The organism is Haloarcula sp. Atlit-120R (assembly GCF_003665885.1).
GTDB classification, from domain to species: Archaea; Halobacteriota; Halobacteria; order Halobacteriales; family Haloarculaceae; genus Haloarcula; species Haloarcula taiwanensis.
This window is the reverse complement of sequence record NZ_QPLN01000005.1, coordinates 115344-170391: the sequence shown is the minus strand read 5'-3', so window position 1 is coordinate 170391 and position 55048 is coordinate 115344. Positions and strand designations below refer to the sequence as shown.

The 55048-nt window shown below is 63.8% G+C and carries 57 protein-coding genes (2 of these 57 only partly in view); 32 read left to right on the top strand and 25 right to left on the bottom strand.

Annotation, left to right across the window (positions count from 1 at the left end; all coding sequences use genetic code 11):
- Positions 1–427, top strand: the final stretch of a protein-coding gene (locus tag DVK01_RS17440) for a pyridoxal phosphate-dependent aminotransferase (protein ID WP_121537756.1). The gene continues 692 nt to the left of window position 1, outside the view; only the last 427 of its 1119 coding nucleotides appear in the window; its start codon lies beyond the left edge, outside the window; its stop codon occupies positions 425–427.
- A 15-nt stretch (positions 428–442) separates the two neighbouring features.
- Here DVK01_RS17440 and citE read toward each other — a convergent pair whose 3' ends face one another.
- From citE to glmS, 5 genes are read right to left on the bottom strand one after another with little or no spacing between them, the layout of a single operon-like run.
- Positions 443–1483, bottom strand: coding sequence for an L-malyl-CoA/beta-methylmalyl-CoA lyase (citE, locus tag DVK01_RS17435; RefSeq protein ID WP_101349931.1), 1041 nt, complete (start codon positions 1481–1483; stop codon positions 443–445).
- Positions 1480–2556, bottom strand: coding sequence for a 2-methylfumaryl-CoA hydratase (gene mch / locus DVK01_RS17430; RefSeq protein WP_121512394.1), 1077 nt, complete (start codon positions 2554–2556; stop codon positions 1480–1482). Before mch ends, citE begins: the two co-directional genes overlap by 4 nt.
- Positions 2549–3817, bottom strand: coding sequence for a methylaspartate ammonia-lyase (locus tag DVK01_RS17425; RefSeq protein ID WP_121537754.1), 1269 nt, complete (start codon positions 3815–3817; stop codon positions 2549–2551). The genes mch and DVK01_RS17425 overlap by 8 nt, the downstream gene beginning before the upstream one ends.
- Entirely contained in the window at positions 3807–5270 is a 1464-nt protein-coding gene (locus DVK01_RS17420) for a methylaspartate mutase subunit E (RefSeq protein ID WP_101349928.1), read from the bottom strand. The genes DVK01_RS17425 and DVK01_RS17420 overlap by 11 nt, the downstream gene beginning before the upstream one ends.
- A gap of 2 nt (positions 5271–5272) precedes the next feature.
- Positions 5273–5713, bottom strand: a complete 441-nt coding sequence (gene glmS / locus DVK01_RS17415; protein ID WP_121537752.1) for a methylaspartate mutase subunit S — start codon at positions 5711–5713, stop codon at positions 5273–5275.
- Between the two features lie 121 nt (positions 5714–5834).
- On the opposite strand from glmS, the gene mct reads away from it, so the two are divergent.
- The 6 genes from mct to DVK01_RS17390 all read left to right on the top strand — a co-directional run bounded on the left by mct (position 5835) and on the right by DVK01_RS17390 (position 12270).
- The gene (gene mct, locus DVK01_RS17410) at positions 5835–7025 is read left to right on the top strand and encodes a succinyl-CoA:mesaconate CoA-transferase (protein WP_101349926.1); all 1191 of its coding nucleotides are present in this window, start codon (positions 5835–5837) and stop codon (positions 7023–7025) included.
- 70 nt (positions 7026–7095) lie between these two features.
- Complete coding sequence (locus tag DVK01_RS17405; RefSeq protein ID WP_101349925.1) at positions 7096–7536, top strand: TRAM domain-containing protein; 441 nt, start codon at positions 7096–7098, stop codon at positions 7534–7536.
- Positions 7537–7738: 202 nt separating this feature from the next.
- Positions 7739–8299 carry a TATA-box-binding protein gene (locus DVK01_RS17400; RefSeq protein ID WP_004516850.1) on the top strand — a complete coding sequence of 187 codons (561 nt, stop codon included), beginning with the start codon at positions 7739–7741 and terminating at the stop codon, positions 8297–8299.
- Positions 8300–8442: 143 nt separating this feature from the next.
- Entirely contained in the window at positions 8443–10890 is a 2448-nt protein-coding gene (locus DVK01_RS17395; RefSeq protein ID WP_121537750.1) for an ATP-dependent DNA helicase, read from the top strand.
- A 75-nt stretch (positions 10891–10965) separates the two neighbouring features.
- Entirely contained in the window at positions 10966–11127 is a 162-nt protein-coding gene (locus DVK01_RS22325) for a hypothetical protein (protein ID WP_004516852.1), read from the top strand.
- A gap of 51 nt (positions 11128–11178) precedes the next feature.
- On the top strand, positions 11179–12270 hold the full coding sequence (locus DVK01_RS17390) for a TRC40/GET3/ArsA family transport-energizing ATPase (RefSeq protein ID WP_101349923.1): 1092 nt from the start codon (positions 11179–11181) through the stop codon (positions 12268–12270).
- Positions 12271–12289: 19 nt separating this feature from the next.
- Here DVK01_RS17390 and DVK01_RS17385 read toward each other — a convergent pair whose 3' ends face one another.
- From DVK01_RS17385 to DVK01_RS17370, 4 genes are all read right to left on the bottom strand, one after another.
- Positions 12290–13114, bottom strand: coding sequence for an SDR family NAD(P)-dependent oxidoreductase (locus DVK01_RS17385; RefSeq protein WP_101349922.1), 825 nt, complete (start codon positions 13112–13114; stop codon positions 12290–12292).
- Between the two features lie 66 nt (positions 13115–13180).
- Positions 13181–13987: an endonuclease V gene (locus DVK01_RS17380; RefSeq protein ID WP_198560229.1), complete on the bottom strand. Its 807-nt coding sequence runs from the start codon at positions 13985–13987 to the stop codon at positions 13181–13183.
- Positions 13988–13989: 2 nt separating this feature from the next.
- A complete protein-coding gene (locus tag DVK01_RS17375; protein ID WP_101349920.1) occupies positions 13990–14919 on the bottom strand; it encodes a rhomboid family intramembrane serine protease in 930 nt (309 codons plus the stop codon).
- 130 nt (positions 14920–15049) lie between these two features.
- A complete protein-coding gene (locus tag DVK01_RS17370) occupies positions 15050–15994 on the bottom strand; it encodes a response regulator (protein ID WP_121537748.1) in 945 nt (314 codons plus the stop codon).
- A gap of 406 nt (positions 15995–16400) precedes the next feature.
- On the opposite strand from DVK01_RS17370, the gene DVK01_RS22875 reads away from it, so the two are divergent.
- Positions 16401–16532: a hypothetical protein gene (locus tag DVK01_RS22875; RefSeq protein WP_255410229.1), complete on the top strand. Its 132-nt coding sequence runs from the start codon at positions 16401–16403 to the stop codon at positions 16530–16532.
- A gap of 70 nt (positions 16533–16602) precedes the next feature.
- Here the strand turns inward: DVK01_RS22875 and DVK01_RS17365 are convergent, their stop codons facing one another.
- Positions 16603–18687 carry a caspase family protein gene (locus DVK01_RS17365; protein WP_121537746.1) on the bottom strand — a complete coding sequence of 695 codons (2085 nt, stop codon included), beginning with the start codon at positions 18685–18687 and terminating at the stop codon, positions 16603–16605.
- A 209-nt stretch (positions 18688–18896) separates the two neighbouring features.
- On the opposite strand from DVK01_RS17365, the gene DVK01_RS17360 reads away from it, so the two are divergent.
- From DVK01_RS17360 to DVK01_RS17350, 3 genes are read left to right on the top strand one after another with little or no spacing between them, the layout of a single operon-like run.
- Positions 18897–19349, top strand: a complete 453-nt coding sequence (locus DVK01_RS17360; protein WP_101349917.1) for a DUF5788 family protein — start codon at positions 18897–18899, stop codon at positions 19347–19349.
- Position 19350: 1 nt separating this feature from the next.
- A complete protein-coding gene (gene polX, locus DVK01_RS17355) occupies positions 19351–21087 on the top strand; it encodes a DNA polymerase/3'-5' exonuclease PolX (protein ID WP_121537744.1) in 1737 nt (578 codons plus the stop codon).
- A complete protein-coding gene (locus DVK01_RS17350; RefSeq protein WP_101349915.1) occupies positions 21080–21544 on the top strand; it encodes a Mut7-C RNAse domain-containing protein in 465 nt (154 codons plus the stop codon). The genes polX and DVK01_RS17350 overlap by 8 nt, the downstream gene beginning before the upstream one ends.
- Positions 21545–21568: 24 nt before the next feature.
- Here DVK01_RS17350 and DVK01_RS17345 read toward each other — a convergent pair whose 3' ends face one another.
- Complete coding sequence (locus DVK01_RS17345; protein ID WP_121537742.1) at positions 21569–22588, bottom strand: outer membrane lipoprotein carrier protein LolA; 1020 nt, start codon at positions 22586–22588, stop codon at positions 21569–21571.
- A gap of 115 nt (positions 22589–22703) precedes the next feature.
- On the opposite strand from DVK01_RS17345, the gene DVK01_RS17340 reads away from it, so the two are divergent.
- From DVK01_RS17340 to DVK01_RS17330, 3 genes are read left to right on the top strand one after another with little or no spacing between them, the layout of a single operon-like run.
- Positions 22704–23411, top strand: coding sequence for an ABC transporter ATP-binding protein (locus DVK01_RS17340; protein ID WP_101349913.1), 708 nt, complete (start codon positions 22704–22706; stop codon positions 23409–23411).
- Positions 23411–24646 (top strand): ABC transporter permease, encoded by a 1236-nt coding sequence (locus DVK01_RS17335; RefSeq protein WP_121537740.1) that lies wholly within the window; start codon positions 23411–23413, stop codon positions 24644–24646. The genes DVK01_RS17340 and DVK01_RS17335 overlap by 1 nt, the downstream gene beginning before the upstream one ends.
- A 52-nt stretch (positions 24647–24698) precedes the next feature.
- Positions 24699–25178 (top strand): DUF5797 family protein, encoded by a 480-nt coding sequence (locus tag DVK01_RS17330; RefSeq protein WP_101349911.1) that lies wholly within the window; start codon positions 24699–24701, stop codon positions 25176–25178.
- A 23-nt stretch (positions 25179–25201) separates the two neighbouring features.
- On the opposite strand, the gene DVK01_RS17325 is transcribed toward DVK01_RS17330, so the two are convergent.
- Complete coding sequence (locus tag DVK01_RS17325) at positions 25202–26230, bottom strand: DUF5787 family protein (protein ID WP_121537738.1); 1029 nt, start codon at positions 26228–26230, stop codon at positions 25202–25204.
- A gap of 248 nt (positions 26231–26478) precedes the next feature.
- Between DVK01_RS17325 and DVK01_RS17320 the strand changes: the two genes are divergently transcribed.
- Positions 26479–26847, top strand: a complete 369-nt coding sequence (locus DVK01_RS17320) for a hypothetical protein (RefSeq protein ID WP_101349909.1) — start codon at positions 26479–26481, stop codon at positions 26845–26847.
- Between the two features lie 21 nt (positions 26848–26868).
- Here the strand turns inward: DVK01_RS17320 and DVK01_RS17315 are convergent, their stop codons facing one another.
- A complete protein-coding gene (locus DVK01_RS17315; RefSeq protein ID WP_101349908.1) occupies positions 26869–27300 on the bottom strand; it encodes a bis(5'-nucleosyl)-tetraphosphatase in 432 nt (143 codons plus the stop codon).
- A 95-nt stretch (positions 27301–27395) separates the two neighbouring features.
- On the opposite strand from DVK01_RS17315, the gene DVK01_RS17310 reads away from it, so the two are divergent.
- Positions 27396–27728: an uS10/mL48 family ribosomal protein gene (locus tag DVK01_RS17310; RefSeq protein WP_101349907.1), complete on the top strand. Its 333-nt coding sequence runs from the start codon at positions 27396–27398 to the stop codon at positions 27726–27728.
- A gap of 54 nt (positions 27729–27782) precedes the next feature.
- Positions 27783–29054, top strand: a complete 1272-nt coding sequence (locus DVK01_RS17305; RefSeq protein WP_121537737.1) for an amidohydrolase — start codon at positions 27783–27785, stop codon at positions 29052–29054.
- Positions 29055–29059: 5 nt separating this feature from the next.
- On the opposite strand, the gene DVK01_RS17300 is transcribed toward DVK01_RS17305, so the two are convergent.
- Together DVK01_RS17300 and DVK01_RS17295 are read right to left on the bottom strand one after the other, a co-directional pair.
- Positions 29060–29512, bottom strand: coding sequence for a type IV pilin (locus tag DVK01_RS17300; RefSeq protein ID WP_121537820.1), 453 nt, complete (start codon positions 29510–29512; stop codon positions 29060–29062).
- Positions 29513–29753: 241 nt separating this feature from the next.
- On the bottom strand, positions 29754–31172 hold the full coding sequence (locus tag DVK01_RS17295) for a geranylgeranyl reductase family protein (protein WP_101349905.1): 1419 nt from the start codon (positions 31170–31172) through the stop codon (positions 29754–29756).
- A 183-nt stretch (positions 31173–31355) separates the two neighbouring features.
- Between DVK01_RS17295 and DVK01_RS17290 the strand changes: the two genes are divergently transcribed.
- Together DVK01_RS17290 and DVK01_RS17285 are read left to right on the top strand one after the other, a co-directional pair.
- Positions 31356–31688 (top strand): 2Fe-2S iron-sulfur cluster-binding protein, encoded by a 333-nt coding sequence (locus tag DVK01_RS17290; RefSeq protein WP_101349904.1) that lies wholly within the window; start codon positions 31356–31358, stop codon positions 31686–31688.
- A 195-nt stretch (positions 31689–31883) separates the two neighbouring features.
- Complete coding sequence (locus DVK01_RS17285; RefSeq protein WP_053968013.1) at positions 31884–32486, top strand: hypothetical protein; 603 nt, start codon at positions 31884–31886, stop codon at positions 32484–32486.
- Positions 32487–32560: 74 nt separating this feature from the next.
- Here DVK01_RS17285 and DVK01_RS17280 read toward each other — a convergent pair whose 3' ends face one another.
- A complete protein-coding gene (locus DVK01_RS17280; protein WP_121537736.1) occupies positions 32561–33178 on the bottom strand; it encodes a stage II sporulation protein M in 618 nt (205 codons plus the stop codon).
- A gap of 133 nt (positions 33179–33311) precedes the next feature.
- Between DVK01_RS17280 and DVK01_RS17275 the strand changes: the two genes are divergently transcribed.
- Together DVK01_RS17275 and DVK01_RS17270 are read left to right on the top strand one after the other, a co-directional pair.
- Complete coding sequence (locus tag DVK01_RS17275) at positions 33312–34289, top strand: phosphoadenosine phosphosulfate reductase family protein (protein WP_101349902.1); 978 nt, start codon at positions 33312–33314, stop codon at positions 34287–34289.
- A 708-nt stretch (positions 34290–34997) separates the two neighbouring features.
- Positions 34998–36188 carry an MFS transporter gene (locus DVK01_RS17270; RefSeq protein ID WP_101349901.1) on the top strand — a complete coding sequence of 397 codons (1191 nt, stop codon included), beginning with the start codon at positions 34998–35000 and terminating at the stop codon, positions 36186–36188.
- Here DVK01_RS17270 and DVK01_RS17265 read toward each other — a convergent pair whose 3' ends face one another.
- Positions 36189–38210 (bottom strand): AMP-binding protein, encoded by a 2022-nt coding sequence (locus DVK01_RS17265; RefSeq protein ID WP_101349900.1) that lies wholly within the window; start codon positions 38208–38210, stop codon positions 36189–36191.
- Between the two features lie 139 nt (positions 38211–38349).
- Positions 38350–39219, bottom strand: a complete 870-nt coding sequence (locus tag DVK01_RS17260; protein WP_121537735.1) for an SDR family oxidoreductase — start codon at positions 39217–39219, stop codon at positions 38350–38352.
- A 247-nt stretch (positions 39220–39466) separates the two neighbouring features.
- Between DVK01_RS17260 and DVK01_RS17255 the strand changes: the two genes are divergently transcribed.
- From DVK01_RS17255 to DVK01_RS17235, 5 genes are read left to right on the top strand one after another with little or no spacing between them, the layout of a single operon-like run.
- Positions 39467–40816, top strand: coding sequence for an ABC transporter substrate-binding protein (locus DVK01_RS17255; protein ID WP_121537734.1), 1350 nt, complete (start codon positions 39467–39469; stop codon positions 40814–40816).
- Between the two features lie 9 nt (positions 40817–40825).
- On the top strand, positions 40826–41770 hold the full coding sequence (locus tag DVK01_RS17250; RefSeq protein WP_121537733.1) for a branched-chain amino acid ABC transporter permease: 945 nt from the start codon (positions 40826–40828) through the stop codon (positions 41768–41770).
- Positions 41770–42918: a branched-chain amino acid ABC transporter permease gene (locus DVK01_RS17245; protein WP_121537732.1), complete on the top strand. Its 1149-nt coding sequence runs from the start codon at positions 41770–41772 to the stop codon at positions 42916–42918. The genes DVK01_RS17250 and DVK01_RS17245 overlap by 1 nt, the downstream gene beginning before the upstream one ends.
- A 1-nt stretch (position 42919) precedes the next feature.
- Positions 42920–43675, top strand: a complete 756-nt coding sequence (locus DVK01_RS17240; protein ID WP_101349895.1) for an ABC transporter ATP-binding protein — start codon at positions 42920–42922, stop codon at positions 43673–43675.
- Positions 43668–44405 (top strand): ABC transporter ATP-binding protein, encoded by a 738-nt coding sequence (locus DVK01_RS17235; protein WP_101349894.1) that lies wholly within the window; start codon positions 43668–43670, stop codon positions 44403–44405. Before DVK01_RS17240 ends, DVK01_RS17235 begins: the two co-directional genes overlap by 8 nt.
- A 19-nt stretch (positions 44406–44424) precedes the next feature.
- On the opposite strand, the gene DVK01_RS17230 is transcribed toward DVK01_RS17235, so the two are convergent.
- Positions 44425–45129: a helix-turn-helix domain-containing protein gene (locus DVK01_RS17230; protein WP_101349893.1), complete on the bottom strand. Its 705-nt coding sequence runs from the start codon at positions 45127–45129 to the stop codon at positions 44425–44427.
- 108 nt (positions 45130–45237) lie between these two features.
- On the opposite strand from DVK01_RS17230, the gene DVK01_RS17225 reads away from it, so the two are divergent.
- Positions 45238–45822 carry a GNAT family N-acetyltransferase gene (locus DVK01_RS17225; RefSeq protein ID WP_121512425.1) on the top strand — a complete coding sequence of 195 codons (585 nt, stop codon included), beginning with the start codon at positions 45238–45240 and terminating at the stop codon, positions 45820–45822.
- A 22-nt stretch (positions 45823–45844) separates the two neighbouring features.
- On the opposite strand, the gene DVK01_RS17220 is transcribed toward DVK01_RS17225, so the two are convergent.
- Positions 45845–46318, bottom strand: a complete 474-nt coding sequence (locus tag DVK01_RS17220) for a peptidylprolyl isomerase (protein WP_121537730.1) — start codon at positions 46316–46318, stop codon at positions 45845–45847.
- Between the two features lie 129 nt (positions 46319–46447).
- Between DVK01_RS17220 and DVK01_RS17215 the strand changes: the two genes are divergently transcribed.
- Positions 46448–48130, top strand: coding sequence for a methylmalonyl-CoA mutase (locus DVK01_RS17215; RefSeq protein ID WP_121537728.1), 1683 nt, complete (start codon positions 46448–46450; stop codon positions 48128–48130).
- An 83-nt stretch (positions 48131–48213) separates the two neighbouring features.
- Complete coding sequence (mce, locus tag DVK01_RS17210) at positions 48214–48603, top strand: methylmalonyl-CoA epimerase (RefSeq protein ID WP_101349889.1); 390 nt, start codon at positions 48214–48216, stop codon at positions 48601–48603.
- A gap of 13 nt (positions 48604–48616) precedes the next feature.
- Here mce and DVK01_RS17205 read toward each other — a convergent pair whose 3' ends face one another.
- The gene (locus tag DVK01_RS17205; protein ID WP_101349888.1) at positions 48617–49258 is read right to left on the bottom strand and encodes an NUDIX hydrolase; all 642 of its coding nucleotides are present in this window, start codon (positions 49256–49258) and stop codon (positions 48617–48619) included.
- 84 nt (positions 49259–49342) lie between these two features.
- Between DVK01_RS17205 and DVK01_RS17200 the strand changes: the two genes are divergently transcribed.
- Positions 49343–50311 carry a sugar phosphate nucleotidyltransferase gene (locus DVK01_RS17200; RefSeq protein WP_121512428.1) on the top strand — a complete coding sequence of 323 codons (969 nt, stop codon included), beginning with the start codon at positions 49343–49345 and terminating at the stop codon, positions 50309–50311.
- A 28-nt stretch (positions 50312–50339) separates the two neighbouring features.
- Here DVK01_RS17200 and DVK01_RS17195 read toward each other — a convergent pair whose 3' ends face one another.
- Genes DVK01_RS17195 through DVK01_RS17180 form a run of 4 tightly spaced genes read right to left on the bottom strand, consistent with a single transcriptional unit; the run spans position 50340 to position 54025 of the window.
- Complete coding sequence (locus tag DVK01_RS17195; RefSeq protein WP_101349886.1) at positions 50340–51059, bottom strand: diphthine--ammonia ligase; 720 nt, start codon at positions 51057–51059, stop codon at positions 50340–50342.
- 35 nt (positions 51060–51094) lie between these two features.
- Positions 51095–52216, bottom strand: coding sequence for a DUF373 family protein (locus tag DVK01_RS17190; RefSeq protein ID WP_121537726.1), 1122 nt, complete (start codon positions 52214–52216; stop codon positions 51095–51097).
- A 40-nt stretch (positions 52217–52256) separates the two neighbouring features.
- Complete coding sequence (sppA, locus tag DVK01_RS17185) at positions 52257–53252, bottom strand: signal peptide peptidase SppA (protein WP_121537724.1); 996 nt, start codon at positions 53250–53252, stop codon at positions 52257–52259.
- On the bottom strand, positions 53252–54025 hold the full coding sequence (locus DVK01_RS17180) for a proteasome assembly chaperone family protein (RefSeq protein WP_121537722.1): 774 nt from the start codon (positions 54023–54025) through the stop codon (positions 53252–53254). The genes sppA and DVK01_RS17180 overlap by 1 nt, the downstream gene beginning before the upstream one ends.
- Positions 54026–54076: 51 nt before the next feature.
- Here DVK01_RS17180 and DVK01_RS17175 point away from each other — a divergent pair, with 51 nt between their 5' ends.
- Both DVK01_RS17175 and DVK01_RS17170 read left to right on the top strand, forming a co-directional pair.
- The gene (locus tag DVK01_RS17175) at positions 54077–54988 is read left to right on the top strand and encodes an RsmB/NOP family class I SAM-dependent RNA methyltransferase (RefSeq protein ID WP_121537720.1); all 912 of its coding nucleotides are present in this window, start codon (positions 54077–54079) and stop codon (positions 54986–54988) included.
- Positions 54985–55048, top strand: the 5' end (the start) of a protein-coding gene (locus tag DVK01_RS17170; RefSeq protein WP_121537718.1) for a hypothetical protein. Its footprint extends 437 nt past the window's final position; 64 of the gene's 501 nt are visible here — the first part of the coding sequence; it begins with the start codon at positions 54985–54987; its stop codon lies off the right edge, out of view. Before DVK01_RS17175 ends, DVK01_RS17170 begins: the two co-directional genes overlap by 4 nt.

The following is a 55048-nucleotide window of genomic DNA, read 5'->3' as shown; positions in this document are numbered from 1 at the left end:
GATCTTCCCACCGGAAGACGGTCCCACGGGCTCGCTTCTGGAGCGTGCTCGCACCCAGCACATGCTCACGAACGTCACCGGGAGTCGGCCGGCCCAGTACGCCGTCCTGCGGGCGCTGAAGACGACGAGCCCGGACTACTACGCCGCCTGCCGACGCCGTCTCGAAGGCCGGGTCGACGCCTTCTGTGACGCGCTGGCGGCGGCCGGAGCCGAGTACAACCGCCCAGAAGGCGGCTTCTACGTGATGGCGCGGTTCCCCGACTTCCCTGGGTCGTTCGAGAACGTGTACGAACTCATCGATGAGGCCGGCGTCGCCGGGATGCCCGGCGAAGCGTTCGGCGAGTCCAGAAGCGACTGGGTCAGGTTTGCGCTGGTGACACCACGGGTCGACGAGGCAGCCCAACGGCTGGCGAACTATTTCGAATAAAAAGCTGTTGCTGACTTAGCCGAAGATAAGCTCCACGTCCCTCGCTCGTGCCAGCAGGTCGTCATCGTAGTACTCCTCGGTCTGGGGGGGATGGGTCTCGTCGATAGCTCTGACAGTTTTGACGGTGTTTGCGAAGTTCTTGTAGGTCGCTTCGTCAACCATCTGGCCGTCGACGACGACCGCGCCAGTCCCCTCCCGTTTGGCCTCGTTGAACGACTCTATCTTGTGGAGGTCCCGCTCCAGTTCCTTGGTCGTGGGCATGTGGATGCGGTTGGCCTGCTCGGTCTGCTTGGGATGGAGCGACCACGAGCCGTCGATGCCGATGGTCGCCTCGTGTTCGACCTGGTCGGCGTAGCCCTCGGCGTTGTAGTAGGTGACGCCGGCCCGTTCGTGAAACAGCTGGTCGAAGGGGCCGCCGATGGCGACGATGTCGGCCGCGCTCGTCTCGTTCGAGAGCGCCTCCAGCAGGCCGTCCCAGCGGGGCCGCTCGCCGTCGAGCGCGCGGCCGCCGAGTTCCGCCGTGTAGTCGACCGGCCCGAACACGAGCCCGGAGAGCCGGGATTCGGCGGCGTACTGGCAGATTTCCCGGAGGTCCGAGCGGCCGGGGGCCGTTTCGAGAATGATTGCCATTTCCAGCGTCCCTTCAGCAAGCCCGGCGTCGCGCTCGGCGTCGGCGACGACCCCCGCGGCGTCACGCACGTCGTCGAGCCGACCGGTTTTCGGGAAGACAAAGCCGTCGAGTTCCTCGCCGACCGCCTCAGCCAGACGAGTCACCTGCTCGATGCCGCGTTCGCGGGCGTCGGCGTCGTCGTAGGCCCACTCCACGCGCGGGAGGATGTCCCCAGCGAACTCGTCGGCGTGGTCGGGGACGTGCTCGACGATGTTGTCGACGGCTTCCCCTTTCATTGACGGGGCGGTGCCGTCCTCGATGTCGGGGACGAGCCAGTCGGGGGCCTGGAACCCCTCGCTGGTGAGCCCCGAAACGAGGAACTTCGCGCTGTTGTCGTTCGGTATCGCGGCCGGTGCGGTCTGGAAGGTGCGGCAGAGTCGTGTCATGTGTCTCGCTGGATGAGTGCGGTTCGCCGGCCCGAGTAGACCGGGGTCTGGTCCTGGTTGAACGCGACGTGTTCGAAGGTGACCGCGCCGGCCCGCTCCGGCCCGGCCTCGGGGTCACAGTCGAGGACGCGCGTGAAGCCGTAGACGGTGTCGCCGAGCGTGACGAAGTCGTGGAACCGCTCGTCAGCGAACCGCTGCTCGCGGTATGTCGCTTCGTCGGAGCGGGCGTGGGCCAGCGCAATCGAGCGAGTCACGTCGCCGTACGCGACGATGTCACCCGACGGCGAGTCCGCCATCTCGTCGCGGTTGTGGTGCTGGCGCGCGGTGTTGAGCGTCGCCAGCGGCAGGCCGGCGACCAACTGGTCGTCCATCGTCCGCCCGCGCTCGTGGCGGTAGGCGACGGCGGCGTTCTCTGCGTCGGCGCGGTCGAGGGCTGCCTGAAAGTCCTCGAAACGTTCGCCGTCAGGCGTGAGGAGCGTGTCGGGGAGCGTCGGACCGCCCTCGTCTTGCTCGCCGACCGCGCCGCCGTCGGTCGCCGCCGGCTCGCGGCGCGGAATCATGTTCGTTCGCCGGTAGGACACCAGCGTTTCGCCCGTCTCGCGGTTCCGGCCCGCTGTCTCCCACGTCACGATGCCGTACTTCGGCCGGGACGAGGACGTACGTGTGTCGACGACGGTCGAGGTGACCGACAGCGGCGTGCCTGCCGTTGCCGGTCTGTGAAATTCCACGTCGTCGCGCCCCAGGAAGTAGCCGCCCTTCTCCGAGAGGTCCTCGACGGTGACGCCCATCACGCACGCCAGCAGGTAGTCCGGGTGGACCGGGCGCTTCTCGAAGCCGCGCTCCGCTGCGGTGTCGGCCCGCCAGTACGCCGGGTCGTGGTTGAGCGTCTGGCCCATCCACTGCTCGCTGCCGTGGTGGGAGAGACGCAGGCCGGGGTCGTGAGCGAGTTCGTCGCCCTCCGAGAAGAACTCGAAGAAGTGGCCCTTCTCCCGGGTGTCGGCGCGGTCAAGCAGCGCGTCGAACGTCTCGCCGTCCGAGAGGTCCATGGCGTCGGGGTCGGACCACTCAGTCATCGGCCGGCACCTCCCGGGCGGCGTCTCGTCTGGCAAGCGCCCGGCGCATCTCGTTGGTGACCACCATGAAGCCCTCGTCGAAGCCCATCCCGGGCTTTGCGAGCACTTGCGCGGCGTCGGTCGCCAGCGCGACGTGGGCGCAGGCCCGCGCCGAGGTGACCGTCTCGTTGCAGGTCCCGCCGACGTAGGCGCGGGTGTCCGTCCCGTCGCAGTACAGCACCGCTTTGGCCGAGCGCTGGATGCCGCCCAGATCCGGCGTCTTCACCTGGACCAAGTCGGCCGCCTCCGCGTCGACGAACGCCTGCACGTCCTCGAAGGTGTTACACCACTCGTCGGCGACGATGTCCACGTCGACGCCGGCATCGGCCAGTCCCTCGCGGAGTTCGGCCATTCGGGATATCTGCTCCGCCCGCCCGCCGGCGTCCATCGGGCCCTCCACTTGTAGGGGATACGGCGCGGCTGCCTCCCGAAGCGTCTCGAAGTAGTCTATCACCTCGGTCCGGTCGTACGGCGGGCCCAGCACCTTGCCGAGGATGCCGTACACGTCGACGTGGAAGCGCGGCGAGTACGGCTCCGGCCCGAGCGTCGTCGCCCGGTCAGAGAGCCACGCGAGATAGTCTCGCAGCCCTTCGCCGTCCTCTCCGACCTTCTCGACACTGTTGAACAGGCCGTGTGGCAGCACCGGAACGCCCTTGATGAGCATCTTTTCGGCGTTGATACGCCGCTCGTCGCCCGACTGGCCGAACACCGGGACCGGAGAGGTCGCCGGCTCGGTCTCGTAGGTGTCTGCAAGTACGTCCGTCGGCGTCACGCCCCGCGCTTGCGCGGCGGCGTTCAGCAGCGCCTGCGACACACCGTAGCGGACCGCCGTGTGCAGCTGGTCGCCGCCCGAGCGCTGGGCGCTCATCTCTTCCAGCATCGTCGCGTTGGCCCCGAACTCCGTCGAATCCTGCCCGCGGAGGGCGTCGGCGACGGGCCCCTCGACGACCGGGCGGTAGGCCTCGGCCCGGAACAGCGGGTCGCGGCCGCCTGCACCGGAGTACTGGACCGCGGCGCAGTCGCCGGTCGCGACCGTGCCGTCCGCGAGTTCGAGTTCGACGATGAGCGCCTCGCCGGCCTCGCGGATGCGGTCGAACCCCTCGGTCACGGGCTGGCCGTCGTAGGCGAACCCGGACTGTGTCGCGCCGTCCTTGATGGCCCGCTGGTCGTCGAAGAAAAAGCCCGACAGACCCGGGACTGTTCGAACGTCCTCAATCCGCATCGCTGGCCCCCCCTGCGGGCTTGCTGTCACCCGTTGGACGCCCGATGAGCTTCCCGTCGCTGATGGCGTCCACGTCGTCGGCGACCATCCGGAACGACTGGTCGCGGCCCTCGGTCTCGGCCCGCTCGCCGAGCCGGGCGGCGTGAATCTCCTTGATCTCGTCAGGGAGCGCGAGGTCCGCGAACTCGAAAATGCGGACCCGGCCGTCGTCGTCTCTGGCCGGCAATACCGCCCCCTTGGCGGCGTCGCTCGGCGCGAACGGCACGTCCAGCGCGCCGCTGTCGAAGGCGTTGATGACCCCCTGTGCCACGTCGCCGTCGCCGGCTTCGTAGATAGCGTCCATCAGGTGGCGCGTCTCCCGTTCGATGAGCGCCTGTTCCTCTTCGATACCCCCGAGGTCGATGTCCTGTTCTATCATCATGTCGATGAGCTGTCTCGTCGTTCGCAGTCCGGCCGCGTTGGCTTCCTTCGTCGGCACGCCCTGGAATTCCTGGGCGGACTTCGTGATGACTTTGTCCGGCTGGGCGACGGCCGCCGTCGCGCCGCCGAGGCTGATGACGCCGTTAGCGCGGGCCTCGTCCGGCGGGAAGCCGCCCATCCACTCGTGGAAGACGGTCGTAACTGTCACCTCGTCACGGAGGTACTCGTTGCCGAGCTTCCGCAGGGCGCGCAGCGCCGCCACGTCCTGCACGAGGTTTCCGACCTGTCCGTAGCCCAGCGTGAGCGACCGGACGCCCTGTGTCGCAGCGAGTTCCCCCTCGACGAGCATCACCGCGATGGCAATGCTCGGCGGGACGAGCGTGCCCGTCAGCGGGCCGAACGGTTCGCGGTTGATGGTGACGCCGCGCTCGGTGTAGGCCCCACAGAGCCGGTCGACGAACTGCCAGTGCTCGATGGTCGTCGCGAGGTCGTGCCGTTTCGTGTACGGAATGTTGTAGGATATCGGCCCGCCCTCGAAACTCTGGAAGCCGCCGGCGAGCGTGACCATCGCCAGCAGTCGGGCGTCCGGCGTGCCGTGCCGGACCTCGACTGGTGCGTCGAGCGCACGGATGAGCCGGCGGCAGTCCTCCACACCGTGGTTGACCGCCGGGAACCCGTTCAGTTCGTTCTCGTCGCTGCCGCGGGAGGCGGCCAGTCCCTCCTCGGCCTTCTCGTACTCGTTGTCCCGCGTGTACGAGTCGATGGTCGTCGGCAGGAGGTCCGCGCCACCCTCGTCCTGCAGGTACCGCAGCAGATCGATCTGTTCTTCGAGGCAGGGAACGCCCGCCCGTGGCTGGAGGAGCGGCTGGTCGGCGGATTCCAGCACTTTGGCGAACTGTTTCGAGGCCGGCAGTGACTCGTGGAAGGCAATAGCCTCCTCGAAGTCGACTTCGCGGCCCGTGTGCCAGTTGTCTCTGAGGTCGTTTGCGATGCGCTGTAGCTGGTCGTCGCTGAGTCGCTCGTCAGTTGGCATAGTCACCCGTCAACCCTGATCTGCTCCGTCTCTGTTGTCGTCAGTTGCAGGTCTTCGCGGAGCATTTCGATTGCCTCCTCCGGGTCCGTCTCCGCGTCGAAGACGCGGTCGAAACCCATCTGTCGGAAGGTCGCCTGCGTCTCCTCGAAGTCGGACTGTCCAACGGCGAGGTTCCCGCCGACGTAGGTGAGCACGTCGAGTCCAGCGTCGTCGAACTTGTCGTGCAGCCCCTCGCAGTCCTGGCGGGCGTGCCCGTATAGCGAGGATACCAGTACCGCCTCGGCGTCGTGAGATTTCGCGGCGGAGACGAACTCGTCCTGTGCGGTCTGGACGCCGAGGTTGATGACCTCGAAGCCAGCGGCCGAGAGCGCCTGCTCTAGAATCGTGATGCCGACGACGTGCGCGTCGGAGCCAATCACGCCGAGGATAACGGTCCGGGGCATGTACTACGTCGTCGTCGTCGGGCAGTGATAAACCTAATGGTCTTTCATGATAATATGGCCTTAAAGAATTTATAACGGACGTTCAAGAAGGTTTATGCGGCCGCCCCGTCGTGGTTTTTGCATGGGTGCGCTTGACGACTTGCGTGTGCTCGACCTGACACAGGTCCTCGCCGGACCGTACTGCACGATGTTGCTCGCGGACATGGGCGCGGACGTGGTAAAGGTCGAACGCCCCGGCGGCGACCTCATCAGGTCGAACCCACCGTTCGTGAACGACGGCGATGAAGAGGCTTACGGCGGGTATTTCCAGAGCGTCAACCGTGGAAAACGCTCGCTCGAACTCGATCTGGAGGCCGATGAAGACCGCGAGGCGTTCCTTTCGCTCGTCGAGCGCGCAGACGTGGTGGTCGAGAACTTCAAGGCCGGCACGATGGAGAAGTTCGACTGCGGCTACGAGACGCTGCGAGAACACAACCCAGACCTCATCTACTCCTCGATCCGGGGCTTTGGCGACCCGCGGACGGGCGAAACTCACCGGCAGGGCCAGCCTTCGTTCGACCTCATTGCACAGGCGCTGGGCGGCGTCATGGAAATCACCGGCCAGTCGGATGGCCCGCCGACGAAGGTCGGCCCCGGCGTCGGCGACCTCTTCACCGCCGTGCTGAACGCCGTCGGCATCCTCGCGGCCGTCCATCACCGCGAGCGTACTGGTGAAGGGCAATACGTCGATACAGCGATGTACGACTCGATGGTGTCACTATGTGAGCGGACGGTGTACCAGTACTCCTGTGACGGCGAGTCACCGACCCGGCAGGGGAACTCCCACCCAACGCTGTTCCCGTACGACTCCTTCGAGGCTGCCGATGGCCACGTCGTCATCGCGGCGTTCGCCGACGGCCACTGGGAGGCACTGTGTGAGGCGATGGAGCGCCCGGACCTCGCCGCGGACTACCCCGACGCCGGCAGCCGGCTCGCAAACCGGGAGTCCTTGCGCCGCGAGATCGCTGACTGGACCGCCACCATCGACTCGGAGACGCTCCTCGGTCTGCTCGAAGGGCGTGTGCCGGCCGCGCCAGTCCAGAACACCGCGGACATCTTCGAAGACCCCCACATCCACGACCGGGAGATGCTCGCCGAGGTGGAGCAACCCGGCGCGGAGAGCCAGATGACCATCGCTGGCAGTCCGATAAAGATGACCGAGACGATGCCCTCACCTAGTGGTCGCGCACCGCTGCTAGACGAGCACAGGACGGAACTGCTCGACGAAGCCGGGGTCGGGACAGAAACGAATCGCGTCGAAGGCGACGACTAATCGACAACTGCCGGCAATTTTCACCACAACAGGGCAGGACCATTATCTATCATGAGCCGTAGAATAGGCTATGGTCGAAGTTCCAGACGCGCTCAGTACATTGTTCAGTGCCCAAATAGAGACTGACGGGGACCGATATATTGTCGAAGTTCCGAAAAGTGAAGTCTCCCACGGCGCAGTTTCACCGGGCGAGACCTACCGTGTCGGCCTGCTTTCGCAGGTCGACGCCGGCTCATCGACGGCAACCCCGACACAGACGGCCAAACAGGAGACCGACCCGGGCCGGGTCGACACTGGCGTCCCGCAGCCGCCGGTCGACGAGGGCGAAATCCGAAACGTGACCATCGAATCGCTCGGCGATCAGGGCGACGGCATTGCCAAGGTCGAACGCGGATACGTCGTCATCGTCCCCGACGGCGAACCGGGCGACTCACCGACCGTCGAAATCGAGACCGTACAGGAAAACGTCGCGTTCGCGAGCGTCGTCGACAACGACGGTCGGACCGTATAGCGCTACAGGTTCGTTTTTAGCGGCCCAGTGACGGCCGGGCCGGCAGCCTGAAGGGCAGGAATACCCGGCCAACGCAGAAGCGCTCAACCGACAGACACCTACTTGAATGGAATCTGTCGGACGTGGTAGAGGTCGAAGAACGACTAGTAATCACAGCATCACAAACGTTTATATGATTTAAATCCGGTATTTAAAACACTATATGGTCGACCCAAAAGAGAGCATTGACATCGAAAATGTCGTTGCTTCGACCGGTATCGGACAAGAACTCGACCTTGAGAGCGTCGCGATGGACCTGGAAGGCGCCGACTACGACCCCGAGCAGTTCCCGGGCCTCGTCTATCGGACACAGGACCCGAAATCCGCCGCGCTCATCTTCCGGTCGGGCAAGATCGTCTGCACGGGTGCGAAATCCACGGACGATGTCCACCAGAGCCTGCGCATCGTCTTCGATAAGCTCCGTGACCTGAACATCCAGGTCGACGATGACCCGGAAATCGTCGTCCAGAACATTGTCAGTTCCGCGGACCTCGGGAGTTCGCTCAACCTCAACGCCATCGCCATCGGGCTCGGGCTGGAGAACATCGAGTACGAGCCCGAGCAGTTCCCGGGTCTCGTCTACCGGCTCGACGAACCCGACGTGGTCGCGCTGCTGTTCGGTTCGGGGAAGCTCGTCGTCACTGGTGGCAAGCGAAAGGAAGACGCCGAAGAAGCCGTCGATACTATCGTCGAGCGGCTCAGCGACCTCGGTCTGCTGGACTAACGGCTCGGTGCCGGTGACTGGACGACGGCGGTCAGTCACAGCCCGTTTTTCGGTTCACTGCGGCTCTGACGCGATTCGCACTGAGCAACTGCGACGGCGAGGAACCCTGCGGTTCAAATACGAAGGCGACTAACCCCGGTTCAATGGCAGACCCCGCCTCGACGGGCACGGAGTCCTGGCGCACGTATTTCGGCTTCGACGAGCCGTACGAGAACCAGGCCGACGCCGTCGAGCGAGCCATCGAGGCGGGCAAGGCACGCGGCTTTCTCGCAATGGAAGGGCCATGCGGGACCGGCAAGACGATGGCCGCGCTCACCGCCGGCGCGACGCTGGTTCGCGATACGGACCTGTACGAGCGGATGGTCGTCGTCACGCCGGTCAAACAGCAACTCCAGCAGTTTGTCGACGACCTGCGAGCGCTCAACGCCGGTATCGAGGAGCCTTTCGACGGCATCTCGCTGGTCGGCAAACGCGACCTCTGCCCGTACGGTCGTGAGGGTCAGTTCCCGGACGATGTAGGTACGCACGACCGGTGTGAGGACCTCAGGGAGACGACAGCGCGGTTAGTCGAAGACGATGGGCGCTCGGACGGCGCGGCTGTCGCAGACGCCGCAATCGACGCTGAGGCCGACGACGACCAGTGGTGGGACCCACGGAAAGGACAGGACCTTGCCGCGGCCGCGCGCCCCGACGCGGCCGAGCAGTCGACCCTCGGTGACGACACGCTCTCGACCGCGGGCGCGGCCTCACCGTACCGGCGGGCCCAGCCAACGGCCCCGGAGTCGCTGGCAGAGGGATCAGACCCGCCGCTATACTGTCCGTTCGAGGCGGACTGGTACGCCCGCAACAAGGGTTCGCCCGTCGATTTCTCCGCCGGGGAGGGGCACGTCGTGACGATGGACGACTACCTCCCAGCGGCGACGGAACGAGGGACCTGTCCCCACCGGGTAATGAGCGTGCTGCTGAACGAGGCCGATGTTATCGTCGGGAACTACAATCACCTGTTCGACCCGGGCTCTCGCCCGCTCCTGTCGGACGTGCTCGACGACCAGACGTTCGTCATCGTCGACGAGGCCCATCGGCTCGAAGAGCGCGTGCGGGACCTCCTGTCGGACCGCATCGGCCGCCAGACCATCGTGCAGGCGCGCAACGACTGTAACATGCTGATTCAGCGCGCCCAGCAGAGCGCCGACCACAAGGCGCAGGTGCGCGAGGTGCTGTCCGCTCGGGAGGTCCCGCTGGACGCGGTCGACCAAGCCCGGAAGTTCTACGACGACCTCGTGCGGTGGCTCGACGACCGCATCGAGTCGTTCCTTGACACCGAACACGAGGGCTGGCGCGCGGACCCGTCGACCCTGCCGGAACACGATAGGGAGATTCCGCTCCGGGACCCCGACACGGTTGAGCAGGACGAACTGACCGAGTGGGCCGAGCGCAAGGGCTACGACGGGTCGCTCTGGCGCTCGCTGTCGAAAGTTGGGGCCGCGGTCGAGGACGCAATCGACCAACTGGGCCTGACCCGCCAGCCGGTGTGTGCCGCCGTTGGCGTGCTGGCCGGGCAATGGTGGGAGCGCGACCACGCGACGTTCCTCCGAGAGATTGAACTGGAGCACTCACCGAACCACGGACAGGGTCTCGATGTCGACTACCAGACCGTGTACACGCCGGGTCTAGTGTGTTACAACTGTATGCCAGCGACGGCCCTGCGGAACGTCTTCGACGAACTCGGGGGCGGTATTCTGATGAGTGCGACGCTGGAGCCGCTGGACGTGTTTACTCGCGTGTCGGGACTGGACTCGATGGCCGAGACAGGGTCAACTGCTCCGGACGAGCAATCCGGCGACGGACGGCCGGTCCGGTCGACGACCTACGATTTGCCGTTCCCGGCGGAAAACCGGGCATCGTACCTCGTCGACGCGACGCCGTTTACCGCCCGCAACCGCGGCGACCCCGAAACGATGCGACCGCTCGGGGAGAACTGGAACCCGACGCGCGACGAGTACGCACAGGCGCTGCGCGCGCTGGCCCGCTCACCCGGAAATGTGATGGTGGCGATGCCGAACTATCGGGAGGCACGCTGGGCCGGCGCATACCTGCAGGAGGCCGTCGAGAAGCCGGTCCTCGTCGACGAGTCTTCGAGCAATGAGGAGACCGAGCGGCTGAAACGCGAGTTCTTCAGCGGCGACGGGAAGGTGATGGTCACGTCGACGCGCGGGACGCTGACTGAGGGTGTCGACTACGACGGGGAGAAGCTCTCGACCTGTGTGGTCGTCGGCATCCCGCTCGTGAACATCGGCTCGCCCCGCGTCCGAGGTGTCCAGCGAGCATACGGCGACGCTTTCGGCGAGGACAACGCCTTCGAGTACGCCCTGACAGTGCCGGCTGTGCGGCGCGCGCGCCAGGCTATCGGCCGCGTCATCCGCGGCATCGACGAAGTCGGCGTGCGGGCACTGGTCGGCCGTCGGTACACACCGGACGCACGACATTCAGTGTATCCGTACCTGCCGGCGGGCGAGCGCGAGGAGTTCACTCGAATGACGCCGGACTTCCTTGCGAGCCAACTGGACTCATTCTGGGCCGACCACCGGTAACGCCGCCTGCGTATCAACCGGAAGAAATCGTTGGCAGCGGAAGGCATATACATCGTGGAACGAGTGTACCTATAGATGCCCGAGTGTCAGAACTGCGGCGAGTTCGTAACCGAGCAGTACGTACGGGTTTTCACACCAGAAGCCGTCGAGGGTCACGGTCCTCGGGTCTGTCCGAACTGTGAGGACAAACTCCGTGACGGCGCCGATGTCCGTGAAGCGCGGTCTTCGAGACAGTAGGACAACTCCTTTTCGGGAAGTACTCAAGGCCGGACGAGCGTAGCTTCTGGCATGAGCGAACTCGACGTCGAGGCGGTCGACGATATCGACGCACCCGCGGGAATCGACGCGGCGGAGTACGTTCTCTACGGCGGGAAAGGCGGCGTCGGCAAGACGACGTGTGCCGCAGCCACGGCGCTGGCCTCCGCGCGAGATAACACGGCGACGCTCGTCGTCTCCACAGACCCTGCCCACTCCCTGTCAGACACGCTGGATGCGGATATCCCGGCGACACCGACGCGCATCCGGGAGGATATTCCCCTCTACGCCGCAGAGATCGATCCGGAGGCCGCCGTGGGCGAGGGGCCCTTGGGCGTCGAGGAGGACGCACTGGGCGGTGTGGGCGAACTCCTCGGCGGCGGTGGGATGTTCGGTGGGGGTGCGGGCGGTGCGGCAGGTCCAAGCCAGGCCGAGGACCCCATCGGCGGCGAGGACGGACTGCTCGGTGGTTCGATGCCCGGAGCCGACGAAGCCGCGGCGCTCCGACTCCTGCTGGACTACGTCGACGACGACCGCTTTGACCGCGTCGTCATCGACACCGCGCCGACCGGCCACACGCTCCGACTGCTGGAACTCCCCGAGACGATGGATTCGATGGTCGGGAAGATTCTGCAACTCCGCGAGCGATTCTCGGGGATGATGGACAACCTCACTGGGATGTTCGGTGGCGATGACGACGAGGTCGACGCCGAAGCCGGCATCGAGGATCTTCAGGAGCTGTCGGACAGAATCGAGCACCTGCGGTCGATTCTGCAGGACCCCCGGAAGACGGACTTCCGCATCGTGATGGTGCCCGAGGAACTGTCTGTTGTCGAATCCGAGCGCTTGCTCGCTCAACTCGACGAGTTTAATATTCCGGTCAGCACCGTCGTCGTCAATCGGGTGATGCAGGACCCGAGCGAGGTGCTCGGCAAGGACGTGGACATCGCCGGTCCGAACCACGCCGACTGCGAGTTTTGCGCGCGGCGCTGGCAAGTCCAGCAAGACGCGCTGGCCCGATCACAGGACATGTTCCGCGGCCACGACGTGCGCCGAGTCCCGCTGTTCGCCGAAGAAGTGCGCGGCGAGCGCCTGTTGTCGGTTGTCGCGGCCTGTCTGGACTGAGAGAGGCGACAGCCGCGGCTTAGCTGGTCAGTTTCCGGATAACGCCGAACGCCGCGTCACGCCACCGCGCCGGCAGGTAATCGAGCATGAGCAGCAGTTGCGCGCCCTGCCCAACGGGATACCGCGGTTCGGGATCGCTGGCGTTGGCGGCATCGCGGATGGTCAGCGCGACTGTCCCGGGCGTGACCGAGAGCGCGTCCTGAATGCCGACGAGGCTCGAATCCGCGTGGGCCTGATACAGCCAGTCGTACGCGCCGGACGTTTCCAGGTTGTCGAGTTCCTCGTCAGCGCGGTCGCTGAAGTTGGTTTCGACCGGCCCGGGTTCGACCAGCACCACGTCGATGCCGAACTCCTCGACTTCCATCCGGAGGGCGTCGCTGAGGCCCTCCAGCGCGAACTTCGAGGCGGCGTAGCTCCCCTGGTTCGGGAACGCGATTCGGCCTGCAACGCTTGAGACGTTGACGATAGTGCCGTTCTCGCGGGCCCGCATGTGCGGGAGGGCCTCGCGGATGAGTCGATGCGGCCCGTAAAGATTCACGTCAAACTGCTCGTGGAGCGCCGCCGTCGACACGTCCTCTACTGCGCCGAACTGCGGATACCCGGCATTGTTCACGAGGCAGTCCAGCCGTCCCTCGGCGTCGACGAGCGCCTCGACGACCCGCTCGCACTCGCGGGGGTTCGTCACGTCGATTTCGGCGGTCTGACAGCCGTTTTCGGCGAGATCGCCGATGTCCGATTCCTCGCGAGCGGTCGCCCAGACAGTCCAGTCGTCGGCCAGGAACGCCTCGGCACTCGCCCGCCCGATACCCGAGGACGCTCCGGTAATCAGCACCGTCTTCGCCATGTGTTGGCCGGGAGAACACACCCCGGGAAGTTATACTGTCGGTTATCCGACGCAGATACCGTAGCATCACTCCACGGACGCCTTTGCCCCATCGGCGTAGCTGTCGGCCAGTCGGGTCGGCTCGGGGAGCTTGTAGCCGTCGGTGGTAGCGTCGACGATATCCGCCGCCGTGGATGCACTGACGCGATGGCCGGGGCTGACGATGAGCGGATTGATATACCGGTTCGGTGAATCGTACTGACGCGTCTGGAGCGCGTGACCGATAACCGTTCCACCAGGGCAGGTCTCAACGCTGTCGTCGGCAGTAATCGGAATCCGCGCCCCTTCCGGGTATGTCTCCTCGAGCGACTGCTCCGGCGTGCCACAGAGGAGATTCTTGGCGACGCCGACAGCTGGCACGTCCAGTGTGACGCCGATGTGTGTCGCCAGCCCGGCTTCCCGGAAATGAATGCGGCCGCTGCCGTCGACCAGCACTACGTCGGGGTCAATCTCCAACTCCGCAAACGCGGCCAGGATTGCGCCGCCTTCACGGAACGACAGCAGGCCGGGAATGTACGGAATCTCGGTCTGCTCGACAGCGCTGACCCGCTCAACGACCTCGCCGCCACGCAGGACGACGATGGCCGAGATGGCCTTGTCGTCGACGAAGGCCTGGTCAACGCCGGCGACGAGCGGTGGGTCAGCGGCCCCGTCGCCAGTCCGCAGCGTCGTCTGGTCGTCGACCGGTGCATCCCCAGCGGACGCGATGGTTTCGGGGGAGAAGTCCAGGTCGTCTTCGAACCGCGCATCCTCGGCGATGTCGCGTTGCAGCGCCTCCATCTCGGCCTGCGAGAGCGACGGGTCGGGGACCAACTCGGGGCGAACCAGCTGCATCGTCACGGACGACGCCGGCCGGGACCGCCGGGACCGCCCGGTCCACCGGGGCCGCCGCCACCGCCGAACTGTATCTGGCCGGGGATCCGGGCCTGTCCCTTTATTTTCTGGCCGTACCAGAGTCCGATGACGAGGCCGATGAGGTGGGCGAGGTGCGCGATGTTACCGCCGAGCAGGCCGGCCCCCATCGGATTGAGCGATCCGAAGATGCTCAACAGGAAGTAAAAGCCGGTGATGGCCCAGATCGGAACGGGAATCAAGAAGTACAGGTATACGCGGAGGTCAGGTTTCAAGACGGTCAGAAACGCCATAATCGCCAGCGCCGCGCCGCTGGCTCCGAGCACGCCGGCGGAAGTGCCCTGCACCATTTGAATTGCGATCTGTCCGAGGCCGGCCAGCGCGCCGGAAGCGAGGAAGAAGACCGCGAATTTCTTCGACCCAATCTGCTGCTCAACGATCCGGCCGAAGAAGTAGATAATAATCCCGTTGCCGAGGATGTGATAGAACCCGAAGGGAGCGTGTGAGAACACCGACGTGACCCAGGTCCAGACGTACTCGGGATTGTTCGGATGGAGGACGAACAGCGTCTGAAACGCGTCGCTGCCCAGAGAGAGAATGACAACGTGTTCGAGGATGAACACGATACCCATAATCGCCAAGAACAGGTACGTGACGTTCCCCCGGAAGTACGCCAGCGGCCCGCCGGGCCCGGTGTCGATACCGAGCCGGTCGGCGACGCCACCGGAGGTCTGACCGGTGTTTACACTCTCGTCGAACCCGCTGTCGAACACGCCGCCCGGATCGCTCCAGTTGTCAAGTCCGGGGCAATCGTGGGCCTCTGGCAGTCTGTGTTCCGCACAGTAGGTCCCACCACAGTGCCCGCACTGATACGGCATGTTCTCCTGCTTCCCACAGGCATCGCACTCCGACATTATACTACGGTAGGAGTGGGCCGTGGAAAGGGATTGTGCTTATACTGGGCCAGTCACCGGCAGACTACGATGATACTGCGATGTCTGAGTCGGAAAAGCAAAGGGCTGTACGCAGCAGCCAAACAGCGACTTACTCGCCAGTACCGGGATTGCTTTTGACGTCTCGGAGCACGCCTATCCACGCCGGGTCGCCGTCGTACTCAATCGACCCGCCGGATACTTCGATGTGACGCGTTTCACCGTCGGCCTGTCGCCCCTCAAACTCCGAGTGGAACGTATCGAGCTCGTCTGACTCTGCTGTTCGGAGTGACTCAGGTAGTCTGTCGCCGTCGCCTTCCGCCGTGAGGAGGGCCGGAGACTCGTTGATGAGTTCACTCTGGTCATAGCCGAAAATATCAGCTAGCTTTTGGTTCACGTAGACAAACGCCCCGTCTTGAATGATACAGACGCCCGCAAGCTCCTGTTCAACGAGCCGCTGATACCACGAGAGGGCGTTCCAGAACCGCTGTTCGGTGCGATGTTGTTCGACAGCATTCTCGATTCGGTTGGCCAGGACATCGTACGTGTCTGACCTCCCTCCTTTTTGCATATAGTCCGTGACGCCCGACGCGATTGCCTCGCTGGCTATCTCCTCACTACCCTTGCCGGTAAACAGAATAAATGGGATGTCTTGATACTGCTCACGGACGAGTTCCAGAAACTCCAGTCCATCGGTGTTTGGCATATCGTAATCGCTGACAATACAGTCGACCTGCTCGCTCCGGAGGACGTCAAGCGCAGCGACGGCGCTGGTCTTGGTAACGACGTCGAACTTGTCGTTGATGCGTTCGAGATACATCTCGACCAGCTCACCGACCTGCGGATCATCATCGACGTGCAACACCGTACACTCCTGAGGCTGCTCGACTTTCGCAAGTGGAACCGGAACCTCTGTCCGCAGCTCGTCGCGTCGGTCCACTGATTCCGTCCGGAGAAGCGGTGTATGGCGCGTTGCCGCGCGGCGGCTGCCGCTGGTGACCGCACTGGACAGCTCAACTGTCTTGTCTCCGAGCCGCCACTGCTCCTCAGAAGTCATCCTTCCTCCGGGTGGTGTCGACAAAGCCGCCAGCAAGCAGCCATTCCATCAAACTGGTAGCGATTGCCGCATACATCCGCCCTGCGTCCGACCCCCGGAGCGAACCAGCAGGACGTGTATCTCTCAGATAGTTATCAGCTATTTTCCATTCATACATTAATACTAGACCCTGATTATCAATTACATACTTGGCTACTAAACGCTACTGATGGGGGGGTATCGCTGGTTCCCTCTCATGTGTACGCACGACCGGTTCGTGCGCTACTCTCCTCTAAACGTGCGGTTCCAGTCTTGTGGATGTTAGTTTCTGGATTTGACTGTTAATTCTATGCTTAATACAATATATAATATGTAGGTACTTTTCAAATAAATTTAATTATCTCCCCACCATCATCGAAGTTGTATCATGTCAGATACCACCATGCGCGAATACCTCGCAGAGCACCCAAAAATGACCGGCGCGCTGTTCACCCTCCTGCTGCTACTGTCACAGGCGGGGACTGCGGCAGCTAATAACAGTGCTTACCCCGGGCCATAGACACTAGAACTAATAAACTCAGTTGAATAATTCCCTTCACAGTGGATGCATTGCTGGCTAGTTGAAACGCTCAATTTATAGAATCTATATCTACTGAGTCACTCCAATGCAGTTCGCCTTTATATCGGACCGGTATCTGTTGCATCTCTAGAAAATCTATTAATTCCTCGCAATTTACACTGAAACTGTCAATTTTGCCCGGAACTAAATAATGTTCTTCAGACTTATTGATATGCGGGTACATAATAGCGCCTAACGCATTTCCGTCCGTCGAGTATACATTCATTTCTACAGTATAACCGGTTTCAGTAGTTTGTAATTCAAGCAGGTTTGGCATCCCACCATCTGTCTGTGCAACTGTCACTCCCCCATCACCAACCACGATATACTGACCACCGAGGACGCTCTCACCGCGTGCGATGGTAAGCGCCGCGCGAAGGGGGAAGCCGCAGTTCAGCAGCCGTGCGACCGTCTCACCGATGCGAACTGCGCCGTCGTTCAGAACTTCGTTGAGCGTGACGATGCCAGCGATTGCACCCTTTTCGACGAGCGCCAATCCCTGATTGTAGGAGTTGCAGGCGTTCAGCAGGAACGTGTCGATGCCGACCGAGTCGACCGTTGTCACGTCCAGTTTGCCATCGCTACAGACGAAGCCGTCATGTTCGGTGTGGCCGATATAGTGGAAGAACTCCGCGTCGGTCGTGAGAACGGTTCTGAGCTCCGCCGTCGTCAGGTCGTCGTGGACCGTGACATCGAACGGCAGGTCGTCGCGGGTGCCATACACGTCGTCGACGAGCTGTCGTTCCTCATCCATCCGGGCGTCGTTCTGGACGACGCGAATCGTGATGTCCTCGGCGTTCGTGTCGCGGTCAAGCCGGTGTTCGAACGCTGCTTTGGTTAGCTTGCTCGCACCGATTGGGATACTGTCCCCAATCCAGGCCTGTTCCAGTGAGTCCTCGGCCTGCGGTTCGACGTAGTCCGTCTCGGTTGCGGCGGTGGCAGTGTCGGAACTCGCAGCGCGGGTGATGACATCATCACGGGTGAACTCGGCCTCGACCTCCGCCGGAACGCTCGCCTGGTTCAGCCGCTGTTGCTGGTGTGTCCGGACGATGGCGAGGTCGTCGACGACATACGGGAGCTGTTCCGCGTTCGCCGGCACCGGGTCGATGTGGGTCGTCAGTCGCCACTTCGGAATGTGGTCCTCGATAACGTCGTACGGGACCTGCAGATAGGTGGCGACCTGCTCCGCTAGCGGCTGCTGATACAGCGATTGGAAGTCGAGGTCGACGTACGGTTCGATGGCCGCCCGTTCGTGCAGGTCTATCTGATGGAATCCTTCCGTGCGCGTGACACAGTCGAAGAAAAACAGGCGTTTGAGCGTGCGTCCGACCTCGGATTCGAAGCCCCGTGCTGTGTCGAGCGAGTAGGTAAATCCGGTGTCGGTCGTCAGCCGCGGTTCGGATGCGGGGACGAGCGAGGCTCCGAGGTAGTACGAGAGCGGTGCGGCGACGAAAACCGACGCGAGATTGGGCGGAAGTTCGAGCGTGACACCGGTGTCCGGACTGTCGATAGCCGCCGGGATGTCCAGCGTTTCACCGATCTCAAGCGCGGGGGGGTGGCCGCGAAGCGTTGGATAGGAGCGCTCGGGGTCGTAGGCCTTGAGCGCCGACCCGAAGGTCTCGACAGCGGCCATCATGTCGGTCGGGTCCTTGGTCGTCGTGACCGCGGCCGCGGGCCGGTCGTGCTGGGACCGAGCGCCGATGAGCACGTCCGTCGGGGAATCGAACTCGATTCGGGTCCGGTCCGAGTCGACGGTGACGGCAATCTGGGCGTCCTCGACCCGCATATATGTCTTTATCTGCGTCAGCGGGTCCAGTACGTAATCGTCCGACGGCAGCGTCTCCGACTCGAACTGTGCGACCTCAGCGGCTATCGCCCCGTCGTCGTCACGGACGTACACCATAACGACCGTCGGGAGTTCGATGGCCTGGGTCCGTATCCGGACGGCGTCCCCGACGGGATACTGGAACACGTCGGTCGCGGCGTCCCTGAGCGCGATGGGAGCGGGCGTGTGTATCCGGTAGCGCTGGCGCTCTATCTGGTCGATGACCGCGAGTCCCGGACGGTCGTCAAGCGGTTCGAAGGTTAGAGTCATATAATAACCGAGAGGGACGGTGTTATTCTCGTATCATACGAACGATAGAGATGATCAAAAAGATATCGCCGACCTCGGTCGAGACCGCTCACAGAGTTCGCTTGAGATATTAACTAGGCACACGCGAGTGTAGCAAATGGGCAACGCTGTGCTACCCTCGATAGAACACGGGCGAAGCGGGTAAGGGCACCCCGGCCTAACAGCCGGTAGTGAAAGAGTTCGAGCGCAAACAGTTGCTGGAGCGCATCGAACGCGACAGCGCGACTGTCGGTGCGGACATTCCCGATGAAATCACCATCCAGGGTGAGAAGATCGAACTTCGGTCGTTCGTCTTCGAAATCAAACGTCGGGAGACAGTTCCGCGGGGCGAGCGCGAGCGCGTCGAGCAAGCGAAAAAGAACCTGCGGCGCGAGCGCCTCCAGCGAAAGCAACGAATCGAGGACAACGACGTGAGCTACGAGCGCGGCGAAGAGCTCGCCACGGCCATCATCGGCATCGACCGGGCGCTCAACGCCCTCGAACAGCTCGGTGCGGCGGATATCGAGCAGGAAGCGCAGGCACAGGAGGCGGCTGACAGAAAACGCTGGATGAAATTCCTGCAGAAAGCGCTGGGACACGAGGACGCGGACTCCGGCACGGGCCGTGCCGGGCGGAGCTACTGACATGAGCCGGAACGACGAAATCGCGACACTGCTCGAAGAGTTCGCCGACCTGCTGGACGCGAAGGGCGTCGAGTACAAGCCCCGGGCCTACCGCCGGGCGGCCGAGAATATCAGGGACTACCCCGGAGCTGTCGAGGGCCTCGCAGCGGAAGGCGAGGACAGCGTTAGCGAGATTGACGGCGTCGGCGACGCCATCTCCGCGAAGGTGGTCGAGTACTTCGAGACCGGCGAAATCGAGGAGCTGACCGAACTGCGCGAGGAACTCCCCGTCGAGATGGACGCCCTCACGGCGGTCGAGGGCGTTGGGCCGAAATCCGTCGGCTCGCTGTACGATGCACTGGGCATCACCACCCTCGACGAACTGGAGGCCGCGGCCGAGGCCGGCGAGATACAGGAGGTCTCCGGCTTCGGCGCGAAGACCGAGCAGAACATCCTCGACAACATCGACTTCGCCCGCGAGGCCCACGAACGGTCGCTGCTGGGCGAGGCCAGACCACAGGGCGACCGGATTCGGGAGTACATGGCCGCTGGTGACGCCGTCGAGGAGTGTGCGCTCGGGGGCTCGATTCGGCGCTGGCGGCCGACCATCGGCGACGTGGACGTGCTCGTCGGGAGCACCGACGCCGACGCCGTCGTCGAGCGGTTCGCCGACTGGGACGGGCTCGACCGCGTCATCGAGTCCGGCGAGACGAAGGCGAGCGCCTACGCGGACGACGTGCGGGTCGACCTGCGGGTGGTCGACCCCGCCGAGTTCGGCGCGGCGCTGCAGTATTTCACCGGGAGCAAGGACCACAACGTGGCGGTCCGCAATCGCGCCATAGAGCGGGACCTGAAGGTAAACGAGTACGGGGTCTTCGATGTCGAGGGCGTCGAGGACGACGACCAGCGGGCCGGCGAACTGGTTGCCAGCGAGACCGAAGACGCGGTGTACGACGCGCTGGGAATGGACTGGGTCCCGCCGGAACTCCGTGAGAACCGCGGCGAGGTCGAGGCCGCCGCCGACGGGACGCTGCCGAACCTGCTGGCCGAAGGCGAGGTCCGTGGCGACGTCCACACCCATACGAACTGGTCGGACGGCAGAAACACTATCGCGGAGATGGTCGCGGGCGCGGCCGACTTCGGTCACGACTACCTCGCCGTCACCGACCACGCGACCGGGCCGGGGATGGTCGGTGGCGTCGGGGTCTCCGACGAGAAGCTCCGCGAGCAGATAGCCGAGGTCGAATCGGTCGCGGCCGAGGCCGACATCGACGTGTTCACCGGCGTCGAGGCTAATATCGCTGAAGACGGCACTGTCTCGGTCGCTGACGACTTGCTGGCGGAACTGGACGTGGTCGTCGCTTCACCCCACGCCGCGCTCGACGGCGACGGCACGGACCGCCTCGTCGCAGCCGCAGAACATCCCGACGTGAACGTCATCGGCCACCCGACAGGCCGCTATCTCAACCGCCGGGAGGGACTGGACGCGGATGTGGAGCGGCTCGCGGCCGTCGCCGCCGACAACGACACGGCCCTGGAAATAAACGCCAACCCGGCGCGGCTGGACCTCGGCGGCGGCGCGGTAAAGCAGGCTATCGAGGCCGGCGCGACAATCGCCATCAACACGGACGCCCACAGCCCGGGCGACCTCGACCTCCTGCGCTACGGCGTCCACACGGCGCGGCGGGGATGGGCCGAGACGGCGGACGTGCTGAACACCCGCGACGCCGAGGGGGTCCGCGAGTTCCTCGATGTCTGAGGAGACCCCGCGCGACCGGCTCGCCCTCGATGCGATGCTCGGCAAGCTCGCCACCTATCTCCGGATGTGTGGCTACGACACGGCCTACGCGCTGGACCGGGCCGCCGAGGCCGACGACGATCTCCTCGCTGTAGCGGCACGTGAGGACCGGCTGGTGATAACTCGGGACAGCGACCTCGCCGCCCGCGCATCCGAGAGCGTGCTCCTCACCGAACGGGCGGTCGAGGACCAGTTGCGGGAACTCGCCGACGCCGGCTTCCGACTCTCGCTCGCCGACGAGCCGGCCCACTGTGGCGTCTGTAACGGGCCGGTCGAGCAGGTCGACCCGGTCGAACCCACGCCGGAGTACGCACCGACCGCGGACGACGAACGGGTCTGGCGCTGTACGGACTGCGGGCAACACTTCTGGAAAGGGAGCCACTGGGAAGCAGTCAAGAGAACGCTGGAAGAGCTATAGAATACAGACAGTTAGCGGGCGTCGCTACAGTTCTTCAGCGGCGGCGACGGCCTCGTCGGTCGTCCCCTCGACGACCACGCCAGTCGTGACAGCGTCTTCGGTCCAGTAGACGACAGCCCTGTCGTCGCGCTCGATTGCGGTCGCGTTCTGGCCGTTCACCTGTACTGCCGTCCCGTTCTCCACGTCCTCCAAGTACCTCAACGCGCCAGTGGCGCTCAGGACGGTCACGTTCTCGCTGTCAGCGTCGTACTGCTGGACCACGGCCGTACTCTCCGGCCGGCTGATATATCGCGCTTCCTCGAAAGTCCCGTTCTCGTACTCTGGCAGGTCCATATCCGTCGCCGACTGAGCCGCGTCGTAGGTGTCGTACGTTTCGACGGTCGTGACGGCGACCCGGTCAGCCGGCGGGGCGAACTGACTGTCGTCGATGCTGACGTTGAAATTCGTCTCCTCGACGGTGAGCTCCGTCCGGTTCGTTCCGTCGTCAGTGGTCATCTTGTGAACGCGGTAGTCCTCGGTATCGACCCACAGCGTCGTGTTCGGCGCGTCGATGCTCTCGTTGGTCGGTTCGAGGTCGAGAACGTACGTCGATTCGCCGTTGACCTCTGAAGTCCCGCGGAGCGTGGCTGTGACGTTCTCCTCGGGAACCGGGTCGGTCGAGTCGTTCATCGCCACGGACTCCGCAGTCAGTTCGCGGGCATACGACCGGTTCTCGCCGACCGCCCAGACGACAGTCCCGTTCGTCCCCATCTCGTACGACCGGGTCTCGCTCGTGACGGCGGCCCACGTTTTGTTCGGCTCAGCGGCGGCATATTCGACCGTTGCAGTCTTCGACGCCGAGTCGTTCATGACAGTCACAGTCGCGATTCCGGTAATCGTCTCGGCTGCGTCGTAGCGCTGCTCGGTCTGGTCCAGCACCTCGTCGCCGGACGGTTGCCCCATCTCGCTGAGGCCGGACACACCAGCGACCGCCCCAGCAGCCAGCAGTCCGATAGTGACAAACACAGCGACGATAGCCAGTCTCCGTCCGGTATTGGCTGTCATTGGCCTGCCTTAGGACTGGAGTGGTAAGTGGGTTGCTCCTATCACAGCACCGGAACTTTCGTCGGGGCTGACAACGGTCGAACCCCTCATTGCTGTCCAGTCCGTACGCGGGGCCGTGAGCGAGCCAGCGAACACGACCGTCCGCGTCGAGGGCGTCAGCAAGCAGTACGACCTCGGCGGGACGGTGACGGCGCTTGACGACGTGAGCCTGGACCTGGCGGCCGGGTCGTACACGGCGGTGATGGGTCCGAGCGGTTCCGGCAAGAGCACGCTGTTGAACCTCATCGGCGGGCTGGACACGCCGTCGTCGGGGCAGGTCGTGGTCAACGGACAGGACGTTTCGGCGGCCAGCGAGGCCGAGCGGGCCGACATCCGCGGGACAGAGGTCGGGTTCGTCTTCCAGACGTTCAATCTCATGCCGCGACTCTCCGCGGTGGAAAACGTCGCTCTGCCACTGGTCTTCGACGGTTGGGACCGCGCCCGTCGCCGCGAGCGGGCGAGGTCGCTCCTCTCTGAGGTTGGACTCGGCGACCGCACCGACCACGTCCCCGCGGAACTCAGCGGCGGCCAGCGCCAGCGGGTCGCCATCGCCCGTGCGCTGTCGACCGACCCGGCGCTGATTCTCGCCGACGAGCCCACCGGCAACGTCGACACGGACACCGGCGCGCAAATCTTGGACCTGTTCGACGACCTGCACGCGGCGGGCAACACGTTCCTGCTCGTGACTCACGAGCGCCACGTCGCCGAGCGGGCCGAGCGCATCGTCCACGTCGAGGACGGCCACATCCAGTCCGTCGAGGACGTCTCCGGGGGCAAACAGTGATGGACGCCGGCGAGAGCGTCCGCATCACGCTCCGGTCTATCAGGGCCCACAAACTCCGGTCGGCGCTGACGGTCGTCGGCGTCATCATCGGCATCGCGTCGGTCATCGCCTTCGCCACGTTCGGGGCCAGCGTCGAGGCCGAAATCGTCGGCGACATCGAGACTTCGAACGCGGGCAACATCTACGTGTTCGGGACGCCCGCCGGCGACGACGACTTCGACCGGACGCTCCAGCCGGTGTTTACCGAGTACGACGTACAGCAGTTGGAGGGGATTCCGGGCGTACAGGCGGCGCTTCCGCGCGGTATCGTCCGGACCCAGTCGATACGACACGGAAACCGGACGCTGGCCAGACAGCAGGTCACGGCAGTGCGACCGGCCAGCATCGGCGACGGCGTCCTTGTCGAGGGCCGGTCCTTCGGGGCCGAGGAGTCGGCGGTCGTCGTCAACGAGCGCATGGCCGGGTCGTTCGCCGAGAACCTCACGGCCGGCGAGCGGCTCACGATGACGATGCCTGACGGGAGCGAGCGGAACGTTACTGTCGTCGGCGTCGTCAACGGGACTCGCGGGGAAGTCCCGGTTAGCGACTTCGCCCGCCAGCCGCGGGTGTACGTCCCCATCGACCCGTTCTACGACTCCGTCGTCGAGAGCCCGGCGGCGGGCGTGCGACAGCGCGCGTACCCGCAGGTGACGCTCGTCGTCGACCCGCGGGCGATTCCGGAGACCCAGTCGGCGATTCAGGGCTACATCTCCGGCGACGCGGACGCGCGGTCGCTGTCGGCCGACGACACGGAACTGGTCGCGCGGTCGGGCAACGACTTCGTTGAGGAGATTAGCGACGTTATCGAGCGCATCACGCGCTTCGTGACAGGTATCGCCGTCATCGCGCTGGTCGTCGGCGCTATCGGCATCGCCAACGTGATGCTCGTCAGCGTCACCGAGCGCACCCGTGAAATCGGCATCATGAAAGCCGTCGGGGCGCGCAACCGAGACGTGATGCAGGTGTTCCTCGTCGAGGCCGCACTGCTCGGGACGATCGGCTCGCTGCTCGGCGTCCCGCTGGGACTCCTCGTCGGCTACGGCGCGACTCGGTACGCTGAAGTGACGTTCTCGCTCGCGCCGCTGTGGATGGCGCTGGCTGTTGGCGTCGGCGTCCTTGTCGGCGTCGTCGCCGGTCTCTACCCGGCATGGCGGGCGGCACGGGTCGACCCGATCGACGCACTCAGACACGAGTGAGCCTTACCCGGATTCAGAACACCGAAATACGTGGTCGTCGTACCGACGGGCCATGACCCTCTCGGAGGAGGCCCGCGAGCGACTCGCCGACATCGTCGAGCTCCAGCCGACGAAAAACGGCGAGTTGCAGGAGCGCTGGGACATGGACAGCGGAAGCGAGGTCCACCAGTACCTCGAAGCCGAACTCAAGGAGTACTACTACCGCAACGACAACAGCCTCATCTGTGCGACGCCGGAGGCGACGACGCTCATCGACGGGGAAGACTCCGAGCGGATTCAGACAGTGACGGTCACCCCGCTCCAGCAGGCTATCGTCGACGTAATCGCTGGACCGGACGAGGAGAGCCAGAGTGTCGTCGCCGTGTTACACGCCCTCCGCGAGGTCGGCGAGGACCGCGACACCGACGAGGTTCGCTCTGCGCTTCGCAGCCTCGCGGACAAGGGTATCGTGGAGACCGTTGAGAAGACCGTGCCGACGTTCAGGCTGGCCGTTCCGCGTGACGAACTAGATATCGAGCTGTCCGAGGAATGAGACCGGACCGCGGTATCGGTCGGTTACTCTGACAGCCCCGGCCGCTGGCGGCGTCGTCGCCGCGCTAACAACCGCTTTATTGCCTTGCCCGGCCCGCCATCGAGCGGCCAATCCATCGACCGCCACGCCGGCGGCTCCGGCTCGTAGGACGGGCACTGGCCCCGACACTCCGCCGCTGTCGGCAGACACTTCTTCGCCGCACAGTAGGGGAATACACCGGTTTCGTCGGCACTGAGCTGGAAGTGCCGGCAGTCGGGGCGCATCGTGTTGGCGTAGGCGCGCCACCCACGAGCGTACGCTCGCTCCGCGATGGTGAGTCGCCGCTCCTGCTTCCAGTCGGGGTCTACGTACTCGAAGCGGGCCGCGCTGGTGTCGTCGGTCGGGCGGTCGAGAATGCGCGTTCCGGGGTCGTCGACCGACAGCGACCGCGGTTGCCAGACCGCCTCGGCCGTACCGGCTTCTGGGTCGACTGTCAACACACCGGCGGCAGCGGGCAGGTCCGCTAGCAGAATCGGCTCCACGCGCTCGTCGGTCGCCGCCGTCGCGACCCACACCTCGTCGGCAAGCGACAGCGCGATGTCCCGCTGTAGTTGCGGAACGAGGTTCCTGGCGGCGCTGGCAGTCAGGTCGGGCTTGTTCTCTATGGCGACGACCCGCCGGAGCCAGTCCGGATAGGGGCGTACCCGACGGATTTCGATGCGATTGCCGCGCTTGCGGGTCTCGACGGCACCCCGGTCGGCCGCCTCGTGAATCGACTCCCGGACGTACCGCCACGGATAGCCCGGGTCAGGCAGCGCGTCGCGGTAGTACGTCCAGTCGGCCGGCGCGTTCTGTAGAACGTGCAGGAGGTCCGAGTCGAACGCGTCTCCGCCGAACGTCGCTCGCTCGCGGAGTCCATCGGGGTCACACTCCAGTACAATCGTGTCCCAGCGGCGGTGTTTCGTCCCGAACTGTCTGGCGACCAGCACCGCCGCGTCGTCGGCCGGCGACCACGCTCGCTCGGCCCACTGGCAGACAGACAACTCGAAGGCGAACTCGGAGTCAGGAGCCACGAGCAGTCGTTGTCGGCTTCGGACCAAAACCCTTCGTTCCGATGCCGGAGCCCTGTCCGGGCCGGCGTCCCTGGCAATCGTTTCGTTCGGTGACACAACCCGATTATTTATGTGATAGCTTCAGAAACAAACCGTCGGTTACGAATGACACACCAGAAGCCTGGAGACAGTCCAGCCGCGATTGCCCTCAACACAGCGCCCCAGCCGACAGGCGACGCCGCGTTCAGTGCCCTCAGTGGAGGGACAGTATGAGTTCCGCCGCCCGCGGCGACGGGATATTCGACCAGTACACGACGATACAGTGGATTGCGGCGGGCATCGTCGCGTTGCTGACCTTCCCCATCGGAATCGCCGTGCCGGCCTACTTCTACATCAAGACCTCGAACGGCACCGCCAGTGAGCAGGGGGCCTGGGAGGCGTGGGCGGTCATCCTCGTCGGTATCCTCGGCATCGTCGCGGTCGAACTCGGCGGCGAGACGGGCGCGAAAATCGCCATCGCGGTCGCGCTGCTGGGGATTCCGGTCCTGCTGCTCCTCTTTGCCGCCGTCGTCGGGAGCTTCGTCATCGGTATGGGTAACGCGACGGCAGTGGCGCTGCTGGCCGGCGTCGCGCTCTGAGAACCGGGTTCACGACTCCGGTTACTCTTCCTCGTCGTCGCGCTCGTCGAGGAACTCGTGTGCCTCTTCGAGTATCTCGCGCGGGCCGTCCTGCGTGACCGTGTTGATGGCCTGTTCGTAGTCGCGCCACTGCAGGTCGCGGTGTTCTGTGGACAGTTCGGCTGACGCTTCGAACGATTTCGCGACGAACAGGTGGACCGTCTTGTGGATGGTGTTGCCGTTCGCCTCGAACACGTAGTCGTAGTCTTCGCGGAACCCGTCTAAAAGCCGGAAATCGCCGATACCGGCCTCCTCTTTCACTTCGCGTATGGCGGTCTGCTGGAGCTCTTCCTCGCCCTCGACGCCGCCCTTGGGGAACTCCCAATCGCCGGGTCGGCTCTTGAGCAGGAGGTACTCCCGCCGGCCACGCGTATCGCGAAAGAGGATGGCTCCCGCGCTCGTGGCCTCTATCATTATCGGATTTTATGACACCGCTACTTAAGAGAATATCGGAGACACAACGGAAACAGATGGTCTTTTGTCACTCGCGGCTGAGTGTTCGTCTACAGATGCCCTTTGTCACGACGCTTACTTTCACCAGTGGGGACCGACACCGACTCGACGACGTCGTCACGGAGATCAAGGAAAACGCCGAGCAGAAGGGGGTCGAACTGAAAGGCCCCCATCCGAAACAGCCACAGGAGCTACGCATCCCGCAGTCGAAGTCGCTGGGGCCGGGCGGCGGCCGCTTCGAGTCCTGGACTCACACCGTCTACACCCGGACCATAGAGATAGTCGGCTACGAGGAGTTCGCTCGGACAGTCACTCAGCGGACGTTCCCGGACGCCATCCACGTCGAGGCCGGCGTCGAACAGCGCACGCAGGTCGGCAGCGGGTCGTAGGCCCGCCGCCGTTCCCGTGGATTATTATAAGTGAGTGTGCCCCGTTTCGCCGGCATGAACGAGTCCCAGCAGGAGCGGCTCCGGTCCCTCCGGCGTGACCTGCACAGCTATCCCGAACCCGCGTGGCGGGAGTTCTACACCACCAGTCGCATCGTCGACGAACTGGAACGCATCGGCGTCGACCAGTTGCATCTCGGGCGGGATGTCGTCGACGCCGACGCGCGGATGGCGGTCCCCGACGACGACGAGCTCGACGCCTGGCGGACGAAGGCCCGCGAGGCCGGTGCCCGGGAGGACGTGCTGGAGGCCGCCAACGGAGGGTTCACCGGTGCGCTGGCCGTCGTCGAACAGGGCGAGGGACCGACCGTCGCGCTCCGGGTCGACATCGACGCGCTCCCGATACGGGAGGCCGACAGCGCCGCACACGCCCCGGCGGCCGCGGGGTTCCGCTCGGGGAACGAGGGGTACATGCACGCCTGCGGCCACGACGCCCACGCGACAATCGGCCTCGGCGTGCTGGAGGCGGTGAAAGAGAGTGATTTCCGCGGCACGTTCAAAGTCGTCTTCCAGCCCGCCGAGGAGGTCATCGGCGGCGGGAAGGCCGTCGCCGAAAGCGGTCATCTGGACGATGTGGACCACCTGCTGGCGATACACGTCGGTCTCGACCATCCGACTGGAGAGATTGTCGCCGGCGTCGGCGGCTTCCTCGCCGTTCGGCAGTTCGAGGCGACGTTCAGCGGTGGGACAGCCCACGCAGGAGGACATCCAGCACAGGGACGGGACGCTGTACAGGCCCTTGCGACCGCCGTACAGAACCTCCATGCGATTCGCCGCCACGGTGACGGCGCGACACGGGTCAACGCTGGCGTCGTCGAGGGCGGCACAGCGACGAACATCGTCCCCGGGGAGGCGACGCTGGAAGGGGAAGTCCGCGGCGAAACGACCCCGCTCAAGGAGTACATGAGCGGGCGGGCAGACACCGTCATGTCGTCGGCTGCAGAGATGCACGACTGCGAGGTCGCCATCGAGACGACGGCGGAAGCACCGAGCGCGGTCAGCGACGACACGCTTGCAGACGTGGTGTATAAAATGGCCGACACAGTTCCCGGCGTCACCAGCCGCCTTCGAACCGACGATCTCGGCGGCAGCGAGGACGCCACCTATCTGATGGACCGCGTCCAGAATCACGGCGGGACGGCGACGTTTGTCGGTATCGGGACCGACCATCCGGGCGGCCACCACACCCCCACATTCGATGTCGACGAAGACTCGCTGGCTATCGGCGTCGATGTCGTCACCGGGGCAGTCCGCCGGCTGAGCGAGTGACTACGCTACGGCGCTTCCCAGCTGGCGAGTCGGATCGATTTGCCGCTATCCGGCGACTTCCAGTTCAGTGTGACTGTCGCGTCAGAAAGGTCCGATGCCCCGGAAAACGTCACCCGTGACCCGGCCGTGATTTCCGAACCAGCCGACAGCGCGCCGCTGAGACTCGAGAAATCGTGCTGTCCGTTGGCTCCTGAAGCCCCGCTAACAGTGATGTACAGATTTCCGGCCCGAATCGAGTCGCCGCTTCGGTGTTCGATTGTCAGGGTGTCGGGACTCCCGGCATCGTAATCAAATGAGAACGCCGCCTGTGGCGCGCTCTGGCCGATGTTCCCTGAGCCGAAGTCGAGGAAGAACGTCGCTGCTGTCGCCGCTAACAGTACTGTTACTGCAACCATTAGGATGACACCCACAACTGGCGAGACTGCACTGTCGTCAGATTTGAATCTACGTGCTAGCATGATTGACCCCCACTCGGCGACGGTCGACACGCTGTCACCATCTCGGTGACCCCCCGGTCAACCGACGCCGGTGCGACTTCATTTTGTTATCATGTTGTCGAATAATAAAACTTGTCGTTCAGAATTTCAGTTCATATAGTAATTAATTACTATCGAGATAACATTCAAAGCCAGACACTTGACACTGACAGACGTCTATCAGAGAGTTAGATGTAGCCGAAAGCCGCAACGAACCGCTGAATCAGTACTTGGGGTCTGCGCCAGTGACGTCGTAGATATCGTCCATAATCGAATCGCGCTCGCGTTGCCAGGCTTCGAAGCCGCTCCGGTCGCTCGGGTAGGATTCGTAATGGTCCAGTAGCCGGTCGGCAGCCTTTTTTGTCTGGTAGAGGTCCCTGATCGTCCCAAGGTGGCCGATGCTCTTGACGGCCATCTTGAGTTTGAGTCCGAGTCCGATGCTGGTCGAACCGCCGTACAGTGCCTCTGCGAGCTTCTCGCCGGGCAACGCGGCCAGCAGGGCCATCAGGTCGTCGACGTCGTAGGCGGTGGTGAATATGTTGTACACGTCAAGCGCCGCATACCGTGCGCCGAAGTGGTCCATCACGCGCTCGTTGTACTCCCAGAGCGCGGCTTCGTCGTCCGTCCGGCCAGATTCGATGGCTTCGATAGCCTGTTCAGCGGCGTAGGTCCCGGCGTAGGCTGCACCGGCGATACCGCCGCCGGTCGTCGGATTGACGTGTCCGGCGGCGTCGCCGACGGCCATGAACCCGGGCGCGACGGCGGAATCGTACGGCCGGCGTGTCGGCAGCGCAGCGCCGAGTTTATCCTGTACCTTCGCGCCCTCGAACTCGCTTCGACCCTGGAGGTCGCGCTTGAGGTCGTCGACTAGCTCCATCGGCTCCTCGTTCATCTGGAAGCCAAGGCCGGCGTTGATCTCCGTGTCCGTGCGCGGGAAATACCAGAGATAGCCGGCAGAGCGCTCGGTCGGCTTGAACACGAGCGCGTCGTCCCACTCGACCGGCTCGTCGACTTCGATTATCTCACGGTATGCCGAACAGAACTGCGAGTACTGGACGTTCGTGTCGAAGGTCGCGTCTTCGAGGTCCGTCTTGTCCTGCAGAATAGACAGTGCGCCGGCCCCGTCGATGACCATGTCACCCTCGTACGTGACGGGGTCGCCTTTCCGCATGGCTTTTACGCCGGTCACACGGCCGCTGTCGTCCTGTAGCACGTCCTGAACGACCGTGTCGTAGTGGAACTCCACGCCGCTGTTGTTTGCCCCTTCAATGAGACAACGACCGTACTCCCAGCGGTCGATGACGGCGAGTTCGCCCGGGACGGGGATCTCGAGAACAGTGTCTTCCTGCGGAATCTCGAAGCGGCCGTGGTCGACATCTGTGTTGGTAAAGGCCGGTTCGAGCTGTGACTTCGGAATCGCATCGGGGAAGTCGCTGGCTCCCTTCAGTGCGTCTCCGCAGGCGATGTGGCCGGCTTCGGTCTCGTCTTTGCGCTCTACGACGACGACATCGTAGCCCGCGTCCGCGACAGTCGCGGCGGCGTAACAGCCGGATGTCCCGGCCCCGACGACGACAACGTCCACGGAAACGGTCCGTGCCGTCGCCGACGCTCCGTCGGCGTTGCCGTCCTGGTGTGTGGTCATGCACTCTCGTCCTGCCCGGAGAGAGAAAATTATTCCGCTACGGGTTTCAGCGGACGACTGGAACCATTCTTCGCAATGAGCGGTCCGTTGCGGGTGTTTGGTGTGGCGTCGACGGTAACAGTCCGTTTCACTCCGGGGCAGCGGTGATAAAGAGTTTTGCTGGGGGGTATCAAATGGCCGATCATGACCGAGCATACGGTGACATTTGTGGGGACTGGCGAGGAGATTACTGTCTCCGAGAAGGAGACGATTCTCTCGCGGTGTATCGAGGAGGGTATCGCACAGGAGTACTCCTGCCGCGTGGGGATGTGCCTGGCTTGTTCGGCGGAAATTGTCGAGGGGTCGGTTACCCAGCCTGCCGCCCGTGGACTGACCGACCGGGAACGGGAGAACTACGCACTGACCTGCATGGCACGACCGCAGTCGGACCTGAAACTCGACCGCGGGAAGTACCCGCCCAGTATTGAAGGGGATGTGACCCCGGAAGACGGCGACCCCACACCAGCGGACGACTAGTAGGCACTGGATACTACTAGCATATGGCCTACTAGAAGGTCTGTAAATACCTTTAACATACGCCTGATAGATTGCCTGATATAGAGCGGTGCAACCGCGAATGAAGGACAGGTCATATAAGCAAGTGGCCCCTATGGTGTAGTGACTACAGCGTCAGCGGACGGCCTTCGACGACTGATACACGCTTCCCCAACCATGACCAGCCGCGTATACAGACTTCACTCGACACTTGAACTGCCACTGGAAGACGCATACGATTTCTTCGAGGATCCGGATCTTCCACCTGAAATCGCTGACATCGATATCACCCGTCGAAACAATACGCTCATCGTCAGCGCCGTCGCCAAAGACGACTCTATGAGCAAGTACACTCCGACGGCCCAACTCAAGGCGAGCGTCACGGAGAATCGGGTGTACGAGGAGGACCCCGACGAAATGGGGCCGCCCGGAGCCGCGAGTACTGGAAGCTCCGGAGGTGGCCCCCAGTGGGGCGCACTCGAAGAGGAGGAGGAAGAGATCGAGTCTGAACTCGTCGAGTACGCCTGTTTCAAAGGCGACCGCGAGACCGTACTCCAGAACACTGCACTCCAGTACGCGATGTTCGAAGTCCTGTGTGACGTCGCGAAAGTCGCAGAGAAGGGAACGCTGACGGCAATTGCGGCGGTCGACGAGGAACTCGAAGCTGTCCGCATCGTCGATGGGGAAGAGCGGCCCGCTGCAATCAACGTTGCAGAGGAACCCCGCGACGGCGAGGAAGAAGAGGGCGTCAACTGGCGCGACAACGAGTTTATCTCGTAACGCGGCCCCGTCCCGGTCACGGATTCAGTTTTGCCGAGCTGTAGCTCAACACCGTTACCGGGCGGTCTATGCCGCTATGCCGGCGCAATGCCTGAGAGGTCAGCGTCGGTAAATCGCGACGCGATTTCGATGGTGAGATTCGCTTCGATGTAGGCCGCAATCACGATGAACACGGCGGCCGTCGCAAGCAGCCATCCGGCCTCCCGGATATCCTGTCGAGTGGCCAGTTCGTTCGTCCGGCCGCGAATGTACTGAATCGTGCGCCAGCCGAACCGGAGTCCGACGGCGGCGACGATGAGCAGTGCGGGAATCTCGATAAGGCCGTGTGGGACGATGAGTGCGGCGACGACGACAGGCGAAACCTGCTTGAGTGCGATACCGACGACGACTCCGATGAGCAATCCGTTCAAGACGAGTGAGAGGACCGTCATCGAACCGAGCGAAATCGCGCCGAGCAACATCACGAGCAACGCACCGAGGTTGTTGACCGTCAGCGAGAGGGTCGTTAACTCAGCCGGCATAAAGGGGTTTTCGCCGGTCGTTCCGGGGGTCTGAAGCCATTCGGTGGGGATCTGGCTGCCGAGTCCGTACCCGACCAGCGCGCTGGCAAACAGTATCAGCGCGGCGGCGGGGACGTAGCGTAACAGCCAGCGGTGGAAGAGACGGGCCGGGAGGCTTGGGCGGTCGTCCATATCACGTCTTTTGCGCGGGCCGCAAAAAACCGAGTGACCGTGTGCACGCGACCGTCAGCCATTTGCCACTGTCTCACACACCTGTCGGTCATCCAAAAAGTACTTGGCATTCGTAATTATATCTCATTACACTATGTCCGAATCAGCAGAGTTCCCGGACTATCTGGACGTTGATTACACTGACGGGGAAGGCGAAGACCCCGAAGAGTACCCGACTGTCAACCACAAGATCGAGAAGGCTATCGAGGTTACGAAGACTGGCCTCGAAGAGTACAAGAACCCTGTCGTGATGTGGACCGGCGGCAAGGACTCGACGCTGACGCTGTACTTCGTCAAGGAAGTCGCCGAGCGGTTCGACCTCGAAGTCCCACCGGTCGTCTTCATCGACCACTACCAGCACTTCGACGAGCTCATCGACTTCGTCGAGCACTGGGCCGACGAGTGGGACCTCGACGTCATCTGGGCGCGCAACGAGGACGTGGGCAACTACGTCGACGAGAACGGTCTCGAACCGGGTGACGACATCCCTGTCGACGAACTCTCCGAGCACAACCAGCACCACATCCGGAACATCCTCGAATACGAGGAGGACACGTTCCCGTTCCTGCTCGACACCTACGTCGGCAACCACCTCCTGAAGACGGTGGCGCTCAACGACACTATCGAGGAACACGACGTCGACGGCATCCTGTCGGGCATCCGCTGGGACGAGCAGGAGTCTCGCGCCGACGAGACGTTCTTCTCGCCGCGTCACGACCCGGACATCTACCCGCCGCACGACCGCATCCAGTCGATTCTCCAGTTCGCGGAGGCTGACGTGTGGGAAGCCTTCTGGAACTTCGTCGTCCCAGACACAGTCGAGGGGTACCCGGACGACGGCTACGTCCCGCAGGGCCAAGACGACCTGCCCGAGGGCATCGAGAAGGAAGACGTACCGGTCTCGCCGAAGTACTTCGCTGGATTCCGTTCGCTCGGGAGCGAGGTCAGCACCGACAAGTCCGCGGAAGAGCCTGCCTGGCTGCAGGACATGGCGAACACGACCGAGCGCGCCGGCCGCGCCCAGGACAAGGAAGACCTGATGGAGCGCCTGCGCGACCTCGGCTACATGTAAACGGGCGCAAGCCTCGCCGTTTCTGCGTCGTTCTTTTTTTGATAGGAACACCTATGTCACTGCCCTCGATGAGTCGTTCACATCTGTCCCCACACCCCCACGAGGTGACGTATCAATCGGTAAGGTGGTTGTTGAACTCGGAGCCGACAGCCGGCACTGAATGGTGGCGTGATAGTACTTCGACGCGAGTCGATGTCGTCCGCGCCTGTCCCGGTCTCAGGACATGTGGAACTGCGCAGTTCACTCCAACAGAGTGTGCGTTTCTTCCAGTTTCTACAGAGGAACAGCCATACATGTCGACCAGCGATTCTATGTTGTGACTTGTTCACTGTAATTGAACAGTGTGAATATCCGCCATACCAGCAGGCCGCCTCGGATTTGAGGGCGTCTACTCCCTGAAATCATGCGTAAGATGAGCTATGTACAATTGTCGAGAAAAGGTTTAGGTACTGTCGAACACTACAGGTAAGCGAATGAGTTCAGACCAGTACAACTGTCCGAACTGCGGGGCGGAATTGAGCTACCAGACGACGAAGCACAACGGCTGTTCGAACTGCGGTTTCGTTCCGCCCCACAGTGCCGAGTAACGCGGATTGGGACGAGTAACCGGACGTGCTGTTCTGTCGTCGGTGGTTATCGAGTTCCACGAGGAGAGTCCCATACTCGGGTCCGACATCTATTTTTCTCGGCTCGCTGTATCCGTTGTCTGTGACCGACCGCACAGACCGGGGCGTTCTCGCGGGCGTTATCTTTGCCGTGTTGCTGGCGCAGGTCCTGCTGTATCCGGGTGTCGACAGACTCGTCCGGAGGCTGGGTGCGACCACGGACCTGAATGCGAGCATGTGGTTCCTCGCCGCTGAGTTCGGGGCTTTCGTCGTTTTCGCTGGCGTGTGGGGCGTGCTCAGCGACGCCACCGGACGGCGAACGCCATACATCGCCGGCGGGGCGGGCGCGGGCGCAGTGCTGTACGCCCTCATCGCGTGGCTTCCCGAGGCAGTCTCGCTTCCATTTGTCGGCGTGCTGGTCTTGCGGGTGCTGCAGGGTGGAGCGACAATCGCCGCGTTCTCCCTGGCGATGACGATGCTGATGGACCTCGGCGGCGGCCACGGCAAGAATATGGGTGCGGCAGGCATTGCGATCGGCAGTGGCACAGCGCTCGGAGCGCCACTCGGCGGCCAACTGTACGAAATTCAGACGACGCTTCCGCTGTACGTGGCGAGCACGCTGTCACTCGTCGTCGCAGTGGCTGCCTTGCTTGTCACCGACCGCGCACCGTCGGACGGGCGGTCGGGCCTTTCTGCGACCGTGTCCGGGCTCAAACAGCGGCCGACGCTCGGCGTGCCGTACGCCTTCGGGTTCATTGACCGCCTCACCGCGGGCTTTTTCGCGCTCGTCGGCACCCTGTATTTCAGAGAGACGTTCGAGCTTGGACCCGGCGAAACCGGCGTCATGCTGGCGCTTTTTTTCGCCCCGTTCGCCCTCTTGCAGTATCCCTTCGGCATCCTCTCTGACCGCATCGGCCGAACCGGTCCGATTGTTGTCGGGTCGGTGCTGTACGGACTCACTGTTGTCGGCGTCGGGCAAGCGCCGACGGTCACCATCGCCGGCGCAGGGATGGTACTGACCGGCGTTATCGGCGCGCTGATGGCCCCGGCGACGATGGCGCTCGTGTCGGACCTCGCCAGCGAAACGGAGCGCGGCACCGCTATGGCCGGGTTCAACATTTTCGGCAGCGTTGGCTTCCTCGCTGGCATCCTCGTCGGTGGCACCGTCGCTGGCGCTTTCGGCTACCCCGCCGCGTTCCTCGTCGCCGGCGGGACGGAAGTCGTCCTCGCGGTGCTCGCACTGCCCGGACTGCTACGGCTGGAGCAGCCGACCGAGGATGCCGTCAGGGGCTGATTACGACGCGTCGCGGACCTCGTCAAGCGCCTCTGGGTTCTCGATGCTGGACATATCACCCAGGTCCTCCCCGCGGTAGACGCCAGCAATTGCTCGGCGGATTATTTTCCCGCTCTGCGTCTTGGGGAACTCGTCGACAAACAGTACCTCGCGGGGCCGGAACGGCTTACCGAGTTCCTCGCCGACGGCGGCGCGAATATCGTCGCGGAGGTCGGCCGAGGGTTCGTAGCCGGGCTCGAGCACGGTGTAGAGAACGACGGCAGTGCCGGTGGTGTCGTCCGGGGCACCGACGGCGGCAGCCTGATTAACGGCGTCGTGTTCCATCGCCGCGCCTTCGACTTCCGCCGGTCCGACCTTCCGTCCAGCGACGTTGAGCACGTCGTCGGCCCGGCCGTGGAGGAACCAGAGGCCGTCCTCGTCCTTCTGTGCCCAGTCACCGTGGTCCCAGACGTCGTCCCACGTCGACCAGTACTCGTTCAGGTAGCGTTCGTCGCCGCTCCACAGCGACCTCGTCATCGACGGACAGGAGTCCCGAGCGACCAGATAGCCGCGCTCGTGCGTGTCAGCGATGGATTCGCCGGCGGAGTCGACAATGTCGATGTTCATCCCCAGCCCCGGACCGCCCAGCGTGCAGGGCTTGAGCGACTGAATCGGCATCGGCATCAGGAAACACCCCATGATCTCGGTCCCGCCGGAGATATTGATGATTGGACAGTCCTCGTTGCCCACGTTCTCGTAGAACCACTGCCAGCTCTCGGGGTCCCAGGGTTCGCCGGTCGACCCCAACAGCCGCAAGCTTGAGAGGTCGTGCCCGTCCAGCCACTCGTCGCCCTTCTTGCGGAGCGCCCGAATCGCGGTCGGCGAGACACCGAAGGTGGTGATGTCGTGCCGGTCGATCATCTCCCAGAAGCGGTCCGGTTCCGGGTGGTCCGGCGCGCCCTCGTACATGAAGACAGTCCCGCCGAAGGCGTGGTTCCCCAGCAGCGTCCATGGCCCCATCATCCAGCCGATGTCGCTCACCCAGAAGAAGCGGTCGCTGGGCTTGTGGTCGAAGCCGAAGTATATCTCTTTGGCCGCCTGCATGAGCGCGCCGGCGTGCGTGTGGACGATACCCTTCGGCTTGCCGGTCGTTCCAGAGGAGTACAGCAGCATCGACTCCTGATTGCTCGGAAGCTCTGTGGCCGCGTACTCGTCGTCGGCGGTCTCGATAGCCTCGTCCCACCACTCATCGCGGCGGGTCCAGCGGATCGTCTCGTCGGGGTCGTCCGCGACGCCGAGGCGGTCGTAGACGACAGTGTGTTCGACCGGCGTCGTCCCCAGTTCTTCGCCGGCCTGCTTGATGGCCTCGTCCGCGCTGCCCTTGAGGTGGACACCGGAACCGCGGCGGTAGAAGCCGTCGCCGGTGAACAGGACGGAACACTCGGCGTCGGCGATACGGGTCGCCGTCGCGTCGACGCCGAACCCGGAGAAGATGGGGACGGCGATTGCGCCGACCTTGAGACAGCCGTACAGTATCGACGCGACTTCGGGAACCATCGGCATATACAGGCCGACGGTGTCGCCGGTGCCGACGCCGACGGACTCCAGGTAGTTCGCTACTTTACTGGCCTGCCGATTCAGTTCGTGGTACGTGACTTCCCGCACGTCGCCGGGTTCGCCCTCCCAGATGAGCGCGACTGTGTTTCGGGTCGGGCTGTCCCGCGCTGCGTGGCGGTCCAAGACGTTGTGGGCGGCGTTGATTGTCCCGCCGGTGTACCAGTCGGTGAACTGTGGCCCCGCACTATTGTCCCGGACCTGATCGTAGTCTTCGAAGAACTCGATGTCGAGGTACTCCGGGAGCAGGTCCCAGAACCACTCGACGCCCGAGTCGGGTTCCTCGGGTAGGTCTGTGGTCGTTCGCTCGATGAGTTCGTCGTAGTTGTCGATGTCGTACGCCTGCATGAATTTCCAGACGTTCGTCGATTCGACGAACGCGTGGCTCGGTTCGTGGACGATGGAGTCGACGTGGTTTTGTTCGCTCATTGCGTCAGTATTCCGTAGTGTTTGGTCGTCTGGTATAAACTGGTACCGCCGCCCGGCACGCGTTACTGGGCCGGTCGGGTAGTCCGGTTCCGCACCGCCCGTGTGACACAGGGGCCGGTCAGCTACTCACGTCATTGTCTCACTCGTACGTCTTTGTCATGCCGCCGTCGAACAGCAGGTCCCCGCCGCTGAGATGGTCGGCGTGGGTCGAGAAGCCAAACACGAAGAGGTTCGCCACGTCGATGGGGTCCATCATCTCCTTGACCCGGGCCTGTCCCAGCATCACGTCGTCGATGACCTCGTCGACGCTGATTCCTCGTTGCTCGGCAGTGTCGGGGATCTGGTCGACGACCAGCGGCGTCTTGACGTAGCCGGTGCTGATAGAGAACCCGCGGAGCCCGTCACCGCCCTCGGCGGCGATTGACTGTGTCAGCCCCCGCAGGCCGAACTTCGAGACGTTGTAGGCCACCTTATCCGAGGTCACGTAGTGTCCGTGAACAGACGCCATGTTCCCGATGGCACCGACGCCGTCGTCGGTCCGGCGGATGTGAGGGATGACGCGTTTCGACAGCGCGAGCGGGGCGCGCAACATCACGTCGTGCATCTGGTCGTACTTCTCCATCGGGAAGTCCTCGATGGCGTCGATATGCTGGAGGCCGGCGATATTGGCGAGGTAGCGAACCGTGCCGTGAGAAGCCGCAGTCTCGACGATGGCCTCGATGTCCGCATCATTCGCGAGGTCGCCGGTCACTGTCTCGACGGTCCCATCGAGGTCGAGGGCCGCCGCTGTGTCCGCGACTTCGCCGAGGCCGTCCGCGTCGATGTCCGTCGCGACGGCGGTCACCCCGTTGGCGGCCATCGCCAGCGCCGTCGCCCGCCCGATGCCCGACCCGCCGCCGGTCACCAGACAGACGGTGTCGCTCGTGTAGTGGTCGTCGTCGACGAACAGGATCGAGGACTCGTCGATCGGCTCGACTTCGAGCCGTTCGTGAGAGGTGCTGGATGCCATTCGGTCACACGTTCTCCAGACACGTCCGAATAGGGGCGGGTTGACATGTATACCCGACTGGCTGCTGTGGCGGACCCGCAGTCCGGCGCGAGAACGCCGTGCCGCTGTCTCGCCGGCTACCGTGGTTTACGTGTAAACCTCTCGTTATTCGGGGGTTACGTCGGAATCAACAGCTATCCCTGTGAGCGTGGCACACACTGCGTGACCAGCTTCCCCGGACTCGTCCGGGGCGTATTGGGACACACCTATGAAACGAACGACAACGGACCATGACAGCGAAGGTATCGGCAGGCGACAACTGCTCTCCGCGATTGGCGGCTCGGCCGTCGCCGCAGCGCTCGCTGGCTGCTCGACGTTGCTGAGCGACAGCGACACGGCGGACCAGGGCGGGCAGTCCGGCGGCGGCATCTCCGAGGAACCGATACAGGCCGGGCTGTTGACGTTCACCCGTGGCGCACCGGGCGTCCTCGGGATTCAGGCCCAGCGCGGGGCCGAGCTCGCAGTCCAGCGCATCAACGAGGCGGGCGGCATCGGCGGGCAACGAGAAATCGAACTGGACGTGGTCAACGAGGGGTCAAATCCCCTTGACAGCTACAACCAGTTCATTGAGGAAGGGAAAGAGGTCACCTTCGGTCCCATCTCCAGTGGCACGCACAGTCAGATCGCCCCCGAAGTCGAGAAAAACGAGGTCATCAACGTCGGGACCGACGGGACGGTGACGACGCTCTACGAGGAGACGGTCACCGACCCGACCTACTCCTTCCGCTTCCAGAACTACGACATCATGGAGGTGGTGACGATGGCCCGCGAGGCCGTCGAGCGCATCGGCGCTGACAACATCTCGACCGTCGCCGGTGTCAACCCCGGTTACTCCTTCGGCGAGGACGAGATGCGGGTGTTCACACAGGCCATTCAGAAGCTCACGGACGCCGAAATCGTCTACGAGGGGTTCCCGGAACTCGGGGCCAGTGACATGTCGAATCACATCACCTCGATCAACAACGAAGAGCCGGACGTGACCTTCTCTAGCCTCTGGGGCGGCGACGTGACGACGTTCGTCCGGCAGGCCAACGCCAACGACATGTTCGAGAACACGACGGTGTTCGGCACGACGCTGTACAGCGCGGCCGGCGACGTGCCGGGCGATGCACTGGCCGGGACGGACATCTACTCCGGGTCGCGCAACTACTACTGGGGCCTGCCGGCGCTCGGGAACTGGCAGCCCGGCCGCGAACTGTTCGACGCCGCGACACAGCAGGATGGCGTGACGGTCCCGACGGCTCACTACATGAGCGGGTACGGGGCGGTCACCGCCTGGGCGACGGCCGTCGAGAAGGCCATCGACCTGCTGGGCACCTACCCGAGTCAGGAGCAGATCGCGCAGGTTCTGGAGGGCCACGGCTTCTTCACACCGGCCGGCTACCACAACATCGCCGAGGACCATCAGGGCGCGTCGAACTCCTTCGCCGGGCAGATGGTGTACGACGACGATCTCGGCGCGGCCAGGCTCGAAGACGTGAACACCTACGCCGCCACCGAGACAGCGCCGCCGCCGGGCGTTACCGGGAGCGACTGGCTGGACAGCTGGAGCGCCTGATACCGAGCCATGGCCGTAACACCCACAGCCGCGCTCGTCCAGACGCTCAACGGCATCCAGTTCGGGTTCATCCTGTTCATGATCGCCTCAGGACTGACCGTCATCCTGGGGATTCTGGATGTCCTGAACCTCGCCCACGGAGAACTGTTCTCGCTGGGCGCGTACACCGCCATCGGCGTGTTCGGGTTTCTTATCGGTATCGTCGGCCCGCCGGGCGGTGGCGTCGTCGGCACCGCCGTGTTCATACTCGCGGTCCTCGCCGCCGTGCTGGTGACGGCGGCCATCCTCCTCCCCGTCGGCACCCTCTTTGAAGCGGTGTTCCTGCGCCAGATCTACGACCGCGACCAGGTGTACCAGCTGGTTCTGACCTTCGCTCTCTTGCTTATCCTCCTCGACGTGAAGAAGTTCATCTGGGGGGACAGCTCGATACGGACCGACGCCGTCTACAGCGCTATCAACACAATCCCGACGAGCGAACTCGTCGGGCTGAACTACCCGACCTACAACGTGTTCGTCATCTTCGTCGGCACGGCCGTCGTTGCGGGACTGTTCTGGTTCTTCGAACGCACGAAGACCGGGCGCATCATCAGAGCTACGGCCATCGACCGCGAGATGGCGACTGCCATCGGCGTCAGCACCGACCGCGTGTTCACGCTCGTGTTCGCTCTCGGAGCCTTCCTCGCGGGGTTCGCTGGCGCGATGGCCGTCCCGCCGACGGCGGCGACGCTTGAGATGGGCACCAATCCGCTCGTGCTTTCCTTCGTCGTCATCGTCATCGGCGGCCTCGGAAGCCTCCGCGGCGCGTTCGTCGGCGCACTCCTCGTCGGTGTCATCCGGAGCTGGATGATTACGCTGTACCCGCCCGGCGAAATCGCGGCCCCGTTCGCGATCATGGCGCTCATCCTGCTGGTCAAGCCAGAGGGCCTGTTCGGAACGTGGGGTGAGACAGCGTGATGCCTGAGCGCATCGACCGCGACGGAACGCCAGCGTACCGCTTCCTCGGAGTTGAGGTGACCCGTCGGGAAGCAGCCTTTCTCGTCCTCGGGGTCGTGTTCCTGTTCCTCATCCCCGACATCGCGAGCCTCTCAGATAGCCTCCAGCTCAGCGTCATCCATCAGGGGCTGTTGTTCGGCTTCGCGGCAGTCGGGCTGAATCTCCTGCTTCGGCACACGAAGCTTACCTCGTTCGGCCACGCGGCCTTCTTCGGCACCGGCGCGTACGCGACCGCAGTCCTCGCACGCTATGCCGGCGTCCAGAGCGTCGGCCTGCTGTTGCTCGGGGCCATCGCGGCCGCGACAGTGATGGCTGCCATCATCGGGGTCCTGTCGCTGCGACACACGGGGTTGTACTTCGCGCTCCTGACGCTGGCCTTCGGACAGCTCCTCTACGCAATCGCGCTCGGACAGAGCGCCCTCGGCGGGAGCGACGGACTTCCGATTCGGCCGGGGCCGGCGAACCAGCCGCTTCTGTTCGGGACTGCGTTCAGCCCCGATGTGTACCAGATTCTGACGTACTACCTGACAGTGGTCGTCATCCTCGTCGGCCTGTTCGTGATGTACCGCATCACGCAGTCGCCGTTCCGGAACGCCTTAGACGCCATCGGGCAGGAGCGGACCCGGGCGCGGTTCATCGGCCTGCCGGTCAGACGGTACGTCTGGGCCGCGTTCGTCATCTCGGGCCTCTACGGCGGCGTGGCGGGCGGGCTGTACGCCGTCGTCCGCCAGTACGTCCGCCCGGAGGGGACGCTGTTTTTCCTCCGGTCGGGCGACATCCTGTTCATGGCAATTCTGGGCGGGTTCCGGACGCTGGTCGGCCCGCTCATCGGCGGTGTCGTCCTCATATTCCTGCAGGACGTGGGGCAGGACATCACCCAGTACTACGAGTTCCTGACCGGCGTGGTGCTCCTGATACTGGTGTATGGGTTCCCACGGGGCATCGTCGGGTCCCTCCGGTCCGGCGGTGTCGTCAACGCGCGGCTCAGTGAACTGCGCCGGGAACCGTCCATCCTGTCGACGTGGGGCCGGAGCGCCGCGCAGTCGATAGAACGGAAGGTGACAGCGGCACTGACCAGCCTGCGGATAATCCTCTTTGGAGTCGATTGAGATGCTCGAAGCACGCAATCTGCGGAAGTCCTTCGGTGAACTGGTCGCAACGGACGATATCACGCTCGAATTCGGCAAGGAGGAAGGCGAACTCGTCTTCATCGTCGGCCCGAACGGGGCCGGGAAGACGACGTTCATCAACCTCCTCACCGGCTTCCTCTCACCGGATGAGGGCTCCATCGTCCTCGACGGCGACGACATCACCGGGATGTCGGCGAACGGGCGCGTCGACGCCGGTATCGCCCGGAGCTTTCAGGTCGTCAAGGTGTTTGAGGAGATGACGGTCCGGGAGAACCTCCGAACAGTCGTGCTGACCGAACGGGACAAGACCTGGAGCCTGTTCTCGATGGCCGACGGTCACGAGGAGGTCGAGGCACAGGTCGAGGAACTGCTCGAGAAGTTCCGCCTAGAAGACGCGGCCGACACCGTCGCTGAAGAGCTCCCCCACGGCGACCGAAAACTGCTCGACGTGGCGATGTCGTTCGGCCTCGACCCGGATTACCTCCTGCTCGACGAGCCGACCTCCGGGGTGTCGACCCGTGAGAAGGAGTACGTCATCGAGACCATTGTCGAGGTCGGCCGGGCCGAGGGCGTCACGACGGTCACCATCGAGCACGACATGGACATCGTCACGGAGTACGCCGACCGCGTCGTCGCGCTCCATCAGGGCGCAGTCCACGGGGTCGGCCCGCCGACGATGCTCGAAACCGACGACGAACTCCGGCGGCTCCTCCTTGGGGTGGGTGAGGATGAGTAGCGACTCGCTGCTGTCCGTTCGCGGCCTCAACGCCGCCGTCGAGGGGTTCCAGGTGACCGAGGACATCGACCTCGACGTGAACGCCGGCGAGGCGGTCGGGCTCGTTGGCCGCAACGGAGCCGGTAAGACGAGTACCTTCCGCGGTATCATGGGTCTGACACCGGTCTGGAGCGGCTCAGTCAAATTTCGCGGCGAGGAGCTGACCAGCATCCGCTCGGAGCTGATTCCCAAGCGAGGCATCGGCTATCAGCCCGAAGACCGGAAGCTGTTTACCGGGATGACTGTCGACGAGAACTTCCGGCTCCCGATATGGACCAGCGGGGAGGCCCGCGCCATCGACGACGAGGACGCAGTTATCGAGAGCGTCTACGACGTGCTCACCGAACTCGATGACCGCCGGAACGCGAAGGTCCAGAACCTCAGTGGCGGCCAGGCGAAAATGGTCGCTATCGGCCGGGCGCTGGCGCTCCAGCCTGATTTGCTCATCCTCGACGAACCACTGGAGGGATTAGCTCCGGTCGTCGTCGAGAGCCTCAAGCGCTACATCCGGGCTATCAACGACCGAGGCATCGCGGTTCTCATCGCGGAGTCCAACGTCACGCACGTCCCAGAAGTCGTGGACCGCCTGTACGTCATCGAGCGCGGAGATATCATCGCCAGCGGCGACCCCGAAGAGCTAGCGGCCGACGAAGACATCCAGAAACTGATGCAGGGGAGCGGGGCGGAGTAGCGGCAAATATCAACTACCTTCACTCCGTCACGTCGTTCATCGCCGTCGTGACGCGGTCGAGTATCTTCCGCTGACTCCGCCGGAGGTTCTTTGAGATGGCCATCTTTGAGACGCCGAACTCCTCGGCGAGCGACGACAGGGTGGCGTCTCGGGGCGTGTCGAAGTAGCCGCCTTCGACGGCTTTCTCCAGCGTATCTCGTTCTACGTCCGATAGTTCCCGACAGCCATCGACCAGCCGCTTCGCTGAATCGATGTTCTGTAGCAAGTCGTAGTAATCTTCGAGGTCGACTGACTCGCGGGACCGGATCGTGTAGTCGTTGTCCCGGTCCAGTTCCGACAGGGTCCCCTCGGCGACGCGCTCGGTATCGAAGCCGACGTGCCAGATCTCCGACCCATCCCGGATGCGGAACGGCCCGGTGATGTAGCCGCTGTGGTCGCGGATGACGCTCATCGCGTTCGTCTCATCGATGCGCGAGCGGATGAGCGCCAGATCGCCCTTCCGGCGGAGCAGCTGATAGGACTCCATGTGGTCGTGTGCTTCGAGCGCGTTCAGCCCCCGGTCCAGCTCTTCCCGGTCCGCCCCATTGACCATGATCCGGGTCTCAAGCTCTCGCTCGACAGGGTGAAAATCCCACTGTTTGGCCAGAAACGACACCTCGTAGTCCCGTGTCGTGTCGATGTACGGACAGTCGTACTGGACCATGTCCATCTCGAGCGATATCATGGGCAATCAATCATGTTGGATTGCCTTAGTGATTGCCTCTCCGCCACCTCGTTAGCCCATGTCAGCCACGCCGCAAACCCTTTTGACTGCGGCAGTTAACTTTCAGGTATGTACGTCCGGGATGCGAAAAACCGCGAGGAAGTCTGGTTGCTCGACCGTATCGAGGAGATGGGGCTGGACGAGACGGCTTTCAGATCCCGGGACTACGTTGTCGCTATCGACGAGGAGAGCCACGAGAAGGCGGGCTTTGGCCGCATCCGTATCCACAAGGGCGGCGACGAACCGGTTTGTGAACTGACCAGCATCGGTGTCCTGCCCGAATGGCGCAATCAGGGCGTCGGTGCCCACGTCATCGAGCGGCTAGTCGAGTACGCGGGCGATGAAGGGTTCGACACCGTCTACTCGCTGACGAACGCCTCGGAGTTCCTCGCGCAGTTCGGCTTCGAGCGCCTCGAGCCGGCGCAACTCCCTGACTCGCTTCGGGACCGGCTCGCGACCAAACAGGAGAACATCCAGCCGGACGCGGTACCGCTCCGGGTGGCCGTCGACCGATTCGAGGTACCCGGCCACCTCCGCACGCGGTTCAAGCAGGCTAGTGCCGGGGAATCCGAGGAGGCCGAGCCGGAGGAGGGTCCCGAAGACTTCGGCATCGACCCCGACGAAGCGACCTATAAGTACGACACGGGCGATTGATCGGCTACCCACGACGAACGGCTTATCTGACGTCGACGATTTCGATGTCGAACACGAGTGTCTTGCCGGCCAACTCGTGGTTAAAGTCCACCTCGACGACGTCGTCTCGGACAGCAGTCACGTCTCCGTGAAGCCCGTTTTCGGCCTCGACATGGATTCCGACGTCGGGCTCTTTTCCCACCATGCCCTCGAACGTGTCGGGGTCGTACTCGCGGACGCGGTCGGGCTGAAACTCACCGTAGGCCTTCTCCGGGGGGACTGTGACAGTTGCTTCCTCGCCCGCAGCCATGCCGACGAGCGCCTCGTCGATCCCCTCGATGATCTCTCCTGCACCGACAGTGAATGAAAGCGGTGCGTACTCGCTCGCGTCGACGCCCTGTGCCTCGATAAGGCCGTGCTCTCTGGCGACTTCGGGACGTGACGTATCGAAGACGGCCCCGTCCTCGAAGCGGCCGACGTATTCGATGGTGACACCGTCACCCGGTTCGATTGGCATACGTCCTCGGTAGATGACGACGATATAAACCCACCTCGGAACACCCCGCCGTGGATCGCCGCAGGAGATGTATTACAAACCGTGAAGGATTTAAGAACCCTTAAGCCTCCGCCGTCCGACAGTCCGCCCATGTTTGACCCCGACGAGCTGGCGGAGATACGGGAGTCGAAGGCTCAGTGGGAAGAAGACGACGTCCAGCCCACCGTCGACCGCTTTGGCGAACGTAAGGAGACGTTCACCACGGACACCGAGGGACACGAAGTAGACCGCCTGTACACCCCCGAAGATATCTCCGATGTCGACTACGAGGAGGACATCGGCTTCCCCGGCCAGGAGCCATACACTCGCGGCGTGTATCCGACCGGCTATCGGGGCCGACTCTGGACGATGCGCCAGTACGCTGGGATGGGGACCGCGACGGAGACCAACGAACGGTTCAACTACCTGCTCGATCAGGGCCAGACCGGGCTGTCGATGGCGTTTGACCTGCCGACGCAGATGGGCTACGACTCCGACCACGCGATGGCCGCCGGCGAGGTGGGCAAGACCGGCGTCGCTATCGACTCACTCGACGACATGGAGACCGTGTTCGACGGCATCCCGCTGGACGAGGTGTCGACGAGCATGACCATCAACGCTCCCGCATCGGTGCTTTTGGCGATGTACATCGCTGTCGGCGACAAGCAGGGCGTCGACCGCGAGGAACTTCGCGGGACCATCCAGAACGACGTCCTCAAGGAATACATCGCCCGGAACACGTTCATCTACCCGCCGGAGCCGTCGATGCGGCTCATCACCGACATCTTCGAGTTCTGCGCCGCCGAGACGCCGAAGTTCAACACAATCTCCATCTCGGGCTATCACATCCGCGAGGCCGGCTCCACGGCCGCGCAGGAGATCGCGTTCACCCTCGGCGACGGCATCGAGTACGTCGAAGCCGCCATCGACGCCGGCCTCGATGTGGACGAGTTCGCGCCCCAGCTATCGTTCTTCTTTGCCTCCTACAACAACATCTTCGAGGAGGTGGCGAAGTTCCGGGCGGCGCGTCGCCTCTGGGCGAGAATCATGGACGAGCGCTTCGACGCCCAGAACCCGAAGTCCAAACAGTTGAAGTTCCACACTCAGACCGCCGGATCAACGCTGACCGCCCAGCAGATCGAGAATAACGTCGTTCGGGTCTCCTACCAGGCGCTCGCGGCCGTCCTCGGGGGGACCCAGAGCCTCCACACCAACGGCAAAGACGAGGCTATCGGCCTGCCGACCGAGGAGTCCGTCCGAACGGCGTTGCGGACCCAGCAGATTCTCGCCCACGAGTCCGGCGCGGCGGACACCATCGACCCGCTCGCCGGGAGCTACTACGTCGAGTCGCTGACCGACGAACTCGAAGCGGAGGCCCGCGAACTCATCGAAGAGGTCGACGAGCGCGGCGGCATGCGCCGCTCCATCGAGGAGCAGTGGGTCCAGCGCCAGATTCAGGACGTGGCCTTCGAGCGCCAGCGCGAACAGGAGGAGGGCGAGCGCATCATCGTCGGCGTCAACGAGTATCAGGTCGAGGAAGAGGGCGAGCAAGACATCGAGGAGGTCGACGAGGCCGTCGAGCAGGCCCAGCAGGACAACGTCGCCACAGTTCGGGAGGAACGCGACGAGGAGGCCGTCGAAGCGAAACTCGATGCGCTCCGACAGGCCGCCGAGGGCGACGAGAACGTCATGCCCTACATCATCGACGCCGTGAAGGTGTACGCCACGACCGGCGAGGTGTGTGACGTGCTCCGGGACGTGTTCGGCGAGTACCAGCCCGGCTCGTCGATGTGAGATCGGTCGAAACGTAAATTGCAGCCTGTTTTCCGGCCCACCATGCTCCCAGAATTATAAGCTATCCCGGTGTACGGCCGTCCATGCAATTCGACCACGCCGGCATCGCGACGGATGACGCCGACCCGCTCGCAGAACTGTTCGCTGACGCCTTCGGGACACCGGTCGTCCACGAGGAGACGTTTGATGGCCTCCACGTGACGTTTCTGGAAATGGACAACGGCTACTTCGAACTGCTAGAGCCGCTGCCGGACGCCGACGGCGCGATTCCCAGATACCTCGACAGCAACGGTCCAGGCATCCACCACGTGGCGCTAGCGACAGACGACATTGCTGCCGCGCTGGAGACTGTCAGTGACTGTGGTATCGACCGAATCGACGAGGAGCCGCGACCTGGCGCGTGGGGCCACGACGTGGCGTTCCTCCATCCGAAGTCGACCGGCGGCGTGCTCGTGGAACTGGTCGAGCACTGACCGCCTGCGATACTCACTTGTCGTCGAGGAGGGCCGCAAACCGTTCCTCGGCTCCCGGCGTCAGGCGCTCGGGTGGCTCCGCGAACCACGCCGCGCCGACGAGTTCCGACTCGTCCACGTCGAGGCTCCCCTTCTTGTACTCCGCTTCGAGGTAGATATCGAGCGTATGTACCGACCCCTGTGCATCGGTGTTCGGATAGTACTTGGAGTGGACGACCTCCGCGACTCCAGTGACCGTACAGCGGATGCCTGTCTGTTCGTTGACACGGCGCATGGCTGTCCCTTGCACTGACTCGTACTCATCGCCCTTGCCGCCGCCCGGGAGTGCCCACATGTCAGCGCCGCGCCCCAGCACCAGCAGCACCCGGTCGCGGGTGTCGCCGGCAGCCTGCTCGGGTATCTGCTGGCTTAGGTCCGGAAAATTGGAGCCGTCTCGGGTGACGAACACGACGCTGTTCCCGGAGTACCCAGTGCCACGTGTCGCAGTAAACACGTCGGCATATTCGTCAGGTGATAGCTCGAAGGTCTTCTCGGTGACCGGAACCTCGTCGTAGGCCGCCTCCAGACTGGAAATGCGCTCGTCGACGTTCGTCTGGTTGATCTTTTCCGTGAGGTTCGCATCCGCAGTCCCCTGCCCGTCGGCGTCGTCAGTCATACGGGGTTGTACTCCGGGGCACCGATAAGTGCCGCGGTCCAGCCGATGAAAAAGAACTTGTATTCTGCTTGTCTCTTTTCGAACATGAAAGCGATTGTCCTTGCAGGCGGGTATGCCACCCGACTCTGGCCTGTCACCAAGCACCGGCCCAAGATGCTGCTTCCTGTCGGTGAGACGACTGTCATCGACCGGATTCTCGGCGAGTTAGAGGCGGACGATCGCATTACCGACGTGTTTGTCAGCACGAACCAGCGGTTTGCCGACGACTTCCGGGACCACATCGCCGCGAGCAACTTCGAGAAGCCGTCCCTGACCGTCGAGGAAACCGCCGAGGAGGACGAGAAGTTCGGCGTCGTCGGCGCACTCGCCCAACTGGTCGACCGGGAAGGACTCGGCGATGAAGCCCTGCTGGTCATTGCCGGCGACAACCTCATTAGCTTCGACATCGCGGAGTTCGTCGATTACTTCGAGCAGTACGACGACCCCACGCTCGCCGCCTACGATGTCGGATCCCTAGAAAAGGCCAGCTCTTACGGTCTCATCGAACTCGACGGCGAGGAAGTTACGGAGTTCCAGGAGAAGCCCGACGACCCCACCAGTACCCTCGTCTCGATTGCCTGCTACGCCTTTCCGCCCGGTGCGATTCGTTTCGACGAGTACCTCGACGACGGGAACAACCCTGACGAACCCGGCTGGTTCATCCAGTGGCTCGTCGAGGACGGGCCAGTCCGTGCGTTCACCTTCGACGACGCCTGGTACGACATCGGGACGCCCGAAAGCTATCTGGAGGCCGTCGCGTGGGAACTCGACGGGGACAGCGTTGTCGCGGAGGACGCGACCATCGAGAACACTACGCTCGGAGCGAACGTCCACGTCCTCTCGGGAGCCGAGGTCGTCAACTCAAGCCTCGACAACACCATCGTGTTCCCGGACACGATGATCCTCGATTCGGATATCCGCCAGTCGATTATCGACCGTGAGACACAGGTCGAGAGTTTAGACCTCGCCGGCGCACTCATCGGTGCACACACGCAGCTGACGGACGGGAGCTAACAGCCACCGATGTTGCAGGCGCTGTGAGTTACGCCAGCCACGCGTCTTCGATTTTGAGCGTCCCCCGACTGCCGTCCCACTCCGTCTCGTACGCCAGTTCGATTCGCCGGTCCATGTGCGGGCCGTCGGTGACCAGCGTCTCGAACTCGCCGCCCTCCCCGAGGATGTGGACACCGTACTCGTCGTTGAGCGATTCCAGTTCGTCGAGCGCGTCGGCGTCGAGCGTGCGACCCAGCCAGGACTCGTCGAGGCCGTAGGCGGCCACGCGGATAATCTGTATTTCGAAGCCGGCATCCAGCATCGCGTCGGCGAGGTCGCGTGGGTTCTCTTGCCACAGCGGCGCGAACACGTTGGCTTCGAGTCGTTCGGCCATCGATTCGATGCGGGTCGTCTGGTACTCGCTCTCGACAGCCCCGGCGGTGACACCGGTGATGCCGCCGTCCAGTTCATCGTCGAGTTCGCGCAGTGCTGCTTCCAGCGGTTCGAGTTCGGCGTCGCCCTGCTCGCCCGAGTCGGACACGTCCTCGGCCTCGAAATCGGCAGGCTCGACCTCGACCAGTGGGATGCCGATACTCTCGGCAGCCAGGCGGGCTAACCGGGTCGCCGGCACGTGATACATGTACGAGTCGCCGTCCGGGTGGACCGTCACCAGGCGTTCGAGGGGATGGCCTCGTTCCAGTGCCCGGTACAGCGCCCACGAGGAGTCTTTGCCGCCGGAGAACAGCGAAACCCACGCGCCGTCTGTCATGGCCGCCGGTAGCCGTCGGCGGCGTAAATCGCTGTCTATTCCACCAGTTCGTCTTCGATATCGGTGTGGCTGACGTAGGTCGCCACTCGGACGCCAACGAGACTGATGAGGATACCCGCGAGGATGAATAGCGCGAGACGGGTGCCAGCCTCCAGCAAGAACCCCTGAATCTGTACGATGCCGAGGTTCGTCTCCGGAACCTGAAACGGCTCGAACACGCCACCGCGTTCGAGGAAGTACGCAGAAAAACCACGAACGACGAGGCCGACTGCGACCGCACCGAACGGGAGATTCACGTACGCGCTCCGAACCCCCTCTTGCTGGATGAGTTCGTCCAGCAGGCGACCGAGCGAGGCGGCCAGCGCCGCGCCGGTCAGCCACGGGACGGACGCGAAGGCGAAACGGTTCGCAAGCAAGAACGGACTGATGTCACCGACCGCGGAGACGCCCAGCACGCCGGCGAAGACCCCGACGAGCGAGAGCCCGGCGGCGACGACGTAGGTCACGAGCGATACCTGTCCCGAATACAGCGCTTCCCGGATCTGGCCGGGAAGCCGCGACAGGTACGCGTCGATACCCAGTCCCTTGTAGATGAGGAACACGCCGACGGCGGCCGCGATAGCGCCGACGGCGATGGTCGGGCTGGTGACGACGAGCAACAGCGGGAACGCGAGCATGATGATTCCCACGGGGACCAGCACTGTCTTTCGCAGTTCCTCGTCGGCCAGGAACTGCTTGAGCAGGTAGTACGTCGACTCGATGTCGCGGGCCTGACGGACGACGACGCGGTCGACGGCGTCGACCTGAACGCGGCTCTCGATGATTGGAACCAGCCGCTCGTCGTCGGCGCTGTCGACGACGACGACCGCGGAGTCGGGGTCGTGCTCGGCGACCAGACTCTCTATCTGGCTAGCTATCTCCCGGTCCGAGCCGACGCTGTCGCTCCCGCCACCGACGACGGCGAGGACCGGCGAGGACCCCTCGGCTTCGAGTTCATCGGTGACTGCGAGCCCTTCGAGGAGGCAGTTGACCCGGCTGTCTTCCGGGTCAACGACGCCCGTCTGGGTGATGAGTGACTCGACGGCGTCGCGGCCGACGACGGGACACGCCGCTGCAGCCGGACTGTCTCTGTCGATACACACCACCAGCGTAGTCACACTACGGCGAAGGCGGTCCCCGAATAAAAAACCTCCCGAGCTATCGCCGGAAGGAGAGGCCTTCGATATCGCCGTCGGCGACGCCGGCGATACCCGCACCGAGGGCGAAGGCGACCTGCTGTGCGCCCCCGCGGAGTTTCCCTGCAAGTCCGCGTTCAGGCTCGTACTCCTTGATCGTCACAGCCTCGCCCAGCCGTTGTTCCAGACTCGCCTCGACATCGTCTCGCGTGCCGAGTCGGTCGACGAGTCCACGCTCGTCCGCTTCCTCGCCGAGGAAGATACGCGCCTCGGTGGCTTTGAGCGTCTCGGTGTCCATCTCGCGGCCCTCGGCCACGGTGTCGATGAACTGGTCGTAATAATCGTCAACGATACCCTGCAGGTACTCGCGCTCGTCCTCGGACATCTCCTTCAGCGGCACGCCGGCGTCCTTGTACTCACCGGCGGTGAACTGCTCGTAAGAGAGGCCCAACCGGTCGGCCAGTTCCTTGGCGTTGACCCGCGATCCGACGACGCCGATTGACCCGACGATAGAGCCCTCTCGCGCCCACAGCTCGTCACAGCCGGCGGCGATGTCGTAGCCGCCGCTTGCACACACGTCCGTCGCGTAAGCGATGGTCGGGCCGTCGAACTCCTCGGCGGCGATGCGGATGTCCTCGCTGGGGACGATTTCGCCTCCCGGCGTGTTGAGCTTCAGGAGCAGTGCCTTCGAGCCGCGGTCCTCGTCGGCCCGTTCGATCTGTTCGACGATGTCGTCAGCCGACGCACCGACCGGCGGGCTGGTGATGCCGCTACCGCCGTCACGGCTGATCGGCCCTTCGACAGCGACCTCCGCGACGTTGTGTACCGGGAGGAGGGAGCTGGCGATGTTGCTGCCGATACGGGCTGTGGCGACGGCGACAGCGACGACCAGCAGGACGCCGAGCAACTGGGCGAGGTTGTCAGGTGTTCTGACAAACAGCACCCATCCCAGAACCGTGCCGATAGCGACGACGATTACGACCAGTAGCCCACGAACGATGTCATCTGCGCCCGCCATTACTGATACATCCCGAGCGGTCGCGCGCTCGTACTCTCCTCTTGATTCTCCTGTAGTTGCTGTGCCAGCTGTGCCTTGGCGCGCCCGATTTCTTCAGCCTGCTCGACCAGCGCCTCGGTGTCGATTTCGAAGTCAGCTAGCGGACTGAGGCCCGTCTGGAGCAGCGCCCGCGCCGCTTCCGGGTCGGGGAACTGCTGGTCGGCTTCGACGATGAGTCCGACACTCGTCAGGCCGATTCGCTGTGACTCGTGGACCAGCGCGCCGGTCGGCCCAGTGATCGCGCCGTTCTCAGAGGGCGGAGTTACCTCCGCCTCGGCGAGCAGCCTCGCCCCGTCGCCCGTCGAGATGCCGTACACGCCCGGAACCCCGTCTTTCTCGGCCGGACGGCCGCTGAGATAGACCGGCGTCGCGTCGTTAGCCTCGAACCAGCTGACCATACAGCCGGCGAACTCCTTCGCGCCGGACGGGGACACCGGGGCGTCGCTCTGAAGAACGAGCAGGTCACGGTCCTCGTCCGCGTACAGTCGGACCGGCGGGCGAACGTCCGGGTCGTCCGTTCCGTACACGGCGATTTCTGGCAGCCCTTCGCAGTGAGCCGACGCGTAGTACTCCATGTCGTATAGGTCGACAAGGTGGTCAGCGGCTATCTTGCCGACGAGTCCAACACCCGGGAGCCCCTCGACCAGCGTCGGGGAGTCAAGGGCGATATCGTCGCGGTGGACCTGTATGTGTGCCATATCTCGAATGTCGGCCGCCGACGGCTTGAAAGCCATGGGCCACTGCCGTTCGAAACCCACAAACCGACCGCCAGCGAACGCCGGACAATGGAACCTCTCGACCGCTACCGTCCCATCGTCGACGACTTCGAGGCGTTCATCGACGCGTGTGAACGCCCGCTGCCGTCGGCCGTTCGGGTCAACACCATCAAAGCAACCGTCGAGCGGGTCCGGACGGCGCTCGCCGACACGGACATCGCCCACGACCCCGTCGACTGGCACGACGGCCTGTTCGTCCTGCCCGATGACTCTCCCGGCGCGAACTGGCCGTACTTCCACGGCTGGATTCACGGCCAGGAAGAGGTGTCGGCGATTCCGGCGACCGTACTGGACCCGCAGCCCGGCGACCGGGTCTGGGACGCCTGTGCCGCGCCGGGCAGCAAGACGACCCAGCTCGCCGCGCTGATGGACGACACCGGCGAGGTCGTCGCGACCGACAACAACCTCGGGCGCATCTCGGCGCTGCGGACGAACACCGAGCGGCTGGGCGCGACGACGGTCGCCGTCACCCACGAGGACGGCCGCAACCACTCGCTCAAGCCCTTCGGCGGCGAGGGGTACGACCGCGCGCTCGTCGACGTGCCCTGCTCCTGTGAGGGGACCATCCGAAAGAACCCCGACACGCTGGCGGACTGGTCGCTCTCGCACGTCGAAGGCATCTCCGGTGTTCAGAAAGGCATCCTCAAGCGGGCCGTCGAGGTGACCAAGCCGGGCGGCACCGTCGTCTACTCCACCTGCACGTTCGCTCCGGAGGAAAACGAGGCCGTGCTGGACTACGTGCTCGACGAGGTGGCCTGTGAAATCGTCGAGTACGACCTCCCACTGGACCACGCTCCGGGCATCACCGAGTGGCAGGACGAGCGCTTCGACCCCCGCGTGGCAAACGCCAAGCGCATCTATCCGCATCACAACGATACGGGCGGGTTCTTCTGTGCGAAACTGGAGGTGCGAGCGGAATGAGCGACCAGAGCACGGAGTTCACACGGCTCCCAGAGGCAGACGACGAGCGCGAGGACCCCG

What these genes read in the sequence shown, in the direction of transcription:
- DVK01_RS17285 (WP_053968013.1), top strand. Translation starts at nt 31,884, where the DNA reads ATGACCAGCCGCGTATACAGACTTCACTCGACACTTGAACTGCCACTG.
- DVK01_RS17305 (WP_121537737.1), top strand. Translation starts at nt 27,783, where the DNA reads ATGAACGAGTCCCAGCAGGAGCGGCTCCGGTCCCTCCGGCGTGACCTG.
- DVK01_RS17315 (WP_101349908.1), bottom strand. Translation starts at nt 27,300, where the DNA reads ATGATAGAGGCCACGAGCGCGGGAGCCATCCTCTTTCGCGATACGCGT.
- sppA (WP_121537724.1), bottom strand. Translation starts at nt 53,252, where the DNA reads ATGGCGGGCGCAGATGACATCGTTCGTGGGCTACTGGTCGTAATCGTC.
- DVK01_RS17345 (WP_121537742.1), bottom strand. Translation starts at nt 22,588, where the DNA reads ATGACAGCCAATACCGGACGGAGACTGGCTATCGTCGCTGTGTTTGTC.
- DVK01_RS17180 (WP_121537722.1), bottom strand. Translation starts at nt 54,025, where the DNA reads ATGGCTTTCAAGCCGTCGGCGGCCGACATTCGAGATATGGCACACATA.
- DVK01_RS17310 (WP_101349907.1), top strand. Translation starts at nt 27,396, where the DNA reads ATGCCCTTTGTCACGACGCTTACTTTCACCAGTGGGGACCGACACCGA.
- DVK01_RS17245 (WP_121537732.1), top strand. Translation starts at nt 41,770, where the DNA reads ATGCCTGAGCGCATCGACCGCGACGGAACGCCAGCGTACCGCTTCCTC.
- DVK01_RS17220 (WP_121537730.1), bottom strand. Translation starts at nt 46,318, where the DNA reads ATGCCAATCGAACCGGGTGACGGTGTCACCATCGAATACGTCGGCCGC.
- DVK01_RS17400 (WP_004516850.1), top strand. Translation starts at nt 7,739, where the DNA reads ATGGTCGACCCAAAAGAGAGCATTGACATCGAAAATGTCGTTGCTTCG.
- DVK01_RS22875 (WP_255410229.1), top strand. Translation starts at nt 16,401, where the DNA reads ATGTCAGATACCACCATGCGCGAATACCTCGCAGAGCACCCAAAAATG.
- DVK01_RS17425 (WP_121537754.1), bottom strand. Translation starts at nt 3,817, where the DNA reads ATGCGGATTGAGGACGTTCGAACAGTCCCGGGTCTGTCGGGCTTTTTC.
- DVK01_RS17255 (WP_121537734.1), top strand. Translation starts at nt 39,467, where the DNA reads ATGAAACGAACGACAACGGACCATGACAGCGAAGGTATCGGCAGGCGA.
- mct (WP_101349926.1), top strand. Translation starts at nt 5,835, where the DNA reads ATGGGTGCGCTTGACGACTTGCGTGTGCTCGACCTGACACAGGTCCTC.
- mch (WP_121512394.1), bottom strand. Translation starts at nt 2,556, where the DNA reads ATGACTGAGTGGTCCGACCCCGACGCCATGGACCTCTCGGACGGCGAG.
- DVK01_RS17205 (WP_101349888.1), bottom strand. Translation starts at nt 49,258, where the DNA reads ATGACTGACGACGCCGACGGGCAGGGGACTGCGGATGCGAACCTCACG.
- DVK01_RS17300 (WP_121537820.1), bottom strand. Translation starts at nt 29,512, where the DNA reads ATGCTAGCACGTAGATTCAAATCTGACGACAGTGCAGTCTCGCCAGTT.
- DVK01_RS17330 (WP_101349911.1), top strand. Translation starts at nt 24,699, where the DNA reads ATGACCCTCTCGGAGGAGGCCCGCGAGCGACTCGCCGACATCGTCGAG.
- DVK01_RS17280 (WP_121537736.1), bottom strand. Translation starts at nt 33,178, where the DNA reads ATGGACGACCGCCCAAGCCTCCCGGCCCGTCTCTTCCACCGCTGGCTG.
- DVK01_RS17235 (WP_101349894.1), top strand. Translation starts at nt 43,668, where the DNA reads ATGAGTAGCGACTCGCTGCTGTCCGTTCGCGGCCTCAACGCCGCCGTC.
- DVK01_RS17260 (WP_121537735.1), bottom strand. Translation starts at nt 39,219, where the DNA reads ATGGCATCCAGCACCTCTCACGAACGGCTCGAAGTCGAGCCGATCGAC.
- DVK01_RS17365 (WP_121537746.1), bottom strand. Translation starts at nt 18,687, where the DNA reads ATGACTCTAACCTTCGAACCGCTTGACGACCGTCCGGGACTCGCGGTC.
- polX (WP_121537744.1), top strand. Translation starts at nt 19,351, where the DNA reads ATGAGCCGGAACGACGAAATCGCGACACTGCTCGAAGAGTTCGCCGAC.
- DVK01_RS17335 (WP_121537740.1), top strand. Translation starts at nt 23,411, where the DNA reads ATGGACGCCGGCGAGAGCGTCCGCATCACGCTCCGGTCTATCAGGGCC.
- DVK01_RS17215 (WP_121537728.1), top strand. Translation starts at nt 46,448, where the DNA reads ATGTTTGACCCCGACGAGCTGGCGGAGATACGGGAGTCGAAGGCTCAG.
- DVK01_RS17320 (WP_101349909.1), top strand. Translation starts at nt 26,479, where the DNA reads ATGAGTTCCGCCGCCCGCGGCGACGGGATATTCGACCAGTACACGACG.
- DVK01_RS17290 (WP_101349904.1), top strand. Translation starts at nt 31,356, where the DNA reads ATGACCGAGCATACGGTGACATTTGTGGGGACTGGCGAGGAGATTACT.
- DVK01_RS17375 (WP_101349920.1), bottom strand. Translation starts at nt 14,919, where the DNA reads ATGTCGGAGTGCGATGCCTGTGGGAAGCAGGAGAACATGCCGTATCAG.
- DVK01_RS17405 (WP_101349925.1), top strand. Translation starts at nt 7,096, where the DNA reads ATGGTCGAAGTTCCAGACGCGCTCAGTACATTGTTCAGTGCCCAAATA.
- glmS (WP_121537752.1), bottom strand. Translation starts at nt 5,713, where the DNA reads ATGCCCCGGACCGTTATCCTCGGCGTGATTGGCTCCGACGCGCACGTC.
- DVK01_RS17275 (WP_101349902.1), top strand. Translation starts at nt 33,312, where the DNA reads ATGTCCGAATCAGCAGAGTTCCCGGACTATCTGGACGTTGATTACACT.
- DVK01_RS17250 (WP_121537733.1), top strand. Translation starts at nt 40,826, where the DNA reads ATGGCCGTAACACCCACAGCCGCGCTCGTCCAGACGCTCAACGGCATC.
- DVK01_RS17265 (WP_101349900.1), bottom strand. Translation starts at nt 38,210, where the DNA reads ATGAGCGAACAAAACCACGTCGACTCCATCGTCCACGAACCGAGCCAC.
- DVK01_RS17390 (WP_101349923.1), top strand. Translation starts at nt 11,179, where the DNA reads ATGAGCGAACTCGACGTCGAGGCGGTCGACGATATCGACGCACCCGCG.
- DVK01_RS17240 (WP_101349895.1), top strand. Translation starts at nt 42,920, where the DNA reads ATGCTCGAAGCACGCAATCTGCGGAAGTCCTTCGGTGAACTGGTCGCA.
- DVK01_RS17175 (WP_121537720.1), top strand. Translation starts at nt 54,077, where the DNA reads ATGGAACCTCTCGACCGCTACCGTCCCATCGTCGACGACTTCGAGGCG.
- DVK01_RS17295 (WP_101349905.1), bottom strand. Translation starts at nt 31,172, where the DNA reads ATGACCACACACCAGGACGGCAACGCCGACGGAGCGTCGGCGACGGCA.
- DVK01_RS17195 (WP_101349886.1), bottom strand. Translation starts at nt 51,059, where the DNA reads ATGACAGACGGCGCGTGGGTTTCGCTGTTCTCCGGCGGCAAAGACTCC.
- mce (WP_101349889.1), top strand. Translation starts at nt 48,214, where the DNA reads ATGCAATTCGACCACGCCGGCATCGCGACGGATGACGCCGACCCGCTC.
- DVK01_RS17420 (WP_101349928.1), bottom strand. Translation starts at nt 5,270, where the DNA reads ATGCCAACTGACGAGCGACTCAGCGACGACCAGCTACAGCGCATCGCA.
- DVK01_RS17230 (WP_101349893.1), bottom strand. Translation starts at nt 45,129, where the DNA reads ATGATATCGCTCGAGATGGACATGGTCCAGTACGACTGTCCGTACATC.
- DVK01_RS17395 (WP_121537750.1), top strand. Translation starts at nt 8,443, where the DNA reads ATGGCAGACCCCGCCTCGACGGGCACGGAGTCCTGGCGCACGTATTTC.
- DVK01_RS17225 (WP_121512425.1), top strand. Translation starts at nt 45,238, where the DNA reads ATGTACGTCCGGGATGCGAAAAACCGCGAGGAAGTCTGGTTGCTCGAC.
- citE (WP_101349931.1), bottom strand. Translation starts at nt 1,483, where the DNA reads ATGACACGACTCTGCCGCACCTTCCAGACCGCACCGGCCGCGATACCG.
- DVK01_RS22325 (WP_004516852.1), top strand. Translation starts at nt 10,966, where the DNA reads ATGCCCGAGTGTCAGAACTGCGGCGAGTTCGTAACCGAGCAGTACGTA.
- DVK01_RS17385 (WP_101349922.1), bottom strand. Translation starts at nt 13,114, where the DNA reads ATGGCGAAGACGGTGCTGATTACCGGAGCGTCCTCGGGTATCGGGCGG.
- DVK01_RS17380 (WP_198560229.1), bottom strand. Translation starts at nt 13,987, where the DNA reads ATGCAGCTGGTTCGCCCCGAGTTGGTCCCCGACCCGTCGCTCTCGCAG.
- DVK01_RS17370 (WP_121537748.1), bottom strand. Translation starts at nt 15,994, where the DNA reads ATGACTTCTGAGGAGCAGTGGCGGCTCGGAGACAAGACAGTTGAGCTG.
- DVK01_RS17350 (WP_101349915.1), top strand. Translation starts at nt 21,080, where the DNA reads ATGTCTGAGGAGACCCCGCGCGACCGGCTCGCCCTCGATGCGATGCTC.
- DVK01_RS17200 (WP_121512428.1), top strand. Translation starts at nt 49,343, where the DNA reads ATGAAAGCGATTGTCCTTGCAGGCGGGTATGCCACCCGACTCTGGCCT.